This window comes from Bradyrhizobium sp. 45, from assembly GCF_023073155.1.
GTDB lineage: Bacteria > Pseudomonadota > Alphaproteobacteria > Rhizobiales > Xanthobacteraceae > Bradyrhizobium > Bradyrhizobium canariense_D.
Window position 1 is genome coordinate 1 of sequence record NZ_JADPIX010000028.1, and the last position, 57,671, is coordinate 57,671.

The 57,671-nt window shown below is 63.2% G+C and carries 51 protein-coding genes (1 of these 51 running past the window's edge); 23 read left to right on the plus strand and 28 right to left on the minus strand.

The window, feature by feature from the left end:
• The 6 genes from IVB42_RS04235 to IVB42_RS04260 all read right to left on the minus strand — a co-directional run.
• Nucleotides 1-1,857 (minus strand): hypothetical protein (locus tag IVB42_RS04235; RefSeq protein ID WP_247469774.1); only part of this gene is annotated, 1,857 nt, incomplete at its 3' end.
• A 135-nt stretch (nt 1,858-1,992) separates the two neighbouring features.
• Complete coding sequence (locus IVB42_RS04240) at nt 1,993-2,238, minus strand: helix-turn-helix domain-containing protein (protein ID WP_247410430.1); 246 nt, start codon at nt 2,236-2,238, stop codon at nt 1,993-1,995.
• 174 nt (nt 2,239-2,412) lie between these two features.
• A complete protein-coding gene (locus IVB42_RS04245) occupies nt 2,413-3,759 on the minus strand; it encodes a tyrosine-type recombinase/integrase (protein WP_346732209.1) in 1,347 nt (448 codons plus the stop codon).
• A 941-nt stretch (nt 3,760-4,700) separates the two neighbouring features.
• Nucleotides 4,701-5,237, minus strand: a complete 537-nt coding sequence (locus IVB42_RS04250) for a hypothetical protein (protein ID WP_085358631.1) — start codon at nt 5,235-5,237, stop codon at nt 4,701-4,703.
• Nucleotides 5,238-6,892: 1,655 nt separating this feature from the next.
• Nucleotides 6,893-7,141, minus strand: a complete 249-nt coding sequence (locus IVB42_RS04255; RefSeq protein WP_018457872.1) for a hypothetical protein — start codon at nt 7,139-7,141, stop codon at nt 6,893-6,895.
• A gap of 14 nt (nt 7,142-7,155) precedes the next feature.
• Nucleotides 7,156-7,335 carry a hypothetical protein gene (locus IVB42_RS04260; RefSeq protein ID WP_018457871.1) on the minus strand — a complete coding sequence of 60 codons (180 nt, stop codon included), beginning with the start codon at nt 7,333-7,335 and terminating at the stop codon, nt 7,156-7,158.
• Between the two features lie 517 nt (nt 7,336-7,852).
• Here IVB42_RS04260 and IVB42_RS04265 point away from each other — a divergent pair.
• A complete protein-coding gene (locus tag IVB42_RS04265) occupies nt 7,853-8,596 on the plus strand; it encodes a DUF2786 domain-containing protein (RefSeq protein WP_018457870.1) in 744 nt (247 codons plus the stop codon).
• 41 nt (nt 8,597-8,637) lie between these two features.
• On the opposite strand, the gene IVB42_RS42180 is transcribed toward IVB42_RS04265, so the two are convergent.
• Nucleotides 8,638-8,844: a hypothetical protein gene (locus tag IVB42_RS42180; protein ID WP_007591053.1), complete on the minus strand. Its 207-nt coding sequence runs from the start codon at nt 8,842-8,844 to the stop codon at nt 8,638-8,640.
• Between the two features lie 307 nt (nt 8,845-9,151).
• On the opposite strand from IVB42_RS42180, the gene IVB42_RS04270 reads away from it, so the two are divergent.
• The 4 genes from IVB42_RS04270 (at nt 9,152) to IVB42_RS04285 (ending at nt 12,679) form a co-directional block, all read left to right on the plus strand.
• Complete coding sequence (locus tag IVB42_RS04270; protein WP_018457868.1) at nt 9,152-9,448, plus strand: hypothetical protein; 297 nt, start codon at nt 9,152-9,154, stop codon at nt 9,446-9,448.
• A 187-nt stretch (nt 9,449-9,635) separates the two neighbouring features.
• On the plus strand, nt 9,636-11,663 hold the full coding sequence (locus tag IVB42_RS04275) for a VTT domain-containing protein (protein ID WP_085349854.1): 2,028 nt from the start codon (nt 9,636-9,638) through the stop codon (nt 11,661-11,663).
• Nucleotides 11,663-12,358: an endonuclease/exonuclease/phosphatase family protein gene (locus tag IVB42_RS04280; RefSeq protein WP_039800285.1), complete on the plus strand. Its 696-nt coding sequence runs from the start codon at nt 11,663-11,665 to the stop codon at nt 12,356-12,358. Before IVB42_RS04275 ends, IVB42_RS04280 begins: the two co-directional genes overlap by 1 nt.
• Before the next feature lie 129 nt (nt 12,359-12,487).
• Nucleotides 12,488-12,679 carry a hypothetical protein gene (locus IVB42_RS04285; RefSeq protein ID WP_018457865.1) on the plus strand — a complete coding sequence of 64 codons (192 nt, stop codon included), beginning with the start codon at nt 12,488-12,490 and terminating at the stop codon, nt 12,677-12,679.
• Between the two features lie 49 nt (nt 12,680-12,728).
• On the opposite strand, the gene IVB42_RS04290 is transcribed toward IVB42_RS04285, so the two are convergent.
• Entirely contained in the window at nt 12,729-12,953 is a 225-nt protein-coding gene (locus IVB42_RS04290; protein WP_018457864.1) for a hypothetical protein, read from the minus strand.
• 235 nt (nt 12,954-13,188) lie between these two features.
• Between IVB42_RS04290 and IVB42_RS04295 the strand changes: the two genes are divergently transcribed.
• The 3 genes from IVB42_RS04295 to IVB42_RS04305 all read left to right on the plus strand — a co-directional run bounded on the left by IVB42_RS04295 (nt 13,189) and on the right by IVB42_RS04305 (nt 15,469).
• Entirely contained in the window at nt 13,189-13,506 is a 318-nt protein-coding gene (locus IVB42_RS04295) for a DUF1476 domain-containing protein (RefSeq protein WP_162847233.1), read from the plus strand.
• Between the two features lie 41 nt (nt 13,507-13,547).
• Entirely contained in the window at nt 13,548-13,862 is a 315-nt protein-coding gene (locus IVB42_RS04300) for a hypothetical protein (RefSeq protein WP_085349855.1), read from the plus strand.
• A 671-nt stretch (nt 13,863-14,533) separates the two neighbouring features.
• On the plus strand, nt 14,534-15,469 hold the full coding sequence (locus IVB42_RS04305) for a septal ring lytic transglycosylase RlpA family protein (protein ID WP_083926497.1): 936 nt from the start codon (nt 14,534-14,536) through the stop codon (nt 15,467-15,469).
• On the opposite strand, the gene IVB42_RS04310 is transcribed toward IVB42_RS04305, so the two are convergent.
• Complete coding sequence (locus tag IVB42_RS04310) at nt 15,463-16,419, minus strand: alpha/beta hydrolase (protein WP_085349804.1); 957 nt, start codon at nt 16,417-16,419, stop codon at nt 15,463-15,465. The genes IVB42_RS04305 and IVB42_RS04310 overlap by 7 nt on opposite strands.
• A 151-nt stretch (nt 16,420-16,570) precedes the next feature.
• Here IVB42_RS04310 and IVB42_RS04315 point away from each other — a divergent pair, with 151 nt between their 5' ends.
• From IVB42_RS04315 to IVB42_RS04355, 9 genes are all read left to right on the plus strand, one after another.
• The gene (locus tag IVB42_RS04315; protein WP_018457858.1) at nt 16,571-17,833 is read left to right on the plus strand and encodes a D-alanyl-D-alanine carboxypeptidase family protein; all 1,263 of its coding nucleotides are present in this window, start codon (nt 16,571-16,573) and stop codon (nt 17,831-17,833) included.
• A 2-nt stretch (nt 17,834-17,835) separates the two neighbouring features.
• Complete coding sequence (gene tmk / locus IVB42_RS04320; RefSeq protein ID WP_018457857.1) at nt 17,836-18,522, plus strand: dTMP kinase; 687 nt, start codon at nt 17,836-17,838, stop codon at nt 18,520-18,522.
• Nucleotides 18,519-19,565 carry a DNA polymerase III subunit delta' gene (locus IVB42_RS04325; protein WP_018457856.1) on the plus strand — a complete coding sequence of 349 codons (1,047 nt, stop codon included), beginning with the start codon at nt 18,519-18,521 and terminating at the stop codon, nt 19,563-19,565. Before tmk ends, IVB42_RS04325 begins: the two co-directional genes overlap by 4 nt.
• A gap of 110 nt (nt 19,566-19,675) precedes the next feature.
• A complete protein-coding gene (gene metG, locus IVB42_RS04330; protein WP_247395618.1) occupies nt 19,676-21,697 on the plus strand; it encodes a methionine--tRNA ligase in 2,022 nt (673 codons plus the stop codon).
• A 13-nt stretch (nt 21,698-21,710) separates the two neighbouring features.
• Nucleotides 21,711-22,487, plus strand: a complete 777-nt coding sequence (locus IVB42_RS04335; RefSeq protein WP_247395620.1) for a TatD family hydrolase — start codon at nt 21,711-21,713, stop codon at nt 22,485-22,487.
• Nucleotides 22,488-22,500: 13 nt separating this feature from the next.
• Complete coding sequence (locus tag IVB42_RS04340; protein ID WP_018457853.1) at nt 22,501-23,298, plus strand: MBL fold metallo-hydrolase; 798 nt, start codon at nt 22,501-22,503, stop codon at nt 23,296-23,298.
• Nucleotides 23,299-23,463: 165 nt separating this feature from the next.
• Entirely contained in the window at nt 23,464-24,057 is a 594-nt protein-coding gene (locus IVB42_RS04345) for a TRAP transporter small permease (RefSeq protein ID WP_018457852.1), read from the plus strand.
• Between the two features lie 2 nt (nt 24,058-24,059).
• Nucleotides 24,060-25,373 carry a TRAP transporter large permease subunit gene (locus tag IVB42_RS04350; RefSeq protein ID WP_007591091.1) on the plus strand — a complete coding sequence of 438 codons (1,314 nt, stop codon included), beginning with the start codon at nt 24,060-24,062 and terminating at the stop codon, nt 25,371-25,373.
• A 38-nt stretch (nt 25,374-25,411) separates the two neighbouring features.
• Nucleotides 25,412-26,389: a TRAP transporter substrate-binding protein gene (locus IVB42_RS04355; RefSeq protein WP_018457850.1), complete on the plus strand. Its 978-nt coding sequence runs from the start codon at nt 25,412-25,414 to the stop codon at nt 26,387-26,389.
• 88 nt (nt 26,390-26,477) lie between these two features.
• Here IVB42_RS04355 and IVB42_RS04360 read toward each other — a convergent pair whose 3' ends face one another.
• The 3 genes from IVB42_RS04360 to IVB42_RS04370 are packed head-to-tail and all read right to left on the minus strand — an operon-like array spanning nt 26,478 to nt 31,075.
• Entirely contained in the window at nt 26,478-28,127 is a 1,650-nt protein-coding gene (locus tag IVB42_RS04360) for an acyl-CoA synthetase (protein WP_247395622.1), read from the minus strand.
• Between the two features lie 23 nt (nt 28,128-28,150).
• Nucleotides 28,151-30,040: a TRAP transporter large permease subunit gene (locus IVB42_RS04365; RefSeq protein ID WP_247296759.1), complete on the minus strand. Its 1,890-nt coding sequence runs from the start codon at nt 30,038-30,040 to the stop codon at nt 28,151-28,153.
• Nucleotides 30,041-30,055: 15 nt separating this feature from the next.
• Nucleotides 30,056-31,075 (minus strand): TRAP transporter substrate-binding protein, encoded by a 1,020-nt coding sequence (locus tag IVB42_RS04370; protein ID WP_247395623.1) that lies wholly within the window; start codon nt 31,073-31,075, stop codon nt 30,056-30,058.
• Between the two features lie 456 nt (nt 31,076-31,531).
• Between IVB42_RS04370 and IVB42_RS04375 the strand changes: the two genes are divergently transcribed.
• A complete protein-coding gene (locus IVB42_RS04375; RefSeq protein WP_247395626.1) occupies nt 31,532-32,728 on the plus strand; it encodes a Xaa-Pro peptidase family protein in 1,197 nt (398 codons plus the stop codon).
• Between the two features lie 83 nt (nt 32,729-32,811).
• Here IVB42_RS04375 and mdoH read toward each other — a convergent pair whose 3' ends face one another.
• The 10 genes from mdoH to IVB42_RS04425 form a co-directional block, all read right to left on the minus strand.
• Nucleotides 32,812-34,956 (minus strand): glucans biosynthesis glucosyltransferase MdoH, encoded by a 2,145-nt coding sequence (gene mdoH, locus IVB42_RS04380; RefSeq protein ID WP_247395628.1) that lies wholly within the window; start codon nt 34,954-34,956, stop codon nt 32,812-32,814.
• Nucleotides 34,944-36,452 (minus strand): glucan biosynthesis protein G, encoded by a 1,509-nt coding sequence (locus IVB42_RS04385; RefSeq protein WP_247395704.1) that lies wholly within the window; start codon nt 36,450-36,452, stop codon nt 34,944-34,946. The genes mdoH and IVB42_RS04385 overlap by 13 nt, the downstream gene beginning before the upstream one ends.
• A gap of 235 nt (nt 36,453-36,687) precedes the next feature.
• Nucleotides 36,688-37,515, minus strand: a complete 828-nt coding sequence (locus tag IVB42_RS04390) for a hypothetical protein (protein WP_085349810.1) — start codon at nt 37,513-37,515, stop codon at nt 36,688-36,690.
• Between the two features lie 81 nt (nt 37,516-37,596).
• Entirely contained in the window at nt 37,597-38,889 is a 1,293-nt protein-coding gene (gene fsrB / locus IVB42_RS04395; protein ID WP_247455709.1) for a siderophore utilization protein FsrB, read from the minus strand.
• Between the two features lie 52 nt (nt 38,890-38,941).
• Nucleotides 38,942-40,930, minus strand: coding sequence for a TonB-dependent siderophore receptor (locus tag IVB42_RS04400; RefSeq protein ID WP_247395706.1), 1,989 nt, complete (start codon nt 40,928-40,930; stop codon nt 38,942-38,944).
• 518 nt (nt 40,931-41,448) lie between these two features.
• Nucleotides 41,449-42,114 (minus strand): methionine ABC transporter permease, encoded by a 666-nt coding sequence (locus tag IVB42_RS04405; protein ID WP_247371155.1) that lies wholly within the window; start codon nt 42,112-42,114, stop codon nt 41,449-41,451.
• Entirely contained in the window at nt 42,104-43,270 is a 1,167-nt protein-coding gene (locus tag IVB42_RS04410; protein WP_198957646.1) for a methionine ABC transporter ATP-binding protein, read from the minus strand. Before IVB42_RS04410 ends, IVB42_RS04405 begins: the two co-directional genes overlap by 11 nt.
• Before the next feature lie 227 nt (nt 43,271-43,497).
• A complete protein-coding gene (locus tag IVB42_RS04415) occupies nt 43,498-44,970 on the minus strand; it encodes a DASS family sodium-coupled anion symporter (protein ID WP_247371152.1) in 1,473 nt (490 codons plus the stop codon).
• A 117-nt stretch (nt 44,971-45,087) separates the two neighbouring features.
• A complete protein-coding gene (locus tag IVB42_RS04420; RefSeq protein ID WP_018457836.1) occupies nt 45,088-45,894 on the minus strand; it encodes an enoyl-CoA hydratase/isomerase family protein in 807 nt (268 codons plus the stop codon).
• Nucleotides 45,895-45,927: 33 nt separating this feature from the next.
• The gene (locus IVB42_RS04425) at nt 45,928-46,686 is read right to left on the minus strand and encodes a hypothetical protein (RefSeq protein ID WP_247371149.1); all 759 of its coding nucleotides are present in this window, start codon (nt 46,684-46,686) and stop codon (nt 45,928-45,930) included.
• 62 nt (nt 46,687-46,748) lie between these two features.
• On the opposite strand from IVB42_RS04425, the gene nthA reads away from it, so the two are divergent.
• Genes nthA through IVB42_RS04440 form a run of 3 tightly spaced genes read left to right on the plus strand, consistent with a single transcriptional unit; the run spans nt 46,749 to nt 48,408 of the window.
• On the plus strand, nt 46,749-47,372 hold the full coding sequence (gene nthA / locus IVB42_RS04430) for a nitrile hydratase subunit alpha (RefSeq protein ID WP_247395634.1): 624 nt from the start codon (nt 46,749-46,751) through the stop codon (nt 47,370-47,372).
• Nucleotides 47,369-48,028 carry a nitrile hydratase subunit beta gene (nthB, locus tag IVB42_RS04435; RefSeq protein WP_247395637.1) on the plus strand — a complete coding sequence of 220 codons (660 nt, stop codon included), beginning with the start codon at nt 47,369-47,371 and terminating at the stop codon, nt 48,026-48,028. The genes nthA and nthB overlap by 4 nt, the downstream gene beginning before the upstream one ends.
• Complete coding sequence (locus tag IVB42_RS04440; protein WP_247371140.1) at nt 48,028-48,408, plus strand: nitrile hydratase accessory protein; 381 nt, start codon at nt 48,028-48,030, stop codon at nt 48,406-48,408. Before nthB ends, IVB42_RS04440 begins: the two co-directional genes overlap by 1 nt.
• 143 nt (nt 48,409-48,551) lie before the next feature.
• On the opposite strand, the gene queC is transcribed toward IVB42_RS04440, so the two are convergent.
• Nucleotides 48,552-49,265 (minus strand): 7-cyano-7-deazaguanine synthase QueC, encoded by a 714-nt coding sequence (queC, locus tag IVB42_RS04445; protein WP_247371137.1) that lies wholly within the window; start codon nt 49,263-49,265, stop codon nt 48,552-48,554.
• 139 nt (nt 49,266-49,404) lie between these two features.
• Here queC and mazG point away from each other — a divergent pair, with 139 nt between their 5' ends.
• Nucleotides 49,405-50,259, plus strand: coding sequence for a nucleoside triphosphate pyrophosphohydrolase (gene mazG, locus IVB42_RS04450; RefSeq protein WP_247390634.1), 855 nt, complete (start codon nt 49,405-49,407; stop codon nt 50,257-50,259).
• 20 nt (nt 50,260-50,279) lie between these two features.
• On the opposite strand, the gene hflX is transcribed toward mazG, so the two are convergent.
• From hflX to IVB42_RS04470, 4 genes are all read right to left on the minus strand, one after another.
• Complete coding sequence (hflX, locus tag IVB42_RS04455; protein ID WP_247395649.1) at nt 50,280-51,662, minus strand: GTPase HflX; 1,383 nt, start codon at nt 51,660-51,662, stop codon at nt 50,280-50,282.
• Between the two features lie 11 nt (nt 51,663-51,673).
• Nucleotides 51,674-51,922: an RNA chaperone Hfq gene (gene hfq, locus IVB42_RS04460; RefSeq protein WP_007591126.1), complete on the minus strand. Its 249-nt coding sequence runs from the start codon at nt 51,920-51,922 to the stop codon at nt 51,674-51,676.
• A gap of 235 nt (nt 51,923-52,157) precedes the next feature.
• Entirely contained in the window at nt 52,158-53,528 is a 1,371-nt protein-coding gene (locus IVB42_RS04465) for a sigma-54 dependent transcriptional regulator (RefSeq protein ID WP_007591127.1), read from the minus strand.
• A gap of 15 nt (nt 53,529-53,543) precedes the next feature.
• On the minus strand, nt 53,544-55,937 hold the full coding sequence (locus IVB42_RS04470) for a PAS domain-containing sensor histidine kinase (protein ID WP_247296762.1): 2,394 nt from the start codon (nt 55,935-55,937) through the stop codon (nt 53,544-53,546).
• A 174-nt stretch (nt 55,938-56,111) separates the two neighbouring features.
• Between IVB42_RS04470 and IVB42_RS04475 the strand changes: the two genes are divergently transcribed.
• The gene (locus IVB42_RS04475; RefSeq protein WP_018457826.1) at nt 56,112-56,258 is read left to right on the plus strand and encodes a hypothetical protein; all 147 of its coding nucleotides are present in this window, start codon (nt 56,112-56,114) and stop codon (nt 56,256-56,258) included.
• 166 nt (nt 56,259-56,424) lie between these two features.
• Here IVB42_RS04475 and ntrC read toward each other — a convergent pair whose 3' ends face one another.
• Nucleotides 56,425-57,671: the 3' portion of a nitrogen regulation protein NR(I) gene (ntrC, locus tag IVB42_RS04480; RefSeq protein WP_007610301.1), read on the minus strand. It continues 196 nt past the right edge of the window; only the last 1,247 of its 1,443 coding nucleotides appear in the window; its start codon lies off the right edge, out of view — the gene reads right to left on this strand; the stop codon is at nt 56,425-56,427.

The following is a 57,671-nucleotide window of genomic DNA, read 5'->3' on the forward strand; positions in this document are numbered from 1 at the left end:
GTTCGGGCCGCGCATTCCCGCTTTGGCTTCGTCAACGATCATCAACAGTTTGCGCGACATTCGACCGTTGAACTTCCCGTCTAGAACAACGTCCAAAATAGCGTTGTTCAGCACGTAACCGCGTAGCACTCGCGAGAGAACGCTACCAAGCCAGTTGCGGCCAATGCCGGTCATATTAGCGACGAAGCACCAAGCCGTCTCAACCTTCTCGCCGGGATGCTGTAAGATGTGCGCAAGCCAGCGTTCGAAAAGATCGCGCTCCGATTCGATGGGTACAAGATAGGCGAGGTGCTCGCGCCATCTGATCAGCCATCGCTCTCGTAATTGGTCGTCGTTGATGAAATGGTCATGCCAAGTCGGTTTGATCAATCCGCGCCACACATTGAACCCGCTTAGACCGACTTTCTCCGGAACGTCGCAAATTGATCCGCCTTCCGGCTTCCATGTAACGCTATCGACGCGCTTTCGGTTTTCGTGCGGTAGCCACTGCTCAAAAGCCGGAACGATCTTCGTTTTCGTCTCACCCGTTCGCTTGTCGGTGTATTCAAGCGGATGCCTGGACGGTGCGTATTCGTTCCGCGCAACCGCAACGGATAAGACACCCAGCGTCTTTGCATTCGCTACGCCACCAGAGGCCCCGACGCCGCTGACGAAATAGAAATCATTGATCATTTCATCCAGCGTGATCAGCTTTGTCGTGATATCGAATTCAAGCTGTTCGCCGATGCGCTCGTTCTCTTTGCGCTGTTTGTCTCGTCGCTCTTGATTGGTGCCGCGATATACGTCGCGGCATGCCACATTGCTGCTGCTAGCTGTTCTGTTGCGATAGTATGCCCGATTGCACCACTTATCGCGCTTGCCCAATGCGGACATGCTGAAAAGCCGGGTCATTCGCACATGATCTTTGCCGGTCCAGAACGCCAACTTGTTCATCAGCGCCAAATCGGCTGCGCTGTGGTCGAATTGCTGTCCTGTCGATGACGGGTAGAGATGACCCAGTACATTTGCATCGCCGTGCCATAGTGCGGCAAACGGGACGCGGCGGCTTAAGATGTCGAATTGGGCTTTCGCGACAAAGTTGCTCGGATCACGCATGATCGCGTCGTTTAGCTCGGCAACTCGCTCCGATGAAAGTTTGTCATCAGATGCAAACATGCGGGCCAAGAGTTCCTGATCGTCTTCCGGCCCCGACCATCGGGGATCGCGGATGGTGTCGATTTCTTGATTGTCGCGATCATGTTCCCGGATTGGAAGGAATGTCTGCAACGATGCTGTCTGCTCTAAGTCGGCATTACCAATCCATTCGTTGCCCGCAATGGCGATAAAGCGGTTGTTCTGATAAAACTCAAATCGGCCACCCCATTTGTTGCGACGATTGCCGAATTGGGTTTTGTCGCCTCTCATGATCAGGTGTAAGCCTGTTCCTGATTGGCTGACCTCGGCCGCTACGCCCGGAAATAAGCGCGTGCAAATATGCGTTGCTTCGTCGTTATATGTGCCCGTGTCCGGGTCGCGGCACGCATCAAGATCAACGAAGATATATGGATCGTTTAAAGTGAAAACAAAGCCGATCCGAAATTCCGGATTGATCGTTGCGATCGTCTTTACGGTTTCGAAAGTTGCCCATGTGGTCGGATTGGTCGTGTCGGCGCGTTGAAGCGTGTTCGGATTGTACGGCACTTTGCGCGGTTTCGGTTCACCATCGTATTGTTCAAGTCGCCACAGTACCCATTGCGGAAGGGCTTTCAGTCCCGCGAGAGGATCGGCGAGGTGAGGGGATGGCGTCCCGCTATCGAAAGCGCGCAGGGTTAGAGGCGCGCAGCTGTTGAGCCGCGCGGCATGAGCGTATATAGTCATCGGACTTTCCTAAAAGACGTTGATTTGAGGCCCTGCCGGGTGCCACTGGCAGGGCCTACTTCTCTGTAAGGCGGATGAACGTTCCGCCCAGTGCTTTGAGAGAGTTCACAAAATTGCCGCCACTCACCGGAACGACTAGCCGTCCGCTGTGGCAAGGGCCGCTTTACGCCGGTTCGCTATATAGTTCTCGATGTCGCTGGCGAGATAGCCAACACGACGCGGACCTAAGGGGATTTTGGGAGGAAAGCCCTGGCCTGCTTTGGCGTAGCGCCGCAGCGTTGGCGCTGAGATCGTAAGGCGCTGGCAAACCTGATCGGTAGTCAGAATAGTCGTGCTGTCTTGGGACATATGGGCGGGGTCCTGCTTTGAATTGATGGGCATTGCAGGGCATCCACCCACGCTCGCTGCGTCTCTACCGCAACTCAGGCCATCCGACCCTTACGCCGCTGTCATCCGACTGCGCGACTACCTAAGCACTCTCATATTCGCTCATGATGCGTCAAAAAGAAAAAGCCCGCGAACGGGCTTCTTCCGGGGATTATACACAATCACCTTTCAGGCGATCAGTTTTGCCCATTTCGCTTTGTATGTTGATGCGTCCGTCAGGAGATAATCGCACCATTGTTGCATGAGATCGCGACGACGGTCGAATGCATTACCCCGACGATAAGCCCGCTTGGTCTTGTTCTTGATGGTGTGCGCGAGTGCCATATCGGTGATCACGTCCGGATGCATAGTTGTATCTTCCGCCCAATCTTGGAACGACGATCTAAAACCGTGTACTGTGAAGCCTTCGCGCATTCCGCGTAGCATTTCCAACATGCTCATGTCGCTAAGCGGCTTACCACGCTTCATACCGGCGAACACGTAGGGGTTTTCATCGATCGTTGGCAACGTCCGTAAAAGCTGAACAGCGGCATCCGACAAGGGGACGCGGTGTTCAACGCCAGCTTTCATGCGTTCCGCTGGGATTGTCCATGTGGCATTATCCAGATCGAATTCGGTCCGTTGCGCGTTTAGCGTTTCGTTCGTGCGCGTTGCGCAGAGAATAGTCAGCATCAATGCCTTTGCGCTGTAGTCCGGTTTCTCCCGCAGTTCGATCATGAATGCGGGAACGTCCTTCCAATCCATCGCGTGGAAATGGCCCCTCGGTTGTTTGCCATTCAGCCAATGTTCAAGGTGATCCTTCCATTGGGCCGGGTTGTGATGGTTGATCCAAATTTCGCGCGTCTCAGGATTGGTTATCCCTTTCGCTTTTGCAGCGCCGATCACGGTTTCAATTCTCATGCGCACCCGCGATGCTGTTTCGCGCGCGCCTGTCCAAAGCGTGCCTTTCTTTTCCGCGCGCTCGTGATCCTGTCGCATGACCTTCAACACGTCATCGGTCGTTATCTCGTGCGGTAGTAGCTTGCCGATGATCGGATACGCATAGGTTTGTAGCGTGTTTTCCCATTGCTGAAGGTGTTTGGCATTTTTCCAACCATCCTTGTGTTGAGCGATGTAGTCGCGCGCTACTTCCTCGAATGTATCAATGGCTATTCGACTGACCGTCGTGGCCGCCATAGCGGTCGCTGCGCTGTCCGCGTCGCGTTCGGTCAACGGGTCGCGTCCTGCCTTGATCAGCTTGCGGAGTTCCGCAACCTGCCATTCGAGGGCCTTTAGTCCGGCTGCATCGATCGGTTCGTATTGCTGTAAGGTCATGAGCCGCCGCCGACCGGCCGCCGTGGAATAGCGGAGCGCCCAGAACGCAGAACCGCTTTTGGCGACCGCAAGGCACAACCCGCGTTCGTGCGCCCACATGCCCGGCTGAGCGGCTTGGACAAGGGCTTGAATGGTTTTAAGGGTGAGACCTTTTCTAGGGCTGGTTGGCTGTGATGGTCTATGGGGATTTGGTGCGTGCACTGCTGGCGACCTCGCTGGTTAATCGCCACGCTAGCCATTCACCTTTCCGAGTTCACCACTGCTCTTTGCGCCTGTTTCCTCATGATTGCTCATGATCGTCTAAACTTGGGGATAGTGAAACATGCTCAGTGATATAGGGTGCGCTCGTGATCGCTAGTGACCTCGCGTGACGCCACAAAGCTACGGTCACCCCTTCCGCCATAACACCAGCAAAATCAGCTACTTAGACTTGTAGATTGGCTCCAGCGCACAATCGAACGTACAATCAGCGCGCGCTATCGCGAGCCCGACATTGAGTCAATCTGCCGCACGTTGGCGGCCCAGACTGACGATCCGGTAGAGCGCGCGGCGCTGCTGGAGATCGCCGGCAACTACAGGAAAGCCCCGCCATGTTGAGGCGGCGCGAAGGGCCGCCAGGTGAGGCAACAGGGGTCCTCTGAAGGGCCGAGAACCTACGGCGAATTGACTATCTATTCTTGCGGAACCGGCGCCTAGTAATTCCATCACCGGCCCATCACGGCATATATCGGTGACTGAGAGCCACGTGCTCCCGCCAAATACGCGGAGCCATCTATGGTCAAGCTCATCCCTTCTCTCACTGAACGCCTAACTCAAATGGCGAGCGCCGCTCGAACCCGGGCCGAAGCAACGCCTCCGGGGCCAAAGCGGGAAGCTCTTTTGAAGGCCGCGCAGCTCAGTGAGAACGCGCTGCATATTCAGCAATGGCTGAGCTCCACGAGCTTGCGAAAGCCAACGTAACGATGGGTTCGCAAAGGCCCGCCAGCGTGAACCGGCGCATACGGCCGCCAACTAAGGCAACGTACTTCTACGTGTTCCGCTTATAAATACACGCGCAAGGAACAAACGAAGATTTATTATTAGCGCAATCTGTTCTCGCCCGGAGAACAACGGGCCCGCCGTGAACCGGCGGGCCTGGAGGCTCAGGCTTCGCCCTTCGTCGGGGCAGCCATTGCGGCCAGATCCATCGCGACGGAAACTGAAATCACCGGATCGACATGGCGTAGGTGCGGCTGCCTGACGTCCTCAAAGACATAGATCATGCAAGCTTTGAGGCACAATTCGGCAAGGTCGCGGACCTTGACGTTCGCCAAGGCAAGTTGTGCGGCCTTGAAGGCGTCGCGCGCCTTCTGATGCGCATCGAAGACCGCATCATAGTTGATCTCGTCCATGTGCTTATCGTAGCGCCGGCAATACTTCTTGTGAGCGCGGTGGGCGCCCGGCTGCGGATTGGCTTTTTGCCATTCGCCGCAAGCCTTCCATACCCTTTGGAAGTCCGCAGCCGTCAGCTTCAAGGCCTCGTTCGCTTCATCGAGCTTGTAATAGGCCTCGCGCATTGCGTCGCCGCATTGGGAGCCATCGAAGGCAAGCTTTGGCACGCTGGCTGGAAGCGGCGAGGCCAGCGCTTCTAGAGGCATGCTGGCTACGGAGGCTGCTGCTGCGCCGACGAATACGTTCATGATTGATCGCCCGCATGGGGCGAGATCAGCACGACACCGACGAACTCCCGGCAATGGAGCGACTGTGCCGCGACCTGGTGGAGGAGAGCAGGGTGACAGGCGAGGCCGGCGCGCTGCTTAGGATGGCCGAAAACTTCGGCCGTGAGGTTGCGAGACTAACCGTGGATAGGACCGTAGATTGTTCTCGGCGCAGGTGGAAAAGACGAGCGATTCAGCGAGGTTGAGCGGGCACCCCTTCCGCCACCTCCTAGTCCAATAGTGCCCAATCCGTCTTTCTGTTTCGAAGAAGCGCTTGATCTAAAACGGTTGGGTTCGTTGCTTGGGCTTGGTGGCAGCGCGGGCTCCAGCAGCGTGCCCACGTGGTCTGGTGCCGCTCTCGGCGCCGGAGCGGGCGGCCTCTCCATTCCCATGTTCGCAAGCGGCACCAGTTCGGCCCCGGGTGTACTCGCCATGGTGGGCGAGAAAGGTCCCGAACTGGTCAACCTTCCGCGCGGCGCGCAGGTTTTCAAGCCGTCAAGCGCGGAGAATGCTGGAGGATCAGAGCGGCCCTGCTGTGGTCATGCAGGACGGTGTGCTGGGAGTAGCTGCCGAACTTGTGGACTGGCCGCTCCGCCGCTACGATTTGCGGCATGGGACAGACCAAAAAGCTGATCGATTGCCACGACTGTGACCACCCGGTTTCACCGAGTGCGTCGGCCTGTCCAAATTGCGGCTCGAAGGTGCCGTTCGGTCCTCCCGTTCTTCACCGCAAAAGGCCCCCGGTCTATAACATCGAGGCGCGCAACGACCGCAACATGGTCGTCTTTGCCGTGACGCTGGGAGGCTTAGGCGCAGCTTATTTGCGACAAGCGCAGGGCCGCTTAGCGCTGCGCTGCTGGTCACATCGTACGGCATGCTGGGTGTGTTGGTAGGCGTCCCGCTTGCGGCGTTGTTCAACGTCACGCGCCGGCTGTGGCGGTAGCGACCTCCGGAATCTGGGAAGTCTACGTACCAGCCCAGCGTCGCTCCCGGCGCTCTCATCCGCAATGAGCATGGGCCTAGTAAGGAAGCGGTGCCATTTCCACACCCGAGTGACAATCCGGGCCACCCCGAATTCCGGTAGTCTTACGGAATCCTTTTTCGGAACACGGTGTTCTACTGTGAGAACACCGGCGAGATTTAAGTACCAGTTTCTAATTTGCCCGGGATGGCCGCAGTGGGGGCTGGAACCACCCTGCGGCCTTTCGCTTTAGCGAAACCCATTTCTAAGTTGAGCCGTACCGTCTCGGAGGCGAAGTCGGCGGAGAATTCGTGAGCATTCAAATCATTATAGCCGCCATGTTGGAGCGCGAGCTAGCGGCGCGCGGCGTGCAATCGTTGGGACCTTCCGATTGCATAGAGATCGTCGAGAACCTACTTGAGCGCTTGAAAGATCTGGATCGGGAGTTAGCTGCGCGAGGCGCAACGCGGCGGTAGGCTGATGGAGAGACGGCCCCGGGTTGGAGGGGCCGGGGACTGGTTAGACCGAGGCCGCTACGCGGGAGCTTTGGCATTCTCTTGTTCACGATGCAGGTCCGCAGGAGTCGCAGTCGATCGCGGATCGACATTTGCGATTGCGGTCTGGCAGGCGAGCAATCCGGTCATCGGGACGCGTCGCGCCGTGAGCACGATGAGCTTTAGATCGTCTTCCGGTGTCCAATGGTCAGTGCGTATTTGTCCGCTCCAGGCTCAAGATGCTGAGGCCAGTCAATTGCCGTGCAGAACAAGCCGCGTCGCTCGATTTCCCGTGCAAGAGCTTCCGCGCGCAGCCTCGCTGGCAATCCGACAAAACGCGCGCCGGCTAGCCTATCTGCTTGCACCTCTTGGCGAATGAACTCGTGCATCCGCAGAATGAAGTGGTCAGAGAGGCCTTCGAATTCGCTCATGCCAGCCAATCGCGTCAGTCAAAGATATAGGCAACCAGAAAGGTGGATGGCTGCCAAGCGATGAACCCAATCGCCTCCAGCGAAACAGCTGTGGCCAGGAGGGCTACAGCGCTGAAGGTGAGGTGAATGACGAGATCAAAAAAGTTGTGGGGCTCGTCTGCATCTGCAGTTTGAAATGCGGTTCTATTGGACATTCGAATATTCCTCTATTCGAGGTCATATCGAGTTCGACGCTCTCAGCCAAACGTTCGCTGGGGTTAACCTGACCGCTAAACCTTAACAGCGGGTCCAGTCCCTATGTGTCGCGGCACAAAACCGATCGACGGCCTTGATCAGTGCGTCCTTCAATCCACCACTCTGCTGCGGCTAACCTCAACAAGCGCAGGGATCAAAGCCGGCTGGCTGCAAGCTCGAAATACTGTGAACACGACGCCGCCGCCAAAGCCAAGGCGCTCACGCAACCCCGTTCGGCTTGTGGTGGTCTGCTCCCGACAGTGATTTGTCAGTTGCGGTGGAAATCGAGCGAGTGCGCGATTGTAGTGAAGCCTCGTCTCTGCATTCTATGGTCAGTGCCGCGAGGTCGTGCACCGCACGTAGAAGGAGTGAGGTCCGTTCGAAAAAAGTCGAAGATCAATACAGTTGACAAGAGACCCCTTCCGCCGGTCTATCCGACCGGGTTCTATCCGTCGGGTTTACCCGGACAGGTGATCGGTGAATCAGACATCCAATCCAGCTGCACTCGACAAGCTGAAGCTCCGCATTCAGGCGTTGCGTTCCAAGACCATCGCCAATGGCTGCACTGAGGACGAGGCGCTGTCTGCGGCCGCCAAGGTCGCCGAACTGCTGGATCGCCACGATTTGTCGCTGTCCGACGTCGAACTGCGGGCGTCGCCGTGCGAGCGGAAGGTCTACGAGACTTTTCGCAAGAAGCGAATTCCCCTGGACGACTGCATCGGGGCGATCGCTCGTTTCTGCGATTGTCGGGTCTGGCGCGAGAAGAACACGGCCGGCGAGAGCAGCTATGTGTTCTTCGGCCTCGGCGCGGACATCGAGGTCGCGCATTATCTGGCCGAATTGATCGACGGCGCCGTCCGCGCCGAGCTCGGCCGCTTCAAGACCTCGGTCGACTACAGCAGGTTCCGGCACCAGGAGCGGCATCTGGCCAATGCCTCCTTCGCGCTCGGGATGGTGGGGTCCATCGCGGACAGGCTGGTGGCGATCAAGGCCAGTCGCGATCAGATCAACGAAAGCACCGGCCGCGGGCTGGTGGTTCTCAAGACGTCGGTGGTCGATGCGGAGTTCGACAAGCTCGACCTGAAGATGCGGACCCAGCGCAGCAGCAGCCGGATGGTGTCGATGACGGCCTATGAAGCCGGCGGCGCCGCCGGCGCGTCGCTGGCCATCAATCCCGGGCTTGCAGGGTCGCAGTCAAGGACCGCTCCCAAAGGGAGCTGAGCGCGTCGGGGGAGGGCGTGCAGCGTCACCGTCATTGCAGTTCAGTCGATCGACTTCTCGAGCTTCTGGGCTGCCCGGAAGTCGTCCATGTGCTGCAGGTTGGGCCCATACGCAGCCTCCTTGGTCAGCAGGTGGTAGATCCGGGCCACGACGGTTTGCAGATGTTTCATTCGTCCGCGCGGCATCGCCCGGGCCTTGCAAAGGGCTCGGACCGCGTGCGCTCGGAAATAATCAAAAGCGTCTGACATCGCGGACTCAACGTCCCGCGAAACGATTGGTTCTTGGATTGGTCCTCGTTCGCGCGCCCCAAAGCGCCTCCAGGAACGCTGTCGAATGGGAGAACTTAGCTCGTCACGAAGCTATGGGATGGGCGAGGTATGTTCTTCTTTTTCTCGAACCGGCTGGGATGTCTCGGCTCGCTGCTGGTCTCCGGGTTGATCACTCTCGCGCTGCTTGTTCTGTTCGGGATCGTTCGGTTCTAACCGCCCGCGGGTTCAGGAACCTGGCCCTCGCTGACCCGTTGTTGGCACTCTCGTCCAGCCATGGAGGGCGCCCTTGGAAAGTACGATCATCGGAGAATTCGACACGCGCCGCGGCGCCGAGCTTGCGGTTGAGCATGTCGTGCAGGAATGCGGCGTGCCGCGAAGCGACGTCTTCGTCCAGCCCGTCGGTGGCGCGAACACGTCGGGGACACGCCCGGCCGGTCCTGACGCCAAGGCCGCGCCTGCGCCGGAGGGACACCAGAAGCTGGAAGGCCGGATCGAGGTCTCCGTGGATTTTCACGGCGATGCGCCTGAGAAGATCGCGGACGCCTTGAAAGGCGCAGGTGCGAAGACTGTCCGAACCAAGTAGCGGCAATGGGCGACTGTGGCGCCGGAATCCGCGCACGCTGGAACGGCCACTCTGGTTCTGAGTCGGGGAACCCCTTGCGCGGTCAGTGCGTTTCAACGCGAACGCAGATTGCGAGGTCTCCCTGCTTCAGAGCTCATCGACCCTGATCCCCGGCGACACCGTCTGGCGGCGGTGCGAGGCGCGGCGTGTGGCGGTTCTGAACGATGCTGCCGCTTATTTCGCGGCCCTGCGGCAGACCCTGCTGCAGGCGCAGGACCTCGTCTATATCGTCGGGTGGGATATCCATAGTGAGACCAGGCTGGTCGGCGAGTCCGGGCGAGCGGATGATGGCTTGCCGGAGCAACTCGGCCCATTCTTGCGCGCGCTGGTCCACCGCCGTCCCACCTTGCACATCAACATTCTCGTCTGGGACTTCGTCTCGTTCTACGCCTCCGAGAGGGAATGGAATTCCGCGGCCAAATTTACCGCCGACACAGATGGCCGCGTCCGGTTTCACCTGGATGCCACGCTTCCCTTTGGGTCGGCCCAACACCAGAAGATCGTCTGTGTCGATGGTTCACTGGCGTTCGTCGGCGGGCTCGATCTGACGATCAGGCGTTGGGACACCAGTGATCATCGCGCCGATCACGCATCGCGCTGTGATCCCCAGGGCAAGCCATACCTGCCGTTTCATGATGTTCAATGCGTGGTCGATGGGGATGCGGCGGCGCAGTTGTTCGACCTCGTGGAGCAACGCTGGCGCGCGGCGGGCCAACAAATTGATGATCGGCGCCCGCTGAAAAGCTTGCGCTGGCCGGCGATTGTGCCGGTCGAGGCTGAACATATTCCGGTGGGTATCGCCAGGACCGAGGTGGTTTGTCCGGCAGGTTCGACGCTCCGGGAGGTCGAACGCTCGCTGATTGCAGCGATGCGGTCCGCGACGAAATTCGTGTACATCGAGAACCAGTTCACCAGCGCCACCAAGATCGCGCGCGAATTGGCGGAGCAGATGCTGCGCGTGCCTTCGCTTCGGGTTCTGATCGTCACCCCAAAACTGCACTCCTCATGGCTGGAATCCCAAGCGATGCAGAACGGCCGGGGCGCTTTCATCGATTGCTTCAGTTCGGCCGGCGTCGCCGATCGCATCCGCTTCGTCTACCCGGTCTCGGGGAACGGGGATACGGAAGCGGCCGTGATGGTGCACAGCAAGCTCATGATCGTCGACGATCGGATCTTGAGGATCGGTTCGGCCAATTTGAACAATCGATCGATGGGTGCCGATAGCGAATGTGACCTGATCTTCGAAGCCGCATCAGACGAGCATCGGGAGTTCATCGCCTCGGTCCGCCGTCGCCTGATCGCCCATTTCTGCGGTCTCGATGAACAGACCGTCGCGCAAAACGAAGATCGTCTTTTTGCGCTCCTGGACGACGTCGCAAGCGGGACGAAGGCGCTGCGGGACGTTGAATCCTCGGTCCTGACCAGCGCTCTGGCCACGATGGTTCAGCCGGTGGCGGACCCTGAGGCGCCTCTTCATCTGGAGCGGGCGGCATCGCGGATGTGGAGCACGAAGACGATCATCGGGATGGTCTCGATCGCCGTGGCGCTTTTTGGACTGGCGATGGCCTGGTCCTACACGTCGTTGAGCGATTTCGCCGACGCGGGCCGGATGTCGACGCTTCTGTCTGCCTATTCGCAGTCCGTTTGGGGTCCGCCATTCGCGATTGCAGCTTTCGTCGTCGGCGGGTTGGTCGTGTTTCCGGTTCTCGTGCTCATTGCGGCGACTGCTGCCGCACTGGGACCATGGCTAGGCTTCGTCACCGCCATGACGGGGGTCGTGCTCAGCGCCTTTATCCTGTTTGCGATCGGACGGGCACTCGGGCGCGAACGCCTCCAGCGTTTGCTCGGACGACGTACCGCGCGCATCCAGGAACGTGTTGTCGGCAAGGGGATTCTGGCTGTCGTCGTCATCCGGATGATCCCGATCGCGCCGTTCTCAGTGGTGAATGTCGTGGCTGGCGCGAGCACGCTGCCTCTGCGTGACTTCCTGGTCGGAACGCTGCTCGGCATGACGCCCGGCATTCTCGCCATGGCAGTTTTGGGGGCTCAGATCGCTGATCTCGCCAGGAACGCGTCCTGGGTCAACATGTTGCTGCTCGCACTGGCGTTCCTGGGCTGGCTCGCGATCTGCGCCGGCGCGCAATTCGTCGCGACGTGGCTCGCCGGGAGGCGCTGATGCGCTTCATGACGTGGAATGTGCATGGCACCTTCAATCTCAATCCGAAGTTCGATCTGGAAGGGATCTGTTCCATCATTCGCAAATGGGCTCCCGATGTCGTCGCGCTTCAGGAGGTGGATTCGCGATCGCGATCGGACGATCCGTTTGCGAAGCTGGCGAGCGTCGTCGGCGATCACGGTGTTCACGCCAAGTCGATCGTCACGGCCGATGGCGACTACGGCCAGACGCTCCTGAGCCGCTTTCCATTCTCCGGCCCGCCCGAGATCGTCGACGTGTCGTATCGTGAGCGGGAGCCGCGCCGAGCGATCGCCGCGGGACTGCTGACACCGGTTGGCGATGTTCGCGTGGTGGCCACGCATCTCGGCCTGAGCATCCACGAGCGCCACGCGCAGGCTCAGGCGCTGGTGAGCCTGGTGAAACCTGGAAGGACCGTCGTCCTCGGGGATTTCAACGACTGGTTCTGGATCAAATCGGTGCGGCGCGTGCTCGCGCAGGTCTGCCCAAACCGTACGCGGCTGCGAACTTTCCCGTCGCATTTGCCCCTGCTGCGGCTTGACCGGATCTATGCGACGTCCGACAGCCCGATCGGGAAGGTTTGGACCGACGAAGGCGCGAGGGCCTATTCAGACCATTTGCCTGTTATTGCAGACATCGAGATCCCTGCGGGGTCAAACGCATCGAAAGTGCGATAAAAAAAGTGCTGTCTGCAGAAGGACTTGGCTACTGTGCATGGGGTTGTTTTCGCACATTATGCAGTCGGCCCGCAGTGCCGCTCAGCGGGACCACGAGGAACTCTTTCCTCACCTCAGCATTATCTGGCCATGACGGAAGACATTTCCTACCGGCGCAAGCCCTTGACTCCCGAGCAGCGGCAGGCGCGCGATGCGACACGCCGTGTCGAAGCCGAAAAAGCCATGCGCGATCATGAAGCTGCGCAGAAGGCGTTTTATGCGAACAAGGAACGGCTAAGGGCCGAACGGTTGGCACGTGAACAGACGGAGGCGAAGGGCTGACCGTACGCGGTCGCCCCGTCAAGGATGTCCTTGCCCGCGAGCGCCGGTCTCAGTGCCGGTGAGGGATGCGGGTCACGCTCAACGCCTGCTTCAGCGCCTGAACGGCACTTGCGAAAGGTCTGCGAGGCGATTGCGCCTCGATCGCTTCGGCTGCGACGCGACAATCGTCAGCGACCTTGAGCAACCCGCCTCGCGCGAGGTCCATGGTGGAGAGGGCTGCCTGCTCCAGGCAGACCCGTTCAAGCCGTCGAAACTCCCGCAGTTCTTTGTTCATGCGTCAGCTCTCGATGTCCCCGGCCATGCGGCGCTGAGTCTGCTTAATGAACAGTAAGCATCTCTGCCTAGCCGGGTTGGCTGGCGTAGAGCTGGTGGGTGCCTTGGGCACGCCCAGCGGGCTTGACGGCGTTTGGCTTCCGCCGGAAGCTTCCAACGACCCTGATTTGAACCACGGAGACGTTCGCTTCCAGCCAGTCCGATCCCGATCAGCGAAAAACGAAATGGAGCTGACCATGACCACGTTCGACAAGCGCGAGCAGGGCTTTGAGGCCAAATTCGTCCACGACGAGGAGCTCATGTTCAAGGCCACGGCCCGGTCCAACAAGCTGCTCGGGCTCTGGGCCGCAACCCAGCTCGGCCTCAGCGGCGATGCCGCGGCCGGCTATGCGACGGCGTTGGTGACGGACCATCTGGAGAACCACTCGATGGACGAGATCCTCGACAAGGTGGCAGGCGATCTTGCCGCCAAAGGCGTCGCGCGCGAACAGGTCGCAGCCAGGCTTCAGGAATGCATGCACCAGGCGTTGCAGCAACTCGAAGCGGACAAGTGAAAGCAGGCCGGCCCTCGACGGCTGGGATCGGGAGGCGGGTGGTGTCTTGCGGAATATCTTGCGGAGTATCTTGGAGCAGCTTCCGCAAATGGGCCGGCGCGATCGCACTCGCTGCTACGATCCTGGTCGGCTGCTGCGGCGCTGAGGTATCGGCCACGCCGCTGACGCCATTTCGCTACGAGGCGCAGGCGCAGCGTCACTGCCCGCACGACCGGGTTGTCTGGCTCGATTTCAGCAAAGGTGTCTATTACGGCAAAGGCCAGAAGCGGTACGGCCAGGGTTTTGACGGCAGCTTCGTCTGCCTGAGCGAAGCCCGTGACAGTCTCTATCGGCGTTCGCTGCTTGGACTGCGGTAAGCGTATTGTTCGGGAAGTGCTGGGTGCTCAGGCGAAGGCCAATGCCACGAGGCTGGAGCACAGCAGGACCAGACCACCGGCGGTCAATGCCAGGAAGCCATCGGATACGAGGTCATGGTTGCGCATGGGACACCTGCCGCTCTCGTCTGCGATGCTCGATCGGATCGATTAAAAATGTCCGAACGCGCCGTCTTGAAAGGGTGATGCTTGCCGTCCGCGCGAGTGCCTCAGGCCCTCGTGCGGTAACCTTCAAACGCATGGGCCAGGAAGATCCCCGCGCTTACCAAACCCATCAGTGCCGAAACCGTCTCGATCATCGTCTCATTCCATTCCGCCCTGCACGCGAGAAAACGCGGGCGGCCTTGCACAGTCAAAAGAATTCCAGTGAGCGGCGCGACAATGGGGTGGAGTGAGGATTTGGCGCAACAGAATGTCCAGGCGTGGCACAGAGCAGGGCACCGGCGCCCCGTAGTTCAACGGGGCGAGCGCATACGCCCTGTTTACCATCCCGGCGTGAACGCCGTGCGCTCCCCATTTCCGCCGTGTTCGGGTTGCGTTATCGTTACCACTTCCGACGCGGTGGTGGGCCGCCTCGGAGCAAAGGACCGGACAGCGCTACCCGTAGCCAAAGCGGGTTAGGTACGCCTCCGGCAAAGTGGTATTTGGGGCGAATGGGGATCCGACGGTCAGATTCGGTTTTGCGGGCCGCGCGCGCTGCTGCGATGGCCGCGACCTGCCTTGCGCTCGCCAATTGCGCCTCCTCCAACAAATTCGCCAGCCGGGTCGATCCGAAATACGGCGTGTCCTCGAGCCCCCGGGTCGTGGCTTTGGGCGATCCGGTCCCGAAGGGCGGCGGCGCCTATCGCGTCGGCAAGCCCTATGTGGTGGGTGGCCGGACCTATGTGCCCGAAGAGGACGTCAACTACCGCGCCGAGGGCATGGCGTCCTGGTACGGCGACGATTTCCATGGCCGCCTGACCGCCAATGGCGAAGTGTTCGACATGGGCTCGCTGACCGCGGCGCATCCGACCCTGCCGATGCCGTCCTATGCGCGGGTGACCAACGTCTCGAACGGCAAGTCGCTGATCGTCCGCGTCAATGACCGCGGGCCCTATCACGGCAACCGGCTCATCGACGTCTCGAACAAGGCCGCCGAACTGCTTGAATTCAAAGGCAATGGGATCGCCAAGGTCCGTGTCGAGTATGTTGGCCGGGCGCCGCTGGAAGGCTCCGACGACCGCCAGCTGATGGCCACCTTGCGCACCGGGACCCCGGCGCCATCGCCGTCGATGGTCCGGGTCGCCTCCGCGAGACCCTTCGTGCCGGAGCTGCCATCGTCGAACCGCGGCGCCATGCGCGGCGAAGTTCCGACGCCGGAGGGACGGCCCTACAATCTCGGCAACACCTCCGCCGACATGGCTTCACTCAGTGCGACCTCGGAAATGTCGGCCTCGAGCCGCAACCGGGGTCGGGCGCTCCAGAACGCGCGCGCCGTGTCCTATGACGGGGACGGCCGCTATGCGACCGAGAGCGCTCCGTCCGGCGCCTACGCCTCGGACGGCGCTGCCGAGGCCCGCGGCATCCTGAGCGGCCGCGGCCTCTACTGAGCCGCGCTTTCCTTCAGGAAACTCATCAGCGCCGCATTCACCTCGTCGGGCCGCTCCTGCTGGACCCAATGGCCGGCGCCCTCGATGATCAGCTTTCGCTTCAGATTGGGCAGCACGCGCTCGAGTTCGTTGACGCGCTTGGCTCCGATCAGGCCGGTGATGACGGCGTCGTTCGAACCGGCAATGAAGAGCGACGGCTGATGGATTTGCGCGTCCTGCCAGGGCGCCGTCAGCTCCCAATTGCGATCGAGGTTGCGATACCAGTTCAGCCCGCCGCGGAAGCCGGACTTGCGGAAGGTTTCGGTGAAATAGGCAAGGTCAGTCTCGGTGAGCCAGGCCGGCAGAGGCTCCTCCGGGTTGCCGTGGCCGAGGAATCCCTTGCCCTCCAGCACGAACATGGCTGCGGAGGGATCGGCAAGGCCGCGCCCGCCGAGCACGATGCGCATGGTGCGCGCGACGTCGCGCTCGAACTCGGCTTCGGCAACGCCGGGCGCCTGGAAGTACTGCCAATAGAAATTGGTGATGCCGCCGTGGCGCAGGAGTTCGAGCGGCTTGCCGCGGCCGCGGAACGGCGGTGGCACGCTCAGGCCGGCGACCGCCGTGAAGATGTCGGGCCGGAACAGCGCCGCGTGCCAAGCCACCGGTGCACCCCAGTCGTGGCCGACCACCATGGCCTTGGTCTCGCCAAGCGCCTGCACGAGGCCGACGATATCGCCGACCGTGTCGAAGATCGAATAGGCCGTCGCCTCGGGCGGCGCTGAGCTCTGGCCATAGCCGCGCATGTCGGGGGCGACGACGCGAAACCCGGCCTGCGCCAGCGCCGGGATCTGGTGGCGCCAGGAGTAGGAGAGTTCCGGCCAGCCGTGGCACAGCACCACCAGCGGCCCCTGACCGGCTTCGCGGATGAACAGGTCGATCCCGTTGGCCTTGATCACGCGGGTGGATGACATCGCTTTTCCGCCTTGTTTCAGGGGTTTGGTCAGAAAATCTGAGGTGCCACGATAGGGGCGGGACGAGAATCGTGCAATCTCGGGACAAGCGGCCACCCCGTGTTGTTTGCACCGGCTCCAACTGTTAGAACGCCGCTCTCAGGGCTTGGCCATGGAATTTCGTCTTTCCTCGTTTAGGCGCACCTGGTTTACCGCCGGAGCGCTGGCGCGCGGGCTGATCGCGACGGCTCTGGTGGCGGCCATTGGCTGGAGCGGGGCGCTCTACGCCGCCAACCAGAGCGTCCAGGGCGCCAAGAAAACAGATGATTCCGGCTTCGACGGCGACGCCCCGACCGCGATCCTGATCGAGGCCTCCAGCGGCAGTGTGCTGTTCGAGAAGAACGCCGACGAGCTCCGCGCGCCCTCGAGCATGATGAAGCTGATGACCGCCGAGGTCGTCTTCAACGCCATCAAGAAGGGCGACATCAAGCTGACCGACGAATACCGGATCAGCGAGAACGCCTGGCGCAAGGGCGGCGCACCCTCCGGCGGCTCGACCATGTTCGCCGCCATCAACAGCAAGGTCACGGTCGACGATCTCCTGCACGGGGCGATCATCCAGAGCGGCAACGACGCCTGCATTGCGCTGGCCGAGGCCATGGCGGGCAGCGAGCGGATTTTCGCCGCCGACTTCATGACCAAGCGAGCTCGCGAGCTTGGCCTCACGAAATCGACCTTCGGCAATTCCAACGGCCTGCCGGACCCCGCCAACAAGATGACGGTGCGCGAGCTCGGCATTCTCGCCCGGCACATCATTCTCGACTTTCCCGAATTCTACAAACTGTTCGGCGAGAAGGAATACACCTGGAACAAGATCCGCCAGCCCAACCGCAATCCGCTGCTCAATTCGATGGAAGGCGCCGACGGTCTGAAGACCGGCTACACCAAGGAAGGCGGCTACGGCATGGTCGGCTCGGCGGTGCAGAACGGCACGCGGCTGATCGTTGTCATTAACGGGCTGGAAGACCCCGACGATCGCGCGACCGAAGCCAAGAAGATGCTTGAATGGGGTTTTCGCAATTTCGAGACCCGCACCCTGATCGCGGCCGATCAGCCGGTCGGCTACGCCAAGGTGTTCGGCGGCGAGAGCCGCTCGGTCAAACTGGTCGCCAAGACGCCCGTGAAGGTGATGGTGCACAAGAACGGCAGCGACAAGCTGATCGCGCGCGTCATCTATAACGGCCCGGTGCGCGCGCCGGTCGAGGCCGGGCAGAAGGTCGGGCTGGTCAGGGTCTGGCGCAGCGGCAACATCGCAGTGGAGACGCCGGTCTATGCCGCTGACGCGATCGGCACCGGCTCGACGGTGCGCCGCGCGATCGACGGCGCCAGCGAGCTGGTGATCGGCATGTTCCGTGCGGGCGCCGAGAAGCTCTGATCATGAGTGAAAGCGCGGTAAAGTGGCCGTCCGGACGCGGGCGTTTCGTCACCTTTGAAGGCGGCGAGGGGACAGGCAAGTCGACCCAGATCAAGAAGCTCGCCGACCGTCTCAAGGCCGCCAGGATGCGTATCCTCGTCACGCGCGAGCCGGGCGGCTCGCCGGGCGCCGAGATCATGCGCCATCTGGTGCTGTCAGGCATGGGCAAGCTGCTCGGACCCGAAGCCGAGACGCTGCTGTTCGCGGCCGCCCGCGACGATCATGTCCACACCGTGATCCAGCCAGCGCTCAACCAGGGCACGTGGGTGCTGTGCGACCGCTTCGCCGACTCGACGCGGGCCTATCAGGGCAGCCTCGGCCGCGTGCCGGCCGCGCTGATCAACGCGATGGAGCGGGTCACGATCGGCGATCTCAAGCCGGACCTCACCATCATCCTCGACCTGCCGGTCGAGATCGGCCTGCAGCGCGCGGCCGCGCGCCGCGGCAGCGGCACGCCGGACAGGTTCGAGGCCGAGAAGCTTGGTTTCCATCAGGGCCTGCGCGAAGCCTATCGCAAGATCGCGGCGGACGATCCCGCGCGCTGCGTGCTGATCGACGCCAATTCCGATCCCGACACGGTTGCCGGACGCATCTGGATCGCGATGCGTGATCGCCTGCTCCCGACGCCGGCAACGGTGGTGTCCATATGAGCCCGCGTCAGACCGAGCGCGAAACTGCCATGTCTCATCCGCGCGAGACGAGCGTTCTGTTCGGCCATCGCGAGGCCGAGACCGCGCTGCTCGCCGCCTATCGCAGCGGGCGTATCCCGCACGCCTGGTTGATTGGCGGACCGCAAGGCATCGGCAAGGCGACGCTGGCATATCGGATGGCGCGCTTCGTGCTCGCTCACGGCCAGCCGCTGGCGCTTTCGGTGCAGCGCGCCGAAGATCTCGCCATCAATCCTGATCACGCCGTGGCGCGGCAGGTTGCGGCGAGCTCGCATGGGGGTCTGCTGACGCTGGAGCGCACCGCCAACGATCGCGGCGTGATGCGCACGGTGATCACCGTGGACGAGACGCGCGAGACGATCGGATTCTTCGGCTCGACCGCGGCGGCCGAAGGCTGGCGCGTCTGCATCGTCGATACCGTCGACGAGCTCAATCCAAATGCCGCCAACGCGCTGCTGAAAATTCTCGAGGAGCCGCCGCAGCAATCGCTGTTCCTGCTGGTGAGCCACGCGCCGGCGCGCGTGCTCGCCACAATTCAGTCGCGCTGCCGCAAGCTGCGCCTGCGCGCGCTCGCAACCGACGACGTGATTGGAGCAGCCGCAACCGCTGCCGATCTCGACCCGAACGATCCGGCATTGCGCGAGGCGGCGGAGGCGTCCGAGGGCAGCGTCGCGCGGGCGCTGACGCTGCTCGGCGGCGACGCCCTGAAGCTCCAGCAACGCACGGCCGCATTGTTGGCGCGACTGCCGCAGGTCGATCCGCGCGAATTGCACACGCTCGGCGAATCGCTCGGCACAAGCGACCGCGTTGCGCTTGCCGCCTTCATTGACGGCATCGATCGCTGGATCGCGGAACGCCTGCACGCCGACGAGGCCAATGCCAACCAAAATCTGCCGCGCCTTGCGCGTCTAGCTGAGGTATGGGAAAAGATCGTCCGCGCCGCGCGCGACACCGAAACCTATAATCTGGAGCGAAAGCCCTTAGTCTTCTCGGTGTTCGGCTGGCTGGCGGACGCAACGCGCTAGAGCATGATCCGGAAAAGTGTGCAGCGGTTTTTCCGATAGGATCGTGCTCAAGACAATAAACTAACGCAGGTTCGTTTCCCAATTTCGAGAAGCCGGTAAAGGAATTCGTCGTGGCAGCGCGAGCTAAGAAAATCGCTAAAGGCAAGAGCAGCAAGAAGAAGGCTGCCACCAAGGCCGTCAAGAAAGGCGCGAAGAAGGCCGTGAACGCGCGCGCGCGCAAAGCTGCCAAGAACGTCAAGAAAGCCACGAAGACCAAAGAGGCGGCCGCCAAAAAAACCGGGAAGAAGAGCGCCGCGAAGACGGCAAAGAAGGCAGCGAAGAAGCAGGTCGTCGCCAAGAAGACGGTGAAGACAGGAACCAAAAAGCCAGCCAAGGCTTCGGCGAAGAACAAGGCCTCGGCGAAAAACAAGGCCCCGGCGAAGAAGATAGCCAAGACGGCGAGGGTGGCTGCGCCCGCAGTGACCGCCGCACCAGCTCCTGTCGCGACGCCGCCGAAGACTGCGAAGCCCGATGTATCGAAACCCAAGGCCCCGCGCGCGCCGAAGTCCATCGCAGCGCCGCACGCCAACACGCCCGTGGCCGTCCCCGCGCGCGACAACGTCTTCTACATCACGACTGCGATCGCCTATCCCAATGGCAGCCCGCATATCGGCCACGCCTATGAGGCGATCGCGACCGATACGTTGGCGCGCTTCGCGCGACTCGACGGCAAGGATGTGTTCTTCCTGACCGGCACCGACGAGCACGGCCAGAAGATGGTTCAGACCGCGGCCAGCGAAAAAATGTCCGTCTCGGAGCTCGCCGCCCGCAATGCCGGCCGTTTCAAGCAAATGGACGAGCGCCTGAACGTGTCGTTCGACCGCTTCATCCGCACCACCGAGGAGCAGCATCACCGCTCCAGCCAGGAGATCTGGCGGCGCATGGAAGCGAACGGGGATATCTATGCCGACATCTATGCCGGCTGGTATTCCGTGCGCGACGAAGCCTATTACGCGGAGGACGAGACGCGCCTGAACGAGGACGGCGTGAGGCTCGGGCCGCAGGGCACGCCGGTCGAATGGGTCGAGGAGAAGAGCTACTTCTTCCGCCTGTCGGCCTATCAGGACAAGCTGCTCAAGCTGTACGAGACGCAGCCCAATTTCATTGGGCCCGACTCCCGCAAGAACGAGGTGGTGAGCTTCGTCAAGGGTGGCCTGCGCGACCTCTCGATCTCGCGCACGACGTTCGACTGGGGTGTCAAGGTGCCCGGCGACGAAGATCACGTGATGTATGTCTGGGTCGACGCGCTCACCAACTACATCACCGGCGTCGGCTTCCCCGACGAGAGCGACAACAACTGGCGTTATTGGCCTGCCGACGTGCACATCATCGGCAAGGACATCATCCGCTTCCATGCGGTGTACTGGCCGGCTTTCCTGCTGTCGGCCGGGATCCCCCTCCCGAAGCGGGTCTATGCCCATGGCTTCCTGTTCAGCAGGGGCGAGAAGATGTCGAAGTCGGTCGGCAACGTGGTCGATCCCTTTAACCTCGCCGACCAGTACGGCGTCGACCAGATGCGCTATTTCTTTCTGCGCGAGGTGCCGTTCGGCCAGGACGGCAACTACAATCACGAGGCCATCGTCGCGCGCATCAATGCCGATCTCGCCAACGATCTCGGCAATCTCGCGCAGCGCTCGCTGTCGATGATCGCGAAGCAGCTCGGCGGCGTGCTCCCGGAGCCCGGCGAACTCAGCGATAACGACAAGGCGATCCTGTCACAAGCAGACGGCATGCTCGCAGCGTCCCGCGAAGCGATGGCGACGCAGCAAATCCATCACTGGCTCAATGCCGTGTGGGCTGTGGTCGCGGAAGCCAACCGCTATTTCGCGGGCGAAGCGCCGTGGGCGCTCGCCAAGACCGATCCTGTCAGGCAGAGGACGGTGCTCTACGTCAGCGCCGAAGTCGTGCGCCAGATCGCAATCCTGGCCCAGCCGGCGATGCCGACGGCCTCGGGATTGCTGCTGAACAGCCTCGGTATCCCCGAAGCGGAGCGCAACTTCGCCGCGCTTGGTGGCGCAACGCGCATCGCGCCCGGTACGACGCTGCCCGCGCCGACGCCGGCCTTCCCGCGCTACATCGAGCCGGCAGCCTAAAGGCGTTCGCACCATGCTGGTCGACAGCCACTGCCATTTGGATTTTCCGGATTTTGCGGAGGATCTCGACGGGATCGTGTCGCGGGCGCGAGCGGCCGGCATCGGCCGCATGGTCACGATCTCGACGCGGGTGAGAAGGCTGAACCAGCTTTTGGCCATCGCCGAGCGCTATGACGACGTCTATTGCTCGGTCGGCACCCATCCGCATAACGCTGATGAAGAAGACGGCATCGCGCCGGACGAGCTGATCGCGTTGACGCAGCATCCCAAGGTCGTCGCGCTCGGCGAAGCCGGGCTCGACTATTTCTACGACAACGGCTCGCCGGAGGCGCAGGCGAGGGGCTTTCGTGCCCACATCGCCGCCGCCCGCGCCACCGGCCTGCCGCTGGTGATCCACACCCGCGAGGCGGACCAGGATTGCGGCCGCATCCTTGAAGAGGAGACGGCAAAGGGATCGTTTCGCGCGGTGTTGCATTGTTACACCGGCGGGCGCGAGCTGGCGCTGAAGGCGCTCTCGCTCGGGCTCTATATCGGCTTCACGGGCATCCTGACCTTCAAGAAGTCCGAGGCCTTGCGCGCGCTTGCGGCCGAACTGCCGTCCGACCGTATTCTGGTTGAAACAGACTCGCCCTACCTTGCGCCGGGCAAGTTCCGGGGCAAGCGCAACGAACCGGCCTATGTGGTCGAGGTCGCAAAAGTGCTCGCCGAAACACGCGGCGTGTCGTTTGACGAGATCTCGCGCCAGACAGGCGAAAACTTCTTTCGCCTGTTCTCCAGGGTGAAACCTTAGAACTGGGAGCCGCATGACGCTGACGCTGACGATCCTGGGCTGCGGCTCCTCCGCCGGCGTGCCGCGTCCGGCACTCGGCTGGGGTGCCTGCGATCCCAACAATCCCAAGAACCGCCGTCGCCGCTGTTCGCTGCTGGTCGAGCAGACATCGGGCGAGGGCACCACGCGTATCGTGATCGACACCTCGCCTGACCTGCGCGAGCAATTGCTCTCGACCAATGTCGACCACATCGATGCCGTGTTCCTGACCCACGAGCACGCCGATCAGACCCACGGCATGGACGACCTGCGTTCGGTCGTGATGCACATGCGCCGGCGGATTCCGACCTATCTCAATCAGACGACTGCGAACGACATCATGTCGCGGTTCTCCTATTGCTTCGTCTCACCGGCGGGCAGCGACTATCCGCCGATCCTGACGGCGCAGTCGATCGAGGCCGGTGACAGCCAGACCATTCAGGGGAAGGGCGGCCAGGTGACGATGACGGCCTTCCTGGTGCAGCACGGCAACATTCCCGCGCTGGGCTATCGCATCGGCGATGCCGCCTACACGCCCGATCTCAACGACATCCCACGCGAGAGCTGGGGCGCCCTGGAAAATCTGGATCTCTGGATCGTCGATGGCCTGCGCTACACCAGCCATGTCAGCCATTTCAGCATCAACGACGCGTTGTCCTGGATCGAGCGCTTCAGGCCGAAGCGCGCCGTCATCACCAACATGACGGCCGACGTCGATTATGAGGTGATCCGGCAGTCGCTGCCGGCGGGAGTGGTGCCCGCGTATGACGGGCTGCGGCTGGAGACCCGCTGAACCTGCGGGGGAAATTCCGGCGAGAGCCGGCATACTCCTTGCTTGCGCTAGCCCCATCATGTTGATCTAACGTCTGAAAGACAGGCGCTGGGCAGGGGCGATATTCATGCAGGACCGGCGCGCGACGTGCGATCGCCGGGACCTTCTGAATCGCTTCGTATGAGGATGGGGATCGCGTTGGCAGGGGACGATGTCACGAGCCGGGGGCCGGTGCGACGCGCGCTAGATCTCCTTTATCTCGGTGCGGGCTACGCCGCCGGAGCCTTCATGGTTGCGATCTTTGCAATCATGATGATCATGTCGATCGGGCGCCAGTTTGCGGTCAACATTCCCGCCGGCGATGATTTCGCCTCATGGTGCATGGCCGCGATGGCATTCCTCGGCCTCGCTCACACCTTCAAGCGCGGAGAGATGATCCGGGTCGGCCTGTTGCTGGAGCGTCTGCATGGGCGCTCCAAACAGGTGGCGGAGGTCGTGGCCCTTGGTATTGCCGCCGCTTTCATCCTCTATTTCACCCGGCATGCCGTGCAGATGACCTACGATTCCTGGCGCTTCAACGACGTGGCGCAGGGCGTCGTCGCGCTTCCGCTCTGGATTCCGCAGCTCGGGTTTTCCGGCGGACTCGTGATCCTCTCGATCGCGCTCATTGATGAAATGGTCAGTGTCATCAGCGGCAACCGGCCGAGCTACGAGAAGGGCTCGCCGGACGAGACTCCGGACGAATTCATCGAGCGGATATCGCAGGGCGGCGGAGGTTGACGATGGCCAATCTCGGCATGATCGAACTATCGTTCATTCTGCTCGGCGTCATGATCGTGCTGCTGGGAAGTGGCATCTGGATCGCGGTTTCGCTGGGGCTTGTCGGCTTCGTGGCGATGGCGCTGACCACGAGCCTGCCGCTCGGCTCCGTGCTTGCGACCACGACATGGAGCGCAAGCTCGTCATGGACGCTGGCTGCGCTGCCGTTGTTCATCTGGATGGGCGAGATCCTCTTCCGCACCAAATTATCCGAGGAAATGTTCCGGGGCCTGTCGCCCTGGGTGCAGTGGCTGCCGGGGCGTCTGACCCATGTCAACGTGATCGGCTGCGGCATCTTCGCGGCAGTGTCGGGTTCGTCGGCGGCGACCTGTGCGACCATCGGCAAGATCGCGCTGCCCGAACTGGACAAGCGTGGTTACGATAAGGGCTTGAGTCTAGGCTCGCTCGCGGGCTCCGGCACGCTCGGCCTGCTGATCCCGCCGTCGATCCCAATGGTGGTCTATGCGGTCACGGCGAATGTCTCCGTGCTTCAGGTGTTCCTCGGCGGCTTCCTGCCGGGCGTGCTCGTGATGGTGCTCTATTCGGGCTACATCATCATCTGGTCGCTGCTGAACCCGAAGAAGATTCCGCCGCGCGATCCCCCGATGCCGTTCCGCCAGAAGCTGCGCGAGTCGGCCAGGCTTGCGCCCTGCCTGTTGCTGATCCTGGCAGTCTTCCTCTCCCTCGTGCTCGGCTTCGCGACGGCGACGGAATGCGCCGCCTGGGGCGTTTCGGGCGCGCTGCTGCTGGCGTGGTGGAGCCGCACGCTAACGCGCAAGAACTTTCTCGAGAGCATCATGAGCGCGACGCGCCTGACCTGCATGATCATGCTGATCCTGGCAGGCGCTGCCTACACGACCGCAGCGATGGCCTATACGGGCATTCCGGCGGCGCTCGCCACCTGGGTCCAGGGCCAGCAGCTGACGCCGGGCATGCTCGCGCTGTATCTGAGCATCATGTACATCATCCTGGGATGCCTGATCGACGGCATCTCGATGATCGTCCTGACCGCCGTGATCGTGCTGCCGATGGTCAAGCAGGCCGGGCTCGACCTGGTCTGGTTCGGCGTCTATCTCATCATCCACGTGGAGATGGCGCAGATCACGCCGCCGGTCGGTTTCAATCTGTTCGTGCTCCAGAACATGAGCGGGCGTGATACCTTGACCGTCGCGCGGGCGGCGTTCCCGTTCTTCGTCCTGTTGCTCGCCGCCGTGTTCATCATCACGGAATATCCGCAGATCGTGATGTTCCTGCCCAAGCTTGCTTTCCCAGACTGAGCGTACCGGTTTTGAAATTGACTGTGAGGAGAAGCCCGATGATGTCTCGTTTATTCCGCGCATCCTTGATCGCCAGCGCCGTGCTGGCTGCGACACCCGCTTTGGCTCAGACCAAATGGAATCTGCCGGCGGCATATCCGGCCGACAATCCGCACTCCGAGAATCTCGTCGCGTTCGCCAAGGACGTCGAAGCCGGCACGTCCGGCAAGCTCCAGATCACGGTTCATCCGGGCGCCTCACTGTTCAAGGCGCCCGACATCAAGCGCGCGGTGATGACCGGGCAGGCGCAGATGGGCGAAGTCTTGCTGTCGATCCACGAGAACGAGGATCCGGTATTCGGCGTCGACGTCGTGCCGTTTCTGGCGACCAGCTTCCCGGATGCCATGAAGCTGTACCAGGCGTCGAAGCCGCTGATTACGAAGAAGCTGGAGGCGCAGGGGCTCAAGCTGCTGTTCGTCGTGCCGTGGGCGCCGCAGGGCGTCTATGTCAGCAAGCCGCTTGCGACCATCGAAGACATGAAGGGCCTTAAATGGCGGGCCTACAACGTTGGGACCGCGCGCATCGGCGAACTGGTTGGCGCGCAGTCGGTCACCATTCAAGCCGCCGAGCTGCCGCAGGCACTTGCGACCGGCGTCGTGAACTCCTTCATGTCGTCAGGCGGCACGGGCTACGATGCGAAGGCATGGGAGTCGCTGAAGTACTTCTATGACGTGCAAGCCTGGATCCCGAAGGACTACACCTTCGTCAACAAGGCTGCGTTCGAGGCGCTCGACAAGCCGACCCAGGAGGCCATCCTCAAGGCCGCCGCGACCGCGGAAACCCGCGGCTGGAAGGCCTGGCAGGACAAGAGCACCTGGTACATCGATCAGCTCAAGGCCAAGGGCATGACGGTCGAGCCGCCGAGCCCGGCCCTGAAGGCTGGCTTCCAGAGGATCGGCGAACAGCTCACCGCCGACTGGCTCAAGAAGGCGGGAGCCGACGGCCAGGCCCTGGTTGACGCCTACAAGAAGATGTGAGGACGACGGGGCCTCGGCGAAGCCGACTAGTCGAAACTACGCAATGATTTCGCGGCGACACCCAACCGCCGCGGAGGTCGAGACAAGCTCAGTTCGAGATTGCCTTCGCCGATCCCGCCTCGTTGCGCAGCAGGAATTTCTGGATCTTTCCCGTCGACGTTTTCGGGATAGGCCCGAACACCACGGACTTCGGCGTCTTGAAGCCGCTCATATGCGAGCGGCAGAAGGCGATGATATCGGCTTCGCTCGCGCTTGCGCCGTCCTTCAGCTCGACGAAGGCGCAGGGCACCTCGCCCCATTTCGGATCGGGCTTTGCGACCACGGCGGCGAACAGCACGGCCGGGTGCTTGTAGAGGATGTCCTCGACCTCGACGGAGGAAATGTTCTCGCCGCCGGAGATGATGATGTCCTTGGAGCGATCCTTGATGATGACGTAGCCGTGCGCGTCGAGCACGCCGAGATCGCCGGTGTGAAACCAGCCGCCCTCGAAGGCTTCCTGCGTCGCCTTGTCGTTCTTGAGGTAGCCCTTCATCACGATGTTGCCGCGGAACATGACCTCGCCGATGGTCTCGCCGTCGTGCGGTACTTGCCTCATGGTTTGCGGATCGATGACGGTGACGGCTTCCTCGAGCGGGTAGGGCACGCCCTGCCGCCGCTTCAGGCTGGCGCGCTCGGCTGCGGGCAGATCATCCCAGCCAGGCTGCTCGGCGCAGACGGAAGCGGGGCCGTAGACCTCGGTCAGGCCATAGACGTGCGTCAGCTTGATGCCGATGCTCTCGGCGCCCTCGAGCACCGCGACCGGCGGCGCGGCACCGGCGATCAGGCCGACGACGCGGCGCGCGGCATCGCCCTTCGGTGCATCGGGCGCGTTGATCAGCGTGTTGTAGACGATCGGCGCGCCGCACATATGGGTGACGCCGTGCTGCTTGATCAGCTCGAAGATTTTCGTCGGCTCGACCTTGCGCAGGCAGACGTTGATGCCGGCGGCGGCTGCGATGGTCCAGGGGAAGCACCAGCCGTTGCAGTGGAACATCGGCAGGGTCCAGAGGTACACCGGATGCTGGCCGAGTTGGCCCGCGAGAATATTGCTGACGGCGTTCAGATAGGCGCCGCGGTGATGGGTGACGACCCCCTTGGGATTTCCCGTGGTGCCCGAGGTGTAGCTCAGCGCGATCGCATCCCATTCATCGCCCGGCAGGATCGCCGCGAAGTCAGGATCGCCTTGCGCGAGCGCGGCCTCGTACTCGATCTCGCCGATGCGCCCGCCGCCTTTGAAGGCGGCGTCGTCGACGTCGATCACGAACGGTTTTGGGCCACTCATCTGTGACAGCGCATCGGTGATCACGCCGGAAAATTCGGGGTCGACCAGAATGATCCTGGCGCCGCCATGGTCGAGCTGAAATGCGATCGAAGGTGCATCCAGCCGGATGTTCAGCGCATTGAGCACCGCACCCGTCATGGGGACGGCGAAATGCACCTCGTTCATCGCCGGAATGTTCGGCAGCATCGCCGCGACGGTGTCGCCGACGCCGATGCCCTTGCCGGCAAGGTACGAAGCAAAGCGCTTGCAACGCTCATGCGTCTCGCGCCAGGTGAAGCTGCGCCCCTCGTAGACCGTGCTGACGTGATCGGGATAGACCGCGGCGCTGCGTGTGAGAAAGCTCAACGGGCTCAGCGGCACGTAGTTGGCGGGCGTCTTGTCGAGGCCGATATTGTACTGGTTCTGCCGCTCGCTCATCGACACCTCCCTTACGCGCCGGCCTACAGGAATCCGATGGAGATCCACGGAAAGACGGCGACCACGATCAATCCTACCAGCAGCGCCAGCAGATAGCCCCAGATCGGCCTGATGCCTTCGGCCGGATCGACGCGTCCGATGGCGCAGGCGGCATAATAACCGACCCCGAAGGGCGGGGCGAATAGCCCGATACCCATGGCGAGAATGATGACCATGGCATAGTGCACCTCGTGGACGCCGACGGCGCGCGCAATCGGAAATAACAGCGGCCCGAACAGCACGATCGCCGGGATGCCCTCGAGCACGCTGCCGAGGATGGTGAAGGCCAGGATCGAGACGGCGATGAAGGTCGCCGCGCCGCCCGGCAATCCGGTCATGGCGGATGCCAGCGCCCGCGAGAAGCCTGATTGCGTCAGGCCCCAGGCCATGCCGGTCGCCGTGCCGATGATCAGCAGGATCGCGCCCGACAGCGCCGCGGTTTCGACCAGCATCGGAAACAGCCGCCGCCAGTCGAAGCGGCGGTAGACGAGGAGGCCGACCAGGGCGCCATAGACGATGCCGATCGTGGACACTTCGGTGGCGGTGGCGATGCCTTCGACCACGGCGTAGCGGATCACGAAGGGCAGCGCGAGCGCGGGCAGGGCGATGACGAAGGTCTTGCCGATCTCGCCGCCTGTGGCGCGGCGGACATGGCTCATGTCCTCGTGGCGATAGCGCCACCACACCAGCATGCACAGCGTTATGGCCAGCACCACGCCGGGCAACAGGCCGCCGGTGAACAGCGCGGCGATCGAGACGCCGGTGACCGATCCGATCGTGATCAGCACGAGACTCGGCGGAATGGTTTCGGTCTGCGCGCCGGTGGCCGCAAGAAGCGCGACGAGATCGCCGGGCTTGGCGCCGCGCTGTTTCATCTCCGGGAACAGCACGGGCGCGACCGCGGCCATGTCCGCGGCCTTGGCACCTGAGATGCCGGAGACCAGGTACATCGCGCCGACAAGCACGTAATGCAGCCCACCGCGGACATGGCCGAGCAGGCTGGCCAGGAACGCCACCATGGCCCGTGCCATGCCGGTCATTTCAATCAGGAGCCCCAAAAATACGAACAGCGGCACCGAGAGCAAAATGAGGTGGCTCATGCCCTCGTCCATCCGCCCGACCAGTACCATGACCGGCGTGCGCGTGGTCAGTGCCAGATAGCCGAAGATCGCGAGCCCGAAGCCGAACGCGATGGGAACGCCGGCAAAGACGCAGAAGCCGGCGACGCCGACGAAGAAGATGACGAGGTTGAGATTGCCGAGCGGCCGCAGATATGGCTGCGCCAGCCAGAACAAGCCGACGACGACGGCAACGGCGACCGCGGCCGTCAGCACCATGCGGTAATCGACTGCGCGCAGCAGCCGCAACAGCGCGAACGCCGCCATCAGGCAGATGCCGGCCGGCAATGCCGCGGCGCGCCACATATTGGAGATCTGCAGCGCCGGCGTGGTGATGAAGCTTTCCTCGTAGGCGTAGTCCCAGGACGGCCAGACGATCAGCGCCAGGAAGGCCAGCGCCGCGCAGGTCGCGACCAGATCGAGCCAGGCCCGCGTGGCCGGCCTGGTGCTGGCGACGACCGCGGTCATGCGCATGTGCTCGGAACGGCGGAACGCCACCGCCGCGCCCAGCATGGCGAGCCACAGGAACAGGATCGAGGCCAGCTCGTCCGACCAGATCAGCGGCCGGTGCAGGCCGTAGCGCGCGACCACGCCGGCAAACAGGATCGCAATCTCGGCGACCACCAAAATGGCCGCCGGAATTTCGACGAGGAGACCGAGTGCGCGCTCCGTCGAGGCCAGCAAGGAAGGCCGGCGAGGGGACCGAACAGCCGCCTCGCCCGCCACTCCGCTCACTTCGACCTCAAGATGAGCCATGACGGCTCCAACGCGTTACGACAGCTTGCCGACGGCTTTTTCCAGCAGGTCCCAGGCCTGGTCGCCATATTTGCCTTTCCACTCGGCATAGAAGCCGGCGGAGCGCAGCTTGTCGCGGAACGGCGCGACCGCGGGCTGATTGAAGGTCAGGCCCTTGCCCGCGAGCTCCTGCTGCAGATTGGCATTGAGCTTGGCGGTATCCTCACGCTCCTTGAGCGCTGCGGCATTGATGTTCTTGGCGACGATGGTGCGCACATCCTCGGGCAGGCTGCTCCACGCCTTGCGATTGGCCAGGAACCAGAAGCCGTCCCACATGTGGTTGGTCAGCGAGCAGTATTTCTGCACCTCGTAGAGCTTGGCGGTCGAGATGATCGCCAGCGGGTTCTCCTGGCCCTCGACGATCCTGGTCTGCAGCGCGGAATAGACCTCGGCGAAATTGATCGAGGCGGGCGCCGCATCGAATGCCTTGAACATCGAGGTCCATAGCGGCGACACCGGCACGCGGATCTTGAAGCCCTTGAGATCGTCCGGATGGGTGATCGGCTTGCTCGACGACGTGGTCTGGCGGAAGCCGTTGTCCCAAATCTTGTCCATGACTTCGAGCCCGGCCTTCTTGATCTCGCCGCGGACAAAGGCGCCGAGATCGCCGTCCATCGCCTTCCAGACCGTGCCGTAGTCCGGGAACGCGAAGCCGATGCCGTTGATGGACGCCGCCGGTACCAGGGTCGACAGGATCAGCCCCGACAGCGTGAAGAACTCGACGCCGCCGGACCGGATCTGGCTCAGCATGTCGGTGTCAGACCCGAGCTGGTTGTTCGGGAAGATCTGGAGGTCGAACTTGCCGCCTGTCTCGGCCTTGATCGCCGCGGCCATCTCCTTGGCGCGCTCGTTCAGCGGATGCGTGTCCGGCAGGTTATTGGCGTATTTGTAGGTGAACTCGGCGCTCTGGGCGCGGGCCACATGGGGCGCACTGAGGCCGCCCAGGACCGCGGTCGCGGCGGAGGCCTTGAGAAGCGTGCGGCGGGAAAAGCTCATGGGTCTGCTTCCTCGGAAAGTTTGTTGTTGTTCTGAGATGCAAACCTATACGGACGGAAGGTCAGAAGGTCATCTGCGATCTCGCGAAGCCTCGCTTATTGCAGCCGGACATCCTCACGGCAATATCGGCTTTCGGCGGCATCGGCCCGATTCAAAAACCGAAAAACAACCCCATGCACAGTAGCCGTCGAAAGTCGGGACCACGTCCGACGGCCAGCCTGGAAAAGGACCGGGAACGAAGGTGCGATGAGAGGAATTCTAGCTAAATAACTGATCTGATTTGATATAATGATATTCCATAATATACCTTATGCGAATCGTGGATATGGCTGTGCAGGTCAGGCCAGATCATTCCGCAGCTACCCAGAACCCCTCTTTCGGATCAAACTTGTGCCAACAAATCCCCGGGCAAACCGACGCAGCGGTTGTCGCCACGGCAGCATTGGGAGGTTCGTCATGCAGGAGAACGTCGCCCGCGCAGACCGCTCGCGCGCCATTCCATTCGACGCCGCCAAGCTCGACCGCCTGATGGAGGCTGCCGGCCTCGACGTCGTGGTCGCGACCTCCAAGCACAATGTGCAGTACCTGCTGGGTGCCGAGCGCGCGATCTTTTTCGACTACATGGATGCGCTCGGCGTCAGCCGCTATCTGCCGGTGCTGGTCTATCCCAAGGGCGCACCCAACAAGGCAGTTTATGTCGGCCACCGTCTGGAAACCCATCAGCGCGCCGTGGCGCCGCCATGGGTGGCGCAGCTCCGGACCGAGTCCAACGGCTCGGTTGATGCCGTCACACGGGCTGTCAGCCTGATCCGCGATGCCGGCGTGCCCCTGAAGCGGGTCGGGGTCGAGATGGCGTTCCTGCCGATGGATGCGGGCCGGGCGCTCAGTGACGCCCTGCCCGGCGCCGAGCTCAAGGACGCGCTGCTGGTGCTGGAGCGGCTGCGGGCGGTGAAGTCGGCGGACGAGCTTGCGAAGCTCAAGACGGCGTCCGAACTGGTGATCGCCTCGATGCTGGCGGTGATCGCCGGGCACGGGCCGGGCACGACCAAGCAGCAATTGTCGGACGCCTTGCGGCTCGCCGAAGCCAATCGCGGGCTGACCTTCGAATACTGCTTGCTCGCCTGCGGCAACAGCCACAACCGGGCGCCCTCGGCGCAGCGCTGGGAGCAAGGTGACGTGCTGTCGCTCGATTCCGGCGGCAATTATCACGGCTATATCGGCGACCTCGCGCGCATGGCCGTGCTCGGCGATCCCGATGCCGAGCTGAAGGACTGTCTGGCCGAGATCGAGGCGGTCCAGCGCGCCGCCTTCGCGGCGGTCAGGCCGGGCGCCATGGGCGGCGACATCTACGTCGCGGCCGAGCGGCAGCTCGCGAAGATCACCCAGCGCGACTGCACGGAGTTTTTGGCCCACGGCATGGGCCTCGTCAGCCACGAGGCCCCTCGCCTGACGGCCAAAGGTCCGATCCCCTACGACGACACGGATGCGCGGCTGCCGCTCGAAACTGGCATGGTGGTGTCGATCGAGACCACGATGAAGCATCCGAAGCGCGGGTTCATCAAGCTCGAGGACACGGTTGCGGTGACGGCGACGGGTTACGAGATCTTTGGCGAGGGTGGTCGCGGCTGGAATTTGGGTGGCAGTTCGCTGTAGGCTGGGACCGCGCGCACAGCAGACATCTCGCTCTCGGCCCAAGCTCAGCCGGGTCGTCAACCCCTGTCCTACACCGCCATGACCTAGACTTCCGCGGAAGCGGTAGCTCGCGGCATGCGCATGACCTGCTCGAGGGCGTGTGAGTGCTTCAGCACGGCAAGCGTCTCGCGTGCGCTGAGGCTGCTGACGACTTCCTCGAAATCGTCGCTCTGCTCAATCTTGGCCCGGCCGATCGCGAGATCTATGTCGATTTGGCCCGATTTGCGCGGCGGCGTTTCGAGGGACTGCATGTGCGGTCCCAGCAACGCGGGATTCTGTCTAAGTTCGATCAGGGCCCCGTGTGGCTCGATCCGATCCAGGCTGGCAAGCTCTCTCGCCCTCTGCAGCAGCGCCGGCACGCGATTGTCCTCCGGGGTTGCAAACAGGCGCGCCATTCGCGGTGTCGTCGAGGTGACGAGACCGATCGGAATGGCGCAAACCAGGCCGATGATCACCGGTGACATCCAGAGCAGCAGCGGAAGCGACACGGCGTAGGCGCTTGCCGCCATGGCCAGACCGCATAGGGTCGGCACCGTGAACTTGCGATAGACTTCGTCGCGCGTGATCCTGCCATCGCTTCGCCGTTGCACTTGCCAGCCCGCGTCACGGCCCAGCAGGATCTCCGCCACGGCGGTGGATTGAAAGATCATCATGGAGGGGGCGATCAAGGCGGCAAGCAGGCTCTCGGCGACCACCGCCAGCAGCACGCGAAATCCGCCGCCGAATGCCTGCCGTTCCGCACGCTTGGTGAGCAAAACGAGGTAGGCCAGCAATTTGGGCACGATGAGCAGCCCCATTGTCGCGGCAAAGACCCAGGCGGCGAGCACGGGATCCTGTGCGGGCCACGTTGGAAACAACGAGAAGCCCTTGGGAAAGTACTCCGGCTTGACGAAATAGGCCTGCAAGGAGGTCAGGATTCCGAGCAATAGAAACAGCAGCCACAGCGGCGCGGTGAGGTAGGATCCGATCCCGGTCAACAGGTGAAGCCTGGAGACCCAGTGCAGGCCTCGAGCCGGTAGAACGGCAAGATGCTGGAGATTGCCCTGACACCAGCGGCGGTCGCGCGCCGCGAAATCCAGAAGCGACGGGGGCACCTCCTCGAAACTCCCGCCGAGACCTGGAGCCATGAAAATTCCCCATCCCGCTCGTCGCATTAGTGCGGCTTCGACAAAATCGTGGCTGAGGATATGGCCGCCGAAAGGCTTCCTCCCGCGCAACTCGGGCAGGCCTGCCTCTTGCGCAAAAGCCTGCACCCGGATGATGGCGTTATGTCCCCAGTAGTTGCCCTCTGAGGCGTGCCACCAGGTGTTCCCGGCCGCGATCAGCGGGCCGTACAAACGACCCGAGAACTGCTGAAGCCGGCTAATCAGGGTTCGCGCATTGACGACGATCGGAAGCGTTTGAATCAGCGCGGCTTGCGGGTTCGATTCCATCGCGCCCGCCAGCCGCACGATGGTCTCTCCGCTCATCAGACTGTCCGCGTCGAGAATGATCATGTAGTCGTAGGCGCCACCGAATCGCCTCACCCATTCGGCGATGTTGCCGGACTTTCGGGCGGTGTTGTCGGATCGGTGACGATAGTAGAGATGGCCCGAACCGCAGTTGCGCTGCAGTTCCAGAAACGCAAGCTCCTCGGCAATCCAGATGTCCGGATCTGTCGTGTCACTGAGCAGAAACCAATCGAACAACGGGTCCTGTCCGGTTTCGCCGACCGACTCGTACATGGCGCGGAGTCGCGCCATGAGATGGTGCTGATCCTCGTTATAGGTCGGCAACAGCATCGCCGTTCGGCCGGTGATCGTGGGCAGCGGACCCTGGCTGTCAATTGGCAGCACATCCGGTCGCCCCCGCAGGAGCACAAAAAAACCGGCGACTGAAGACACGAACGAAAACGCGATCCAGGCGAGCAGCACGAGAAACAGCCCGAACACCATGCCTTCGAGGACCGTGACGCCACCAACCTTGAGAACATCGTACATCTCAACAGCGCCCGCAGCGGTAATCGCGACCGTTCCGCCAAGAATGAACAGGCGTCGCGCTGCAACGGCAGGGGCGGTCCGCAGTCGCCCCGGATCGGCACGGTTAGTCCGGTCCAATCGGCAAGGCTGCATGGGGAGAGGCGTTTCGTCGGGGAGATACCGAGTGCCAAGCTCAAGCGAGAGCGCGGGCGAGGTCGTCAGGGCGCCCATCGGTAAACCCAGACTTCAGAGATCGGCTGTTCGCCCTGCATCAAGATCGCCCTCAACTCGATCGGCGCGTCCTTCACGGCGCACTGGAAACTCAGGCGCCAGCCGCCGGTTTCCGGGTTTGGCTGTGTGACGACGATCTTGATCTCGGATTTGTCGGCGCTGACGGCACCCCTTACCTTGTTGGGATCGACCGCCTTCAGTCCGTCCCCGACGATTTCGAGCACGAACAATTTGCTGTCGTCGCCCCGCGCGCCAACGCCTGTGCGGGTGAACCGAGCCAGCGAATTGGGCTTCGGCGCGTCCGGACCCCAGTGCAGACGGTAGGTGTAGTTGTTTTCGCTCTTGGCCTGGAGAGCTGTTTTCGGGCGCCAGAAGGCGGCGATGTTGTCGTGAACTTCCTCCTTGGTCGGGATCTCAAAGAGGACCACACTGCCCTCTCCCCAATCTCCGATCGGTTCGACCCAGAGGCTTGGACGACGCTCAAAGCGCGATTCGATGTCCTCGTAGGCAAAGAAGTTTCGTTCCCGCTGCATCAGGCCGAAGCCGCGAGGATTGAGATCATTGAATGTGCTGGCTTGCAGATCGCGCGGATTGTTGAGAGGACGCCAGAGTTGCTCGCCCTTTCCGTTGAACACGGCGAGCCCATCGGAGTCGTGCACGGCAGGGCGGAAATCGTCGACATCGTGTCGGTCGTTCGGACCGAAAAAGAACATGCTTGTCATGGGCGCCAGGCCGGCATGCTGCAGCTCGATCCGCGGATAGAGCGACATCTCCACGTCGAAGACCGTCGGAGCGCCCGGCCTGATCGTGAAGCGATAGCTTGCCGTAGCGCTCTTGCTGTCAAGCAGCGCATGGACCACCACAGATGTGGCACCCGGCGCGGGCTTCTCCAGCCAGAACGCCTTGAAGAAGGGAAATTCCTCCCCCTTGCTCTCGCCGGTATCGATCGACAGACCGCGCGCGGACAGGCCATACGTCTCGCCTTTGGCAACGGCACGGAAGTAGCTGGCGCCGACAAACGCGCAAACCTCGTCGTAATAGTCGGGGCGATTGATCGGGGCGTGAATGCGAAACCCGGCAAACCCGAGATCGGCGTCCGGTACCTGGCCGATATTGTCGCCGAATGCAAAATCGTCGCGCCGGTACCTGATCGGTACGGCTCGTCCGCCGGCGACCTCGTAAATGTCGACCCTGTTCTTATAGAAAAAGCCGCGGTGGAAAAACTGAACCTCGAAGGGCAGCTTCTCGCTACGCCAAGCCGCGCGCTCCGGCAGAAAGCGGATTGACCGGTACTGGTCGTAGGTGAGATCTTTGAGCGCGTCCGGGACCTTTTCCTCTGGTGGCGCAAAGGGCTTACTCGCCAAATTGCGGGCAAGGTCGCGGACATAAGAGGGACCAAACGGCAAGTCCGCCGCCGATGCCGCAGAGACTGCGCCAGGTAGTAATGTCGCCAATGGCGTCAATGCCGAGGCTTCCAGGAATTGCCGGCGATTCAACTGTGCTACCCGTTCGGTTCCAACCGCAGTGCAACCCCCTCGTCGCGAACGAGTTCCACGAGCGCCGCCGAATCCGGGCGGAGTGTGGCCGACGACCTCATCGAGCGGGCTTGGGGCGATTTCGCGCTGCTTGGCCTTGGTTGCGCCTGCAGGACAATCTGCAATTTCCGATTGCGCATTCTTGAGCCAGGGCGGCGCGCAACGTTGTAGCCCCGAAGGTAACTGGATGATCGCTCTAGCGCACGAGCAGCAACTCCAGCTGGCTCTGCGCTTTCTTGACCGCCGTCGCATACCAGCTCTGGCTTGGTGCCTCCTTGGCGAAGCACGCCGTGTACGCGGTCATCGCGTTGTCTTCGCGGGTGATGTCGCCGCGCGGGTCTTTCTTGTCGATGGGTTTGGCCATCATCTGCTTCCAGACCTTTTCGCAGGCCGGGATCTCAGCCGTCTTCACCGCGTCGCTTGCGGCGAGAAAGAAGACCTTGTCGCCCTGGATCGCGACGACGTCGATTTCATGCGGCGGTCCCTTCAAATCGCCATTGCCGCGCACGCCCAGTACGGCGACCGCAGCGCTCGCTCCCGCGGGCTTCGTGATCGGCAGCTCGGCATATTTGGCGAAGGCGGAGTCCTGGATCGCCTGATAGTAGAAGCGGTCCGATTTGAACGCCGCGCCGATCTCCTGCGGCATGCCGTCCTCGCGGTGCTCGCGAAGCCAGTGCCTGAGCAAGCCGGTCGTGGTCGCCACCGCTTGCATCTTGTCGCCTTCGGAGGCGAAGCCGAGCCCGTCGAGATGGCCAAAGCCGGAGTCGCCCTTGAAGAGCGTGTCCGCATTCGTCTTGCCGTCGGCCGGCAGTCCCTTGATTGCGACGGGACCCACCAGGCTGCGCAGGACGCCCGTCAACTCGTTGAGCGCCGCATCGTGCTGCTTATAGGTCTCGTCGTTTTCCGCAGCTTTCGAGAACTTTGCGATGTAGCGATCGCGCAGGTCGAGATAATGCTGCTCGGGCGTGGCCGCATCGGCGGGCGTAGCGAAGACGAGCAGGCAGAGCAAGGCAAGCGATCTCATGCGATTTCCGGCAAGACGGGGGGATCTCCAGTCTTTGTGCCGGTGCCGGGCGGGAAGGTTCATCCGCGCCGGACGAACGCCCTACTCCGCCGGTGTCAGCTGCTGCCGGCTCGGGCGCATCGCCGCCGTCGCCCGCACGCGCACGCGGGCGCGGCGCTTGCGCCACCAGATCACGATTCCGGTGACCGAGAGTGCCGCCACCACCAGCCCCATGACCGAGATCAGAATGCGGCCGAACAGCCCGACGATGCGGCCCGAATGCAGCGGGAATTGCGCCTGTACGAAGATGTCGGCGGCGGTGCCGACCCAAGGCAGTCGTTCGCCGATCGGACGACCGTCCTCGCTGTCGTAATAGAGCTGCGCCGGGCCGACGCCGCCGGCGCCGTGATCGTCGCCGGGGTGGAAGAAGGCCGCGGCATAGACGCCGTGGGCCGGGCCGTAATTGACCGAGCCGACCGGGATAGTCCACCCTCGCCCCTTGCCGTCGGCCGCCGCGCGCGCGGCGATGTCGGCGAAGCTGACCTTGGGCTCGATGGGGTCGTCGAGATCGCGATACGGCCGCTGCTCATAGGGCGTCGGCGTGTAGTTCGACACCATCTTCATCAGCGGTGAGAACACCTCGAAATAGAGGTTCAGCGAGAACGCCGTGAAGGCGATGATGAAGAGCACGCCCCAGGTCCACAGGCTGAAAGCGCGGTGGATGTCGACATTGATCCGGTAGGCGCTGCCCGACGTCTTGATGGTCCACGCCGGCGCCCAGCGCGCCCAGAAGCCGCGTTCGAGCTGGCGCGTGACCTGGGGTGCCCGCGCCGCCCGGGCGCGCCGGCGCGAGGGCAGCGTCAAATACAAGCCGACGAAGCAGTCGATGGTCCAGATGATGGCGATCACGCCGAGCAGGCGCATGCCCCAGCGGTCGCTGCCCCAGAATTCCGGGATGTGCATGGTGTAGTGCAGCTTGTACAGGAACGAGACGAAGTTTTCGCGCGTCACCGGCCACACCGCGCCCCAATAGCGCCGGCCGAGCTCCGCGCCGGTGTTGGGATCGAGGAAGATCTGATTGTAGTCGAGCGGATAGCGCTTGCCGGTCGCGGGATCAATCCGCGGCATGACGAAGAACCACAGCGAGTGGCCCTTCTCCGGCGTCATGAAGAGGTAGACCACGCGCGCACGGGGATCACGCTGCTCGATCATCTTCGCGAGATCGATCGAGGGAATCGCCGGGCCCTTGCTGCTGACGTCGAACAGATGGCTGTTCAGGACCTCGTCGATCTCGTGATCCCAGGAGATGATCGCCCCGGTGATGCCGGAGAAGAACAGGAATCCGGCCGTGAGCAGTCCCGCCCAGCGATGCAGCTTGCCGAATATCGCTCTCATCGTCTTCTCTCATCAAGCGGGCTCGGCCGCCATTGCCGGACCGTACTAGACCTCACCACCGATACGTCAGCTTGCCGATAGCCTTGCGTCCCTCCGCGTAGAAGCAGCCCGACAGGCTGTAGCAGGCGGCGACATAGCGGGTGTCGGCGAGATTGGTGACGTTCAGCGACAGGCGCCAATTGTCCCTGGTGTAGGCGAGCAGCGCGTCCAGCACGGTCGCGGATCCGACCTTGAATGTATTGGCGTCATCGCCCCAGGTCGCGCCGACATAGCGGACGCCGCCGCCGAACTGCAGGCCCGCGAGCGGCCCGGTCTGAAGCGTGTAGTCGTTCCACAGCGAGGCGCGGTTGAGCGGCACGGTGACCGGCGCCTTGCCGACATTCACCGGATCCTGCGTGACTGTTGCGTCGACATAGGCATAGGCCGCGCGCAAGTTCCAGCCGCCGGCGAGCGACATCGTGCCTTCGAGCTCGAGGCCGCGCGATTTCACTTGACCGGTCTGCTCGGCAATGTTGAGCGGAGGCGCAAAGGTGACGACGTTGTCGCGCGTCAGGTCGAAGGCGGCGAAGGTGAACAGCGCGTTCCATCCGAGCGGCTGGTACTTGACGCCCACCTCGTACTGCACGCCGGTCTCGGGATTGAGCAGCTTTCCGCTCGGGCCGGTCGCGAGCACCGGCAGGAACGATTCCGAGTAGCTGAAATAGGGCGCGATGCCGTTGTCGAAATTGTACATCATTGCGGCGCGGCCGGTGAAGGCCGACGCATCCTTCGCGACCGACGTATTGAAGATGCCGCTGTCGACCTGCGTCGTTACAAAATCCTGGCGGCCACCGAGCTGGAACGAGAGCCGGCCGAGCTTGATCTGGTCCTGCGCGTAGAGGCCGACTTGCGACTGCTTGACCCCGGTGTCGTCGCTCATGGCGCCCATGGTCCAGTCGTAATTGTAGACCGGATTGAAGACGTTGATCTCGGGTGCCGACGTCGTGACGCCAAAGGCGGTGTCGCGGAATCTGGTGTTGCGATAGTCGATCCCGACCAGCGTGGTGTGGCTGAGGAAGCCGGTGGTGAATTTGCCCTGGAGCTGGTTGTCCACGGCGAAGGAGTCGATGTAGGAGTTGCTGTAGCTGCCGAAACGGGCGAGCTGTCCCGCGGCCTCGTCGGTATAGGCTCCGCCGAAAAACACCTTCTCCTCGTTGTGCTGGTAGGCGTAGCGCAAATTCTGCCGGAATGTGATGTTGTCGGTGAAATTGTGCGAGAGCTGGTAGCCGGCGGTCGCGATCTCGGTGTTGAACGCGTTGAAGCTCGGCACGCCCGCGAAGAACGAGACCGGGATGATGCGGCCGTTGTTTGGCCACACCGTGCCCGAGGCCGGCAAGAACTGGAGGCCCCACCCTGCCCGGTCGCGCTGGTAGTTGGCGAGGATCGTGATGGTGGTGTCATCGTTCGGCTTGAACGTGACGGCGGGCGCGACGAAGACGCGGTTGTCCTTGGTGAAGTCGACCTGGGTTTCGCCGTCGCGCACCACGCCGGTCAGGCGCCACAGCACGGTGCCGTCCTTGTTGGCGGGACCGCCCATGTCGAACTGGCCCTGATAGCGGTTGAAGCTGCCGCCCGAGATCGAGACCTCGCCGAACTGCTGGGCCGTCGGCAGCTTGGTCACGTAGTTGAGGATGCCGCCGGTGCCGCTGCCGCCATACATCGCCGAGGATGGGCCCTTGAGAACCTCGAGACGCTCGGCGCCGTAGGGATCGAGGCCGTTGAAGTGCACGTAATTGCTGGAGGGAATCCGCAAACCGTCGACATAGAGGCCCGACATGGTGGTGTCGAAGCCGCGGATCTGGAGGGCGCCGAAGCGGGTATCGGAGCCGCCGTTGACGTCGCCGCTGACGCCGGCGGTGTAGCGCAACGCCTCGCCGATCGAGACCGCGCCCTGGTTCCTGACCTGGTCGGTCGTGACGACGGAGACGGACTGCGGGGTTTCGATCATCGGCGTATCCGTCTTGGTCGCGGTGCCGCTGCGCGTCGCAACGAAACCGCGCACCGGACCATTGGCGCGTTCACCGGTGGCGTCGTTCGAGGATACCGACTGGGTTGGCGCAGCTTGCTGCGACGAAGAGCGACGATTGGCGCGCGCGGTGCGTGTCGCCGCTGACTGTCGCGTTGAGGCGACCGCTGCAGGCCGGGCGCGCTGAGCCGGGGCTTCGACGGTGACGGCGGGGATCTGCGTCTGCGCCTCCACGGCACCGAAGGGAACGACGAGAGCAAATGTGCTGGCCGCTCCGAGGAAGAGAGTCTGTATCTGTCGACGACGCGTGTCGGCACGCGAAGCAAGTTGGAAATCGGTCACGTTTGTCGAGGCCCCACGCACTGCCGGCTTCGCCGGTATCGTTTTTGATGCCTCGCCCTAACGCAGGCGATTTCGGAGTGCGATAGGAACTGCGTTAGAATTTCTCCAGACGCGTGCGCAACGCGTGCGACGAATGCACTCAGTCGTGTCTCGAAGTTTGGAATGCTTCCAGACCGACAAGAACCTGCCTGTTCGAAATGTCTAAAACGGCGTCAGCGATGTCGCAGCCGGCGATTAACCCGGCGCGCGAGATAATCGCCGGCGCTCTGCACGAGCTGCACCAGCGCGATCAGCACCACGACGACGGCCAGCATCATCTCCGGCATGAAGCGCTGATAGCCGTAGCGGATGCCGAGATCGCCCAGGCCTCCGCCTCCGACGGCGCCGACCATGGCGGAATAGCCGAGCAGGCTGACAACCGCGAGCGTCAGCGCCAGCAGAAGACCCGGCAGCGCTTCGGGGATCAGCACCTTGAGCACGATCTGCATCGGCGAGGCCCCGAACGAGGACGCCGTCTCGATCAGGCCGCCATCGACCTCGCGGATCGCGGCCTCGACCAGGCGCGCGATGAACGGCGCCGATGCGATCGTCAACGGCACGATCGCGGCCGTCGATCCGATCGAGGTGCCGGCCACCAACCGCGTGAACGGGATAATGGCGACGACCAGGATGATGAAAGGCGTGGATCGCGTCGCGTTGACGACGGCACCGAGCACGCGATTGACGATGGGCGCCGCGAACAGCTCGCCTTTCCGGCTGGTCGCGAGAAAGACGCCGAGCGGCAGGCCGAAGGCGGTGCCGATCAGCGCGGCGAGCCCGACCATGTACAGGCTCTCGCCGGTCGCCTGGACGATCAGGTTGATGAGTTCAGGCGACATAGCCGAGACGCTCCGCGGGGAATTGATATTGTGAAAGCCAGGCCAGCGTGCGCGTCGTCGCGTCCTCGCCGCCGGACATGCCGAGAGGGATACCAAGCGTCAGCGAGCCCACATGCTGGCCGCCGATCTCGTCGATGCGGGCCGACAGCAGCGACACGTCGAGGCCGAGCTCGCGCGCCAGCCGCGCCACCATCGTGTCGCCGGCCCCTGCCCCGCGCACCTGGACGCGGATCACGGCCTGTCCGGCCGGAGGCTGCTCCGAAACGATCCGGCTCGCCAGCGACACCGGCAGGCTGTCTCCGATTACTTCGGCCAGGAAGGATTGCGTGATCGGATGCTTGGGGTAGGTGAAGATGTCGGCGACATGGCCGCTCTCGACGACGCGGCCGGCATCGAGCACCACGACATCCCCCGCAAGTTGGCGCACCACGGACATCTCATGGGTGATCAGTACGATGGTCACGCCCAGCTCGCGGTTGATGTTCGCGAGCAGATCGAGGATCGCCCGCGTGGTCTGCGGATCGAGCGCCGAGGTCGCCTCATCCGACAGCAGCACGCTCGGCCGCGTCGCGAGCGCACGGGCAATGCCGACGCGCTGCTTCTGGCCGCCGGAGAGTTCTGACGGGTAGCGATCGTGCTTGTCTGCGATGCCCACCAGCGCAAGCAGCTCGGCCACGCGCGCGCGGATATCGGCCTTGGCCCAGCCGGCGATCTCCAGCGGCAGCGCGATGTTGGCGGCAGCGGTGCGGGAGGACAGCAGATTGAAGTGCTGGAAGATCATGCCGATCGAGCGCTGCGCCAGCCGCAAGTCGCGGCCCGAGAGCGCCGAGATATCTCTGTTATCGACGACGACGCGGCCCGTGGTCGGCCTCTCCAGGCCGTTGATGAGCCGGACCAGGCTCGATTTGCCGGCGCCGGAGCGGCCGATGATTCCGGTGATCGAACCGCGCGGGATGGCGAAGTCGATGTTTTGCAGGGCATTGACGCCGGGCTTGCCGCGATAGGCCGGATAGGTTTTCGAGATGCCTTCGAAGCGGACCATCGCGTCGGACGCAGTCGCGGCAGGTGAGATCGCGTGAGCTGAGATCGCGTCAAACTTTTCGATCGGCTGTCCGATCGCGAGCGACGGGTGGACGTTCATGGAGGCGGCCTTCATGCACAATAGTTCCCTTGCCCCTGGGCATCCGGGAACGGTCGCATCAAGCGACGGAGAGTGAAACCGCGATGAGGACTCGGCTGGAGCGCGCTGCACCGCAGCACGCACAATCGCTCTTTCGGGTCGCTCTGGCAATGTCAGATATTTGCGGGGAGTTGGACGAAGTTTTCCAAATGTCTTCCCGCTGAAGAAAATTCATCTGCCGCCGTATTGCCCTCCCGCCCGACTCAGTGGACCTGCAACCAGGGCCATACGATCAGCAGGAGCCCCGCGAAATAGAGCATCCCAAAGATCAGCCCAAAACCCCAGAACTGACCCTTGCCGATATAGCCGCTCCCGAAATACATCGGCGCCGGCCCGGTCGCGTAAGGCGAGATCACCCCCATCAGGCCGAGCGAATACATGCAGAGCATGGCGAGCGTCGTGACTGGTAGGTCGGGGATGCCGGATCCGACCGCGAGGACCACGGGCAGCACGGCGGCGGCATGCGAGGTGATGCTCGAGAAGAAATAGTGGATCCAGAAGAACAGCGCGACCAGCAGGAGCATTGCGGTCGACGGCGACAGCCCGGCGAGCGGCTTTGCGTATTCGGTCGCGAACCATTTGATGAAGCCGATCTCGTTGAGGCCCGAGGCCAGCGTCAGCAGCGAGGTGAAATAGAAGAACACCTCCCAGGCGCCCTTCTCGGCGACGATGTCGGCAAACTCGATCACGCCCGTCACCAGCATCAGCGAGATCACGATGAACACGACGGTGGTGGCGTTGACGAAATTCGAGCCCAGAAGCGGCACGCGGATGTCCGGGCTCGAGCCCGCGATCCACAGGAACATCGCGAGCAAGATCAGCGCCAGCATGATCCATTCATTGCGCGACATCGGGCCCATCTCCGCGAGCTCCTTCGATGCCCATTCGGAAATTTCCGGGCTGCTCTTCACCTCGGGGCGGCAGACCGCGTAGCTGAGCAGCGGGACCAGCATCATCAGGAGCAGGCCGAGCGGCGCAAAGCCGATGAACCACTGCGCCCAGCTGACGTCGATTCCGACGGTCTTCTTGGCGATGGCCAGCGCCGCCGCATTGGGCGCCAGCGCGGTGAAGAACAATGAGCTGGTGACGGCGGTTGACGCGAACGCGGTCCACATCACGTAGGTGCCGATCTTCCCGGCGGTCGGTCCGGGCTCGGAGCCGTAGATGCGCGGGATGTTGCTGATGATGGGATAGACGATGCCGCCGCTGCGCGCGGTGTTGGACGGTGTCGCCGGCGCCAGCAAGAAGTCCGACATCGCCACCGCATAGCCGAGACCGAGCGTGTTGGTGCCGAGCTTTTGCACCAGCACGAGCGCAATACGCCGGCCCAGGTGGCTCTTGCGATACCCGATCGAGAACACGAAGGCGCCGACGATCAGCCACACCGTGCTCTCGGCAAAGCCCGCCAGCATCCAGCGCAGCGACTTGGTCGGATCGGGATCGATATAACCGCCGACGCCGGCAACCGTCAGCCCGATCAGGCCGACCGCGCCCACCGGCATCGATTCCAGGATGAGCCCGGTGATGACAGCCGCGAAGATCGCAAAATAGTGCCACTGATTGGCGTTGAGCCCTGCGGGCACCGGCCACAGATAGATCAGCAGCCATACCGCGAGCGGCGCGATCAGCTTCCAGCGAAACCCTTTCGCCTCGGGTGCCTGCGTGCCAGTGGTCATGGGCCCTCCCCCTCGATCGTCATTGTCGTCTGCCGGCCCGTTGATCGGCCGTATTTTTTTTGTCCCAACGCGGCGTATACGGATTGTCCGCGGCGCAATCAATGGCCGGGCCGGCTTCTACCGCCCTCTGAACTTCGGTTTGCGTCGCGTCAGGAACGCCTCGACGCCCTCCTTATGGTCCTCGCTAAGGCTTGCCAGGGCGAACTGGTCGACGTCCATGTGGCTGGCGAGATTATCCAGCGCATGCGCCAGCCGGTTGACCGTGAGTTTCGTCATGGCAACGGAGAGCGGCGGCTGCGCGGCCACCTTGCGCGCAAGCTCCATCGCGGCATCGAACGCATGGCCGGGATCGACCACCTGCTCGACCAGGCCCCACTCATAGGCTTCATCCGCGCTGATGCGCTGATCGGCCAGGATCACCGCCTGCTTGGTGCGCGCCGGGCCGATCAGATGCAGCATGCGCGGAATGCTCTGCCAGCTCATGTTCATGCCGAGCCCGATCTCGGGCACGCGCAGATGGGCATCGCGTCCCATGACGCGGAAGTCGAGCGCGACGGCCAGCGCCACGCCGCCGCCGACGCAAAACCCCTCGATGGCGGCGATCGTGATCTGCTCCATCTCCTGCCAGGCGTGGGTCAGGCGCGGTCCGAGCTTGAGATGCCGCCGCAGCGTGCCGAGGTCCATGTCCTTGCGCGCGCGGCCTTCGGCATCCTTGAGGTCGAAGCCGGCGCTGAACGCAGCCGCGCTGCCTGTCAGCACCACGGCAGAGGTTGCGGCGTCATCCTCAAAACTGCGCGCGGCCGCGGTGAGCTGGCGTAAAGCCTCTGGCGATAGCGCATTGATGCCGTCGCCGCGGTCGAACCGCACCACCGCAATCCGTCCCTCCGGCCCGAGGCCCTTCTCGATCTTGACATAGTCAGGCAACGCAAACTCCCCTGGTCTTGGTCTTCCTGGCGCTCACAGATGCCCGGTGCGCCGATGTTCGGGTTCGCTTCCATGGACCGGAAACCGGATCGTGGTCCCGATGGTGATCCAGTTGGCATTTTCGCCGGTGATGTTGCGGCCGTAGATCAGATCGACGGAGAATATCTCGTTCGGTCGGTAGCGGACACCGGTCTGGAAACGCGGCTGCACGATGCTTGCGACCTCGGCGGCGCCGGCCTGCCCGTACGCCTCGATCGTCCATTGCAGCGTGTCGGTGAATTTCCAATCGAAGCCGATGCCGTAGGTCAGGTAATGGCGATCCACCGTCCGATCCCAGAGCCAGCCGCCGTTGACGTTGATGCGCATGGTCTCCGACAGGCGGAAGGTCGCGGGGATGACGGCAAAGGCGGCTAGCGCCTCGCCGGTCGCCGCGTCGAACGATCCTCCGCCATAGGCCGACAATCCCCACCGGCCGATTCCGGTCGGGACGAAATTCGTCTTGGCTTTTGGCGCGATTGTCGTGCTCCAGTCGCCGTCGCTCCGGGCCCGGATGGTCTGCAGGCTCAGCTCGATCGGCCTGAAGGGATCGACGACACAGGAGGGATTGGCGACCGCCGAAAAATCCGTGTTGGAAGCCGCCGACAGCCAACTTTCCACCTTGCAGGAGCCGACATCGGAAATGTCGGCGGCATCGACCGCATAGGCGCCATTCGCGGCGCGCGCATCCTGCGCCGCGAATGCGCCAAGAGCCGCGATTGCGACGGTTATTCCGGTTCTTGCAGCCCAGCCCATGGTGCGACGTTAGCAGAGTCTTCGCCTCGACAACGCCCGGATTCTGGGACTATCTTCGCCCCATGAGCGACCATCATCACCACGATCACGACCATTCCGAGCTGTCGGAGACCGAGCTGCGCGTGCGCGCGCTCGAGACGATCCTGACCGAAAAGGGCTATGTCGAGCCGGCCGCGCTCGATGCCATCATCCAGGCCTATGAGACCCGGATCGGCCCCCATAACGGCGCGCGCGTCGTCGCCAAGGCCTGGAGCGATCCGGAGTTCAAGGCGGCACTGCTGGAGGACGGCTCGAAGGCGATCGGCACGCTCGGCCATGTCAGCCGCGTCGGCGACCACCTCGTCGTGGTCGAGAACACGCCGCAGCGTCACAACATGGTCGTGTGCACGCTGTGCTCCTGCTACCCCTGGGAAATGCTGGGGCTGCCGCCGGTCTGGTACAAGGCCGCGCCCTATCGCTCCCGCGCGGTGAAGGACCCGCGCGGCGTGCTCGCCGATTTCGGCGTGCAAGTCGCCAAGGACGTTGAAATCCGGGTATGGGATTCGACCGCCGAAACGCGCTTTCTGGTGCTGCCGATGCGCCCCGCGGGGACGGAAGGCTGGAGCGAGGAGCAGCTCGCCGAGCTGGTCACGCGCGATTCCATGATCGGTACCGGCTTTCCCAAGGCGCCGGGGGCGCCGTCATGAACGGCGTGCACGACATGGGCGGCGTGGACGGCTTCGGCAAGGTCGAGCCGGAGCTGAACGAGCCGGTGTTCCACGAGGAATGGGAATCGCGTGTTCTCGCCATGGTGCGCGCGATGGGCGCGGCCGGCGCCTTCAACATCGACACCTCGCGCTTCTATCGCGAGACGATTCCGCCGCACGTTTATCTCTCGAGCTCCTATTACAAGAAATGGTTTCTCGGGCTCGAGGAGATGCTGATCGAGAAAGGCTATCTCACCCGGGAGGAAGTCGCCGCCGGCCACGCTATGCACCCGGCCAAGGCGCTCAAGCACGGCAAGTTCGATCTCGGCCAGGTCGAGCGCATCATAGTGCGCGGCAAGTTCGCCCGCCCTGCCCCGGCGCCGGCGAAATTCAAGATCGGTGACAAGGTCCGCGCGAAGAACATTCATCCCGCGACCCACACCCGCCTGCCACGCTACGTGCGCGGTCATGTCGGAATCGTCGAGCTGAACCATGGCTGCCACGTGTTTCCGGACTCGGCGGCGATGGAGCTCGGCGAGAATCCGCAATGGCTCTACACCGTCGTGTTCGAGGGCCGCGATCTCTGGGGCGCGGACGGCGATCCGACCTCGAAAGTCTCGATCGATGCGTTCGAGCCGTATCTGGACCCGGCGTGATGAGCAGCACGGCTGCTGCTGCCGCGACGGCAGCCATCCCGAGCATTCCTCATGATGATGACGGCCCGGTGTTCCGCGCGCCCTGGGAGGCGCACGCCTTCGCGATGGCGCTGACGCTGCACGAGCGCGGCGTGTTCACCTGGCCCGAATGGGCGGCAGCCTTGGCCTCCGAGATCAAGCGGGCGCAGGCGGCCGGCGATCCCGATACGGGCGAGACCTACTATCTCCATTGGCTCGCCACGCTGGAGGGCCTGGTCGCGCGCAAGGGCGTTGCGTCTGCGGAGACGCTGCATCGCTACCGCGACGCCTGGGACCACGCCGCGGATCGCACCCCGCACGGCAAGCCGATTGAGCTGAAGGCGGAGGATTTTGCGCCGTAGTCGCTTTGCGCGTTGCTGGGGTACACTCTAACCCCAACCCGCGAAGGCGGGGAATCCAGTACGCCGCGGCCTGTCGATTATCGCTACCTTCTCGGAGTACTGGATCACCCGCTTTCGCGGGTGATGATACCGAGTCTATGGTATCACCGTCCCGCCACGTACTCCCGCCACCCCTTCGCCCGCAGGCTGCACGCCGGGCATTCTCCGCAGCCGTATCCCCAATCATGCTGCGCGCCGCGTTCGCCGAGGTAGCAGGTGTGCGACTGCTCGCGGATGAGGTCGACCAGCCCGTCGCCGCCGAGGTCCTGGGCGAGCTTCCACGTCGCGGCCTTGTCGATCCACATCAGCGGGGTGTGCAGCTCGAACTTGCGGGCCATGCCGAGCGACAGCGCGGCCTGCATCGCGCGGATGGTGTCGTCGCGGCAATCGGGATAACCGGAATAGTCGGTCTCGCACATGCCGCCGACGATGTGACTGATGCCGCGCCGGTAGGCCAGCGCCGCGGCAAAAGTCAAGAACACCAGATTGCGGCCGGGCACGAACGTGTTCGGCAGGCCGTCGGCGCCCATCGCAATCGCGACGTCGCGCGTCAGCGCCGTCTCGGACACGGCCGCCAGCGTCGGGATCGACAGCGTGTGGCTCTCCCCGAGCCTGGAAGCCCAGTCCGTGCGCAGGCCCTTGATGCCGTCGAACAGCCGGTCGCGGCAGGCCAGCTCGATGGCGTGGCGCTGGCCGTAATCGAAGCCCAGCGTCTCCACGCGCGCAAAGCGATTCAGCGCCCAGGCGAGGCAGGTGGTGGAATCCTGGCCGCCGGAGAACAGCACCAGCGCGGTTTCGGATGAAGATGCGTCAGTCATGGCCCGCGCTTTAGCACTGCGCACGCGGCTCGCCAATCTGGCCCGCCAACCGGTGGAAATCACCCTGTTCCGCCGCGCTGCGCTGGGAACGGGGGCTCGCTTTTGGCATAAGGCATGGGAGCCAGGAGACTGCCCCGCAATGACCCCTTCCCGCGACATTTCCCGCCTGATCGAAATTATGGCGGCGCTGCGCACGCCGGTGACCGGCTGCCCCTGGGACCTCGAGCAGAATTTTGCGACCATCGCGCCCTATACGATCGAGGAAGCCTATGAGGTGGTCGACGCCATCAGCCGCGGCGATCTCGACGACCTCTGCGAGGAGCTCGGCGACCTCCTGCTGCAGGTGGTGTTCCATGCTCAGATGGCCGAGGAGCAGAACGCCTTTGCCTTCGGCGATGTCGTCGAGGCCATCACCCGCAAGATGATCCGCCGCCATCCGCACGTCTTCGCCGACAAGGACGGCGATCTCGCCTCCTCCCACGTCAAGGAAGTCTGGGACCGCATCAAGGCCGAAGAGAAAGCCGAGCGCGCCGCGCGCCGGCCACCCCAGGAAGCGCCGTCCCACAAATCGCTGCTGTCAGGCGTGAAGGCCGGCCAGCCCGCCCTGACGCGCGCCATGGAGCTGCAGCGCAAGGCCTCCACTGTCGGCTTCGACTGGAACGATCCGCGCGCGGTGCTGGCAAAAATCCGCGAAGAAGCCGACGAGATCGAGGCCGCACTCGATCGCAACGACAGCGAGGGGTTGGCGGAAGAGACCGGCGACCTGATGTTCGCGGTGGTCAACCTCGCCCGCCATGTCGATGCCGATCCGGAAGCCGCGCTGCGGGCGACCAACACGAAGTTCGAGCGGCGGTTTGCCTATATCGAACGGGCGCTGGAGGCGCAGGGGCGGACCCTCGAGCAGGCGTCGCTGGCGGAGATGGACGCGTTGTGGAATGAGGCGAAGAGTGCGAAGCAGTCGTCACCAGAGGAGCGCAAGCAAGCCGGCCGCTAACTCGGCCGGGACGACACTAACTACGCGGACAGTCGCGGCACGGCATCGAACCGGTTCACCACGATGTCCCGCTTGGTCTCGTCCACCCGCACCGTCATGTCGAAGCGGCCGTCGTGCAGCTCTTTCGCCAGCACTTCGGAATTCCGATGCAGCCAGCTGATGCCGGCGCCGTCGGAGGCATCGATGGAGAGGTCGAGCGTGATGCGTTTGGCGGCCAAGCGCTCCTCGATCGCGGCGAGCAGCGCGTCGACCCCCTCGCCCGACACGGCCGACACCAGCATCGCCGGATGATCCTCCGGCCTGCGCGCGGCGATGTTCAAAAGCTCTTCGCGCTGTTCGGGACCATAGCGGTCGATCTTGTTCCAGACCTCGATGATGCGGCCTGAATCATCGGGGTTGATGCCGAGCTGGCGCAGCACGGCGTCGACGTCGCTCTGCTGCGCCTCGGCGTCGTCGTGCGAGATGTCGCGCACATGCAGGATGACGTCGGCCTCCAGCACCTCCTCCAGCGTGGCGCGGAAGGCGGCGACGAGCTGCGTCGGCAGATTGGAGATGAAACCGACGGTGTCCGACAGCATCGCCTTGCCGCCATGCGGCAGGGTGAGCGCGCGGAGGGTCGGATCCAGCGTGGCGAACAGCATGTCGGCGGCCTGCACGTCGGCGCGGGTCAGGCGGTTGAACAGCGTCGACTTGCCGGCATTGGTGTAGCCGACCAGCGCCACGACGCGGTACGGCACGCGCTGGCGGCCTGCGCGATGCAGGCGGCGTGTGGCCTGCACCTTCTTCAGTTCGCCCTCGAGCTTGGAGATGCGCTCCTGGATCAGGCGGCGGTCGGCTTCGATCTGCGTCTCGCCGGGACCGCCCATGAATCCAAAGCCGCCGCGCTGGCGCTCGAGATGGGTCCATGAGCGCACCAGGCGCGAACGTTGATAGTTGAGATGCGCGAGCTCGACCTGGAGCGAGCCTTCCTTGGTCTTGGCGCGGCGGCCGAAGATTTCCAGGATGAGACCGGTGCGGTCGAGCACCTTTGCCTGCAACTCCTTCTCGAGGTTGCGCTGCTGGATCGGCGCAAGCGCGCAATCCATCACCACGAGTTCGACGTCGAGGCTCTTGGCGAGCGCGGCGATCTCCTCGACCTTACCCTTGCCGATATAGGTCGCAGGGCGGATCTGGCTGATCGGCGCGATGATGGCGTCGGCAACGACGAGATCGATCGCGCGCGCGAGGCCGGCGGCTTCGTCGAGCCGGGCTTCCGCGTCACGCACGACATGAGCTTCCGATTGCGCGTCGGCACTGCCTGCGCGCACCCGCAAATAGGGACCGATGACAAGCACCCGCCCCGTCTGCGTACCCCCTGCCGACCGCGGACGGTCGGCATCCCCGTCGAAATTCCGGGGTTCCAATCAGATCACTCTCAAGCCGGCTGATCCTCGCCGCCTTCGAACAGCTGGATCGGAGCGCCCGGCATGATGGTCGAGATCGCATGCTTGTAGACGAGCTGCGAGTGACCGTCGCGCCGAAGCAGCAAACAGAAATTGTCGAACCAGGTCACGATGCCCTGGAGCTTCACTCCGTTGACCAGAAAGATCGTCAGTGGCGTTTTGGTTTTGCGAACGTGATTAAGGAAGGTGTCCTGCAGGTTTTGTGCGCGGTCTGCCGCCATTTTTTTTCTCGCTTTGAGTTTCTTTTTATTGCGCCGGTTGCGGCCCTCTTTTGAAACTCGGGGTCCTCGTCCGGTTGCCGTCCCTCATGAGATCCCCCTCGGGGGGACAGCGGTTCAATTAGAGGACAGGTAGGCTTATTAGGCAAGCCGCTTCACGCGGCAGCCCATGCCGTATTGCCCCGAAAAACTACGGAAATCGATGATTTTCCTCGCCTATTCCAACGACGTCGCAGCGTTAGCCGACGCCGAGCGCCTTCAACTTCCGGTGCAGCGCCGAGCGTTCCATGCCAACAAACTCGGCCGTGCGAGAAATATTTCCTGAAAAACGGCTGATCTGTGCAATCAAATAGTCGCGCTCGAACACTTCGCGCGCTTCGCGCAGCGGCAGGCCCATGATGTGCTCGCCATTGTTGCTGGTCGGCATCGCGGGCACCATGGAGCCGACATCCTGCGGCAGCATGTCGGCAGTGATGATGACTTCCGGCCCGCCAGCGGCGAGAATCATGACTCTCTCAACGTTGTTGCGGAGCTGGCGCACATTGCCCGGCCAGACATGCGACTGCAGTACCGCCATCGCGTCCTGGCCGATCTGCCGCTTGGGCAGGCCGCTGCCCGCGGAGATCTGCTCCATGAAATAGTCGATCAATTCCGGAATGTCTTCACGCCGCTCCGACAATGCGGGCACGCGGATCGGCACCACCGAGAGCCGGTGATAGAGGTCCTCGCGGAAATGACCGGCCGCGATTTCCTCTTCGAGGTTGCGCGCGGTGGAGGAGATGATGCGGACGTCGACCTGCACCTTGCCGTTGCCGCCGACGCGCTGGAACGACTGCTCGACCAGCACGCGCAAGATCTTGTTCTGGGTCTCGCGCGGCATGTCCGCGATCTCGTCGATGAACAGCGTGCCGCCATGAGCCTCTTCGAGTGCGCCGGGCTTGCGCGCGTGCTCGCCGTTGGACTGCTCGATGCCGAACAGCTCGTGCTCCATCCGCTCGGGCGTGATCGCAGCGGCGTTGATGACGACGAAGGGGCCGTCGGCGCGGCCCGAGGCCGTGTGCAACGTGCGGGCGGTCAGTTCCTTGCCGGCGCCCGCGGGGCCGACGATCAGGATGCGGCTGTTGGCCTTGGCCGCACGCTCGATGGTCTGGCGCAGCTGGTTCATGCTGGGCGAGCGGCCGACCAGCGAGCTTGCGCTCGGCGCGAGCTGCTTCAGCTCCTTGACCTCGCGCTTGAGCCGCGAGTTCTCCAGTGCACGGTTGGCGACCAGGATCAGCCGGTCGGTCTTGAACGGCTTCTCGATGAAGTCGTAGGCGCCACGCTTGATCGCGGCGACCGCAGTCTCGATGTTGCCGTGGCCGGAGATCATCACGACCGGCAGATCGGGGTTGTCCTTCTTGACCTGCTCCAAGAGCTGCAAGCCGTCGAGCTTGGAGCCCTGCAGCCAGATGTCGAGGAACACCAGATGCGGCCTGCGGTTGGCGATCTCGGCGAGCGCCGTATCGCTGTCGCGCGCGGTCCGGGTCACGAAACCCTCGTCTTCGAGGATGCCCGCAACGAGATCCCGAATATCGGCCTCATCATCGACAATCAGAATTTCACTTGCCATGGATCGCCTGTTTTCTCAGCTGCCTGTTGAGGCTTTGATCTTCGTTGAATCATTGGTCTTTTCAGCCGGCTTTTTGGTTTCGACGGCCGCCTCTTTTGTTTCCGGATCCTTGAGGGATTGCGTGGCCGTTTCGCCGCTTTCCGGCTTGGTCGTTGCCGCGGCTGCCGGTTCGGCCCCCTCGCTTTTCGCGGGAGCGCCGGCGATCGCAAAACGCATCCGCATCCAGGCGCCGCGCTGGCCCTCGCGGAAGTCCGAAGCATCCTTCAGCTCGATGCGCCCGCCATGGTCTTCCAGCACGCGACCGACGATCGCGAGCCCAAGGCCGGTGCCTTTGGCGCGTGTCGTCACATAGGGCTCGAGCAGGCGCGAGCGCGCCACCTTGGGCAGACCGATGCCGTTGTCGACGACGTCGATCAGCACGTCCTCGCCCTCGCGCGAGACCACGACGTCGATCCGGCCCTTGCCGAGCTCCTCCAGGGGGACCTGCTCGATTGCCTCGGTGGCGTTCTTGACGATGTTGGTGACGGCCTGCGAGATCAGCCGCCGGTCGAACTGCGCGCGCAGCGGGTCTTCCTTGAACTCGGCCTCGATATCGATCTCGGGGTGGGCGACCTTCATCAGGAACACCGCCTGCCGCACTGTGTCGGCGACGTCCTCACCCTCCATGACCGGCTTAGGCATCCGCGCAAAGCGCGAGAACTCGTCGACCATGCGGCGGATGTCGTCGACCTGACGCACGATGGTGTCGGTGCACTGTTCGAAGATCTGCTTGTCCTTGCCCTCCGTGATGTCCTTGCCGAATTTGCGGCGAATGCGTTCGGCGGAGAGCTGGATCGGGGTCAGCGGATTCTTGATCTCATGCGCGATGCGGCGCGCGACGTCGCCCCAGGCCGAGGTGCGTTGCGCCGAGACCAGTTCGGTGATGTCGTCGAGCGTGATGATGTAGCTGTCGTGCGGCTGGCTGGTCTTCTCGGCGCTGACGCGGACCGACAGATTGCGTTCCTGCCCGTCGCGCGTGATCGTGATCTGCCCCTGCACCAGGCGCTGGGTCCCTTCCCGCGCCGTCTTCATCATCTCTTCGAGCTCGGGCAGCACGTCGGAGAGCGGATGGCCGAGCGTCTCGGCTTCGGAGTGACCGATCAGCTTTTCGGCGGAACGGTTGAGAATGCCGACGCTGCCTGAGGTATCCACGCCGATGATGCCGGCGCTGGCGGACGACAGCACCGCCTCGATGAAGCGGCGGCGGCTGTCGATGAGCTCGCTGGCGTTGACGAGCTCGTCGCGCTGGCTACGCAACTCCTCCGTCATCTTGTTGAAGGTCTCACCCAGCTGGGCGAGGTCGCCTTCCGACTGGTGCACCGGCACTTTCACATGGAGATCGCCCGTCGAGACCGTCTGGGCCGCGTTCATCAGCCGCCGGATCGGCGAGACCAGCGAGTTGGCGAAGTTGAGGCCGATCAGCACCGAGGCCATCAGGATGGTCAGCGCGATCACAGCGAACATCAGCGCGAACGCGACCTGGATGCCGAGCCGGCGCGACTCGATCTGGGCGTATTCGGCGACGCTGACCTCGGTCTGCTTGAGCTGGTTGACGACATTCGGATCGAGCGGCCGTGCGACGTAGAGGAATGTGTCACTGAAGGCGCGCAAGCGGACCACCGCGGCGACGAAGCTCGCATCGGGCAGCACCGCGATCTCGGGTTCGGATTCGTTGACGTTGCTGAGGAAGTCCGGTGCCGGCGGCGAATAGGCCAGCCGCATGCCGGTGTCGGCGGATTCGAGAATGTTGGTGTTCTTGTCGATGATCATCGCGCCCGGCAAATTGCGCGAGGCGGCGCTGGACGTCAGCAATTCGCGAAACGAGCGGCGATCCTGGTCGTAGAGCGGCCGCGCGTGGGCGATGTCGTTGGCCATGCCGAGAATGTCGCCCCGGATCAGCTGCGCATGGTCCTGCATGTAAGCCCGCGCGATCGTCAGTGAATTCTGGATCACCTCCTTGGTCGGGCCGGAGAACAGGCGGTCGAGGCCGCGCTCGATGGTGACGTTGGCGACGACGGCGACCAGCACCGCCGGCAGCACCGCCACGATCGAGAACAGGCTGACGATCTGGACATGGAGGCGCGCCGCCGCCCTGCCCCGCCGTCGCGCCAGGATCAGCTGCCAGAGCTCGCGGATGATGATGCCGACCAGCAGCAGGATGGTGGCTGCGTTGCTCAGATAGAACGAACGGACAACTTGCGGCGTCAGTTCGATGCTGGTGAGGCCGGTCAGGACCAGGAAGGTGAGCAAGGCCGACAGCAGCGCCAGCGCCACGGCGAACGGCGCCAGCCAGCGTCGCGCCGACCAACGCCGGGGCTCTTCTGCTGGGGCCGTGTCAAGGGATGCGGCCGAGGTGTCTGCGCTGGTCATTCCGGCAATGGGTGCTGAAAACGGGGGGCCGCGGCGGGCGGCTACTGATGTATTCGTACCACATTGTTGCCGAATTGCGACAATTCCGCGGCGTCACCGCCGCGACCGACCCGCGCATCCACAGCGACATGCCGGAGGGCGGGAACGGATTCCAGCCCCGGCGGCTTGACCAGCATGCACAGGTTCTTTCTCGCAATGATGGTATCGGCCGTGCTGCTGCTGATCGTGGCGGCGGACCTGCTGGTCAATGGTCTCGGGGTGCAGGAGCCCAATGCGAACGTCGCCAGCGCAATACAGGTCTCAGGCCGGTTTGTCAGATAGGTGTGAGGCCGCGTCCCGCGGCTGAAATGACCTTTTGAATGTTCCTGCGGAACATTTCAGTCCGATCGGGACTTCTGCTCACCGCGTCAGCCACGACGGCCAACGCGATCGGACAGGCTCAGCTCCGCTTGGTAGGGGGAGCTGAGCCACCGGCCGTTGCGGGGGGCTAGCCGCCGCTCCGATACACCTGGATATCGAGATCCCGGATCTTCTTCCGCAGCGTGTTGCGGTTGAGGCCGAGCAGATCGGCGGCGCGGATCTGGTTGCCGCGGGTGGCCGCGAGCGCGGCCGTGAGCAGTGGCACCTCGATCTCCTTCAGGATGCGGTGATAGAGGCCCGGCGGCGGCACGCCGTTCGGGAAGCCCTGGAAGTGCGAAGAGAGATACGCCTCCACGGCGCCGCCGAGATTGTCGACGCCATGCTGGACTGCGGCACCCGGGCTGACCGTGGGTGGCGCCAGCTCGCCGTCGATGACGGACCCCGTGATCACGTCCTGCGGATAGAGCGCGGCGAGGCGACGGGCGAGGTTCTCGAGCTCGCGCACATTGCCCGGCCAGCGGTGCTGCTTCATCCGCTCCAGCGCCAGCGTGTCGAGCTTCTTCGGCGGCAGGCCGTCCTTCTCCGCCAGCGCGAAGAAATGACGGATGAGATCGGGCAGATCCTCGATGCGCTCGCGCAACGGCGGCAGCCGTAGCGGGACGACGTTGAGGCGGAAGAACAGATCTTCGCGGAACAGGCCTTGCTGGATCAGGACGCGCAGATCCTTGTTGGAGGCCGCGACGATGCGCACGTCGGTCTTGATCGGGGTGCGACCGCCGACCGTGGTGTATTCGCCCTGCTGAAGCACGCGCAGCAGACGGGTCTGCGCCTCCATCGGCATGTCGCCGATCTCGTCCAGGAACAGCGTGCCGCCCTCGGCCTGCTCGAACCGGCCGGAGGCGCGGGTGTTGGCGCCGGTGAAGGCGCCGCGCTCATGGCCGAACAGTTCCGACTCGATCAGGTCGCGCGGGATCGCCGCCATATTGACCGCGACGAACGGTCCATTGCGGCGCTTGCCGTAGTCGTGCAACGCGCGCGCCACCAGCTCCTTGCCGGTACCGGACTCGCCTGTGATCATCACGGTGAGGTCGGTCTGCATCAGGCGCGCCAGCACGCGATAGATTTCCTGCATCGCCGGCGAGCGGCCGACCAGCGGGATCGCCTCCATCTCGGCGTCCTCGTTCGGCGTCGAGACCCGCTCCTTCGGCTCGGCCAGCGCGCGGCCGACGATGGCGATCAGCTCCTTCAGATCGAAGGGCTTCGGCAGATATTCATAGGCGCCGCGCTCGGAGGCCCGGATAGCCGTCATGAAGGTGTTTTGCGCACTCATGACGATAACAGGCAAATTCGGCCGCATCTTCTTGATCCGCGGCA

Bases quoted from the DNA above. Each gene is read 5' to 3' on its own strand.
- IVB42_RS04240 (WP_247410430.1), bottom strand. From the start codon at position 2,238: ATGCCCATCAATTCAAAGCAGGACCCCGCCCATATGTCCCAAGACAGC.
- IVB42_RS04250 (WP_085358631.1), bottom strand. From the start codon at position 5,237: ATGAACGTATTCGTCGGCGCAGCAGCAGCCTCCGTAGCCAGCATGCCT.
- IVB42_RS04255 (WP_018457872.1), bottom strand. From the start codon at position 7,141: ATGAGCGAATTCGAAGGCCTCTCTGACCACTTCATTCTGCGGATGCAC.
- IVB42_RS04260 (WP_018457871.1), bottom strand. From the start codon at position 7,335: ATGTCCAATAGAACCGCATTTCAAACTGCAGATGCAGACGAGCCCCAC.
- IVB42_RS42180 (WP_007591053.1), bottom strand. From the start codon at position 8,844: ATGTCAGACGCTTTTGATTATTTCCGAGCGCACGCGGTCCGAGCCCTT.
- IVB42_RS04280 (WP_039800285.1), top strand. From the start codon at position 11,663: ATGCGCTTCATGACGTGGAATGTGCATGGCACCTTCAATCTCAATCCG.
- IVB42_RS04285 (WP_018457865.1), top strand. From the start codon at position 12,488: ATGACGGAAGACATTTCCTACCGGCGCAAGCCCTTGACTCCCGAGCAG.
- IVB42_RS04290 (WP_018457864.1), bottom strand. From the start codon at position 12,953: ATGAACAAAGAACTGCGGGAGTTTCGACGGCTTGAACGGGTCTGCCTG.
- IVB42_RS04295 (WP_162847233.1), top strand. From the start codon at position 13,189: ATGACCACGTTCGACAAGCGCGAGCAGGGCTTTGAGGCCAAATTCGTC.
- IVB42_RS04305 (WP_083926497.1), top strand. From the start codon at position 14,534: ATGGGGATCCGACGGTCAGATTCGGTTTTGCGGGCCGCGCGCGCTGCT.
- IVB42_RS04310 (WP_085349804.1), bottom strand. From the start codon at position 16,419: ATGTCATCCACCCGCGTGATCAAGGCCAACGGGATCGACCTGTTCATC.
- IVB42_RS04315 (WP_018457858.1), top strand. From the start codon at position 16,571: ATGGAATTTCGTCTTTCCTCGTTTAGGCGCACCTGGTTTACCGCCGGA.
- tmk (WP_018457857.1), top strand. From the start codon at position 17,836: ATGAGTGAAAGCGCGGTAAAGTGGCCGTCCGGACGCGGGCGTTTCGTC.
- IVB42_RS04325 (WP_018457856.1), top strand. From the start codon at position 18,519: ATGAGCCCGCGTCAGACCGAGCGCGAAACTGCCATGTCTCATCCGCGC.
- IVB42_RS04335 (WP_247395620.1), top strand. From the start codon at position 21,711: ATGCTGGTCGACAGCCACTGCCATTTGGATTTTCCGGATTTTGCGGAG.
- IVB42_RS04340 (WP_018457853.1), top strand. From the start codon at position 22,501: ATGACGCTGACGCTGACGATCCTGGGCTGCGGCTCCTCCGCCGGCGTG.
- IVB42_RS04345 (WP_018457852.1), top strand. From the start codon at position 23,464: ATGGGGATCGCGTTGGCAGGGGACGATGTCACGAGCCGGGGGCCGGTG.
- IVB42_RS04350 (WP_007591091.1), top strand. From the start codon at position 24,060: ATGGCCAATCTCGGCATGATCGAACTATCGTTCATTCTGCTCGGCGTC.
- IVB42_RS04355 (WP_018457850.1), top strand. From the start codon at position 25,412: ATGATGTCTCGTTTATTCCGCGCATCCTTGATCGCCAGCGCCGTGCTG.
- IVB42_RS04360 (WP_247395622.1), bottom strand. From the start codon at position 28,127: ATGAGCGAGCGGCAGAACCAGTACAATATCGGCCTCGACAAGACGCCC.
- IVB42_RS04365 (WP_247296759.1), bottom strand. From the start codon at position 30,040: ATGGCTCATCTTGAGGTCGAAGTGAGCGGAGTGGCGGGCGAGGCGGCT.
- IVB42_RS04370 (WP_247395623.1), bottom strand. From the start codon at position 31,075: ATGAGCTTTTCCCGCCGCACGCTTCTCAAGGCCTCCGCCGCGACCGCG.
- IVB42_RS04375 (WP_247395626.1), top strand. From the start codon at position 31,532: ATGCAGGAGAACGTCGCCCGCGCAGACCGCTCGCGCGCCATTCCATTC.
- mdoH (WP_247395628.1), bottom strand. From the start codon at position 34,956: ATGGGCGCCCTGACGACCTCGCCCGCGCTCTCGCTTGAGCTTGGCACT.
- IVB42_RS04390 (WP_085349810.1), bottom strand. From the start codon at position 37,515: ATGAGATCGCTTGCCTTGCTCTGCCTGCTCGTCTTCGCTACGCCCGCC.
- fsrB (WP_247455709.1), bottom strand. From the start codon at position 38,889: ATGAGAGCGATATTCGGCAAGCTGCATCGCTGGGCGGGACTGCTCACG.
- IVB42_RS04405 (WP_247371155.1), bottom strand. From the start codon at position 42,114: ATGTCGCCTGAACTCATCAACCTGATCGTCCAGGCGACCGGCGAGAGC.
- IVB42_RS04410 (WP_198957646.1), bottom strand. From the start codon at position 43,270: ATGAAGGCCGCCTCCATGAACGTCCACCCGTCGCTCGCGATCGGACAG.
- IVB42_RS04415 (WP_247371152.1), bottom strand. From the start codon at position 44,970: ATGACCACTGGCACGCAGGCACCCGAGGCGAAAGGGTTTCGCTGGAAG.
- IVB42_RS04425 (WP_247371149.1), bottom strand. From the start codon at position 46,686: ATGGGCTGGGCTGCAAGAACCGGAATAACCGTCGCAATCGCGGCTCTT.
- nthA (WP_247395634.1), top strand. From the start codon at position 46,749: ATGAGCGACCATCATCACCACGATCACGACCATTCCGAGCTGTCGGAG.
- nthB (WP_247395637.1), top strand. From the start codon at position 47,369: ATGAACGGCGTGCACGACATGGGCGGCGTGGACGGCTTCGGCAAGGTC.
- IVB42_RS04440 (WP_247371140.1), top strand. From the start codon at position 48,028: ATGAGCAGCACGGCTGCTGCTGCCGCGACGGCAGCCATCCCGAGCATT.
- queC (WP_247371137.1), bottom strand. From the start codon at position 49,265: ATGACTGACGCATCTTCATCCGAAACCGCGCTGGTGCTGTTCTCCGGC.
- mazG (WP_247390634.1), top strand. From the start codon at position 49,405: ATGACCCCTTCCCGCGACATTTCCCGCCTGATCGAAATTATGGCGGCG.
- hfq (WP_007591126.1), bottom strand. From the start codon at position 51,922: ATGGCGGCAGACCGCGCACAAAACCTGCAGGACACCTTCCTTAATCAC.
- IVB42_RS04465 (WP_007591127.1), bottom strand. From the start codon at position 53,528: ATGGCAAGTGAAATTCTGATTGTCGATGATGAGGCCGATATTCGGGAT.
- IVB42_RS04470 (WP_247296762.1), bottom strand. From the start codon at position 55,937: ATGACCAGCGCAGACACCTCGGCCGCATCCCTTGACACGGCCCCAGCA.
- IVB42_RS04475 (WP_018457826.1), top strand. From the start codon at position 56,112: ATGCACAGGTTCTTTCTCGCAATGATGGTATCGGCCGTGCTGCTGCTG.